The organism is Ignatzschineria cameli (assembly GCF_003121895.1).
In the GTDB taxonomy this organism is placed as follows: domain Bacteria; phylum Pseudomonadota; class Gammaproteobacteria; order Cardiobacteriales; family Wohlfahrtiimonadaceae; genus Ignatzschineria; species Ignatzschineria cameli.
On record NZ_QEWW01000001.1, the window covers coordinates 634,386 to 692,056 of the forward strand.

Sequence of the window (57,671 nt, forward strand, 5' to 3'; positions counted from 1 at the left end):
GCAGAGAGACTTACAAGATCAAATTGTGACGCATCAAATTGAAAATGGGGAGCAGCTTGTGTCGCATCGATATGGATCGGGATTTTATATCGCCGCGCAATCTGAGCAATCTCTTCAACCGGGAGCTTATCCCCTGTTTCATTATTAACCCAAATAAGAGAGATAATAGCAGTCTCATCAGTAATTGCCGCTTCAACCATCGATGTGGTGATTCTTCCTGCCTCATCAGGGGCGATAAATGTTGCCCGATATCCCTGCTTTATTAAGGCCTGAACAGTATTAATTGTCGCCTTATGCTCAATCGTTGTCGTAATAATCTCCCGCTTTTTCTGTGCGGCAAGTACCCCTTTTAAAGCGTGATTGATCGATTCCGTTGCACCACTTGTTATAATAATCTCATCACTTGTTAGATTAAAGTGGGCGGCAATAGTGGAAAGCGCCTGATCTACCGATTGTTTAGCTACTACACCTAATTCATGAGGGCTACCAATATTTGCCCAATCACAGGTCATCGCATTTACAATCGCTTCAATCACTATAGGGTCAACGGGTGTTGTCGCAGCATAGTCGAGGTAGATCACATCTGCAAATTGAGGCTTAGTCGGCAACTTAGAAGTTAAAGCCTCCTCATTAACAGAGCTCATTAAAAGATCCTGTCGCTGCTCATCATCCTTCTCCATAAATGGGTCAATCCCAAAACGTTCCAATATTGATTTCATAATTAAATTATCTCTACCCTAGAATGCTACGCTAGAAATGGAAAAGGCTCTCGAAGAGCCTTAAATAAAATAGATTGCCGAAGTTGTTCTACCTAAGTTGTTTTAAATATAGCGGTAAGATGACAACTCAAAATGACAAAATTCTCTTTTAAACTCTCTCTTACACATTCTCTTAAATAGCTATCGATTAAATCATTAGATCATCGAGAGTCATCGACTACTAACGATTATAATGCTTAATAAATTGTTTAAAACGGTCTGACTTAGGATTAGTAAAGAGTTCATGAGGAGCACCCTCTTCCTCTATCTTTCCTTCATGGAAAAAGATAACTCGATTAGAGACATTGCGGGCAAAATCCATCTCGTGAGTAACAACAATCATCGTCATACCCTCTTTTGCCAAATCTTGCATAACAGTTAATACCTCATGCACTAACTCTGGGTCGAGCGCAGATGTGGGCTCATCAAATAGAATCACACTCGGCTCCATCGCTAAGGCTCTAGCAATTGCAACACGTTGTTGCTGTCCTCCCGATAGAGATATAGGGTAATCATTGACGCGCTCACTCATCCCCACTTTTGCCAAGAGTGCCAAAGCGCGCTCTTTCGCCTCCTGCTTTGAGAGACCTAAAACATGCATGGGGGCTTCAATCATATTCTCTAAAACCGTCATATGGCCCCATAGGTTGAAATTTTGAAAGACCATTCCAAGCTCTGTACGCATCTTTTGTAGCGCCTTAGGATCTTTAGCAACTAACCCTTCCGGCCCCGGCACTAAAATTAACTTTTCACCATTAAGGGTGATCTCTCCTTGATTAGGATTTTCTAACAGATTAATACAGCGCAAAAAGGTACTCTTTCCGGAGCCTGAAGCCCCTAACATCGAAACAACATCTCCTTTATTTAAGGTCAAGGAGATACCTTTTAAGATCTCTCTATCCCCAAAAGATTTGTGGATATTTTCAACGACTAATGTAGGCTGAGTGCTCATAATGTGATGATTCCTAATATTCAGATAAGATAAGGCAAGCTCTTCATTATAACAACATTCACCAAGAAACGACTGCTCATTTCTTAGAAAGTTCCCATCGCAATAGGACAAAAGGGCTAAAACATAGTGTATAATAGCGAAATCAAAAAATAGTTGTAGAAAGAGGCGAACAACCACTCTTTTCAACTCTATTTACCGGCAATCTTGACACCCATCTCGATCATTCATATCGGATTTTCATGCAAGCAAATAGAGAACAGTTAAAAAAATGCTTCTCTTGAGAATAATTATTGAAAATAGCAAAACGTAATAATTCTTAAGAAAGTGGAATTTAACCGAAAAGTACTCCCTAAAACCTACAATTGATAGAGACCTTATTCAACAAGATATGACTCAACAACTTTAAGCATTACCCTATAAACATTACTCCATATTGCCAAATGCTATTTGAGATAGCAGAGAATAGAAAAATAGGGGGAGTTTTGAGTATAAGAGTGTATAGACGTATTGAAGCAGCTAAATATTTAAGCTTTTGAGCTTTTAAACTTTTAAGTTTTTTATACTTTTAAAACTTTTAAAATTTTTTAAACTTTATTAAATGACTATAAAATAAAGGATTTTTTGGAATGAAACCAACCTACGAAGCGGCCGTCATTGAAGCAGCAGCACAAGCGTTCTGGGAAAAGAATGCTTCTTTTAAAGTAGAAGATAAAACTGATAAACCCAATTACTACTGTCTTTCGATGTTCCCCTACCCTTCAGGTAGACTCCATATGGGACATGTCCGTAACTACACTATCGGCGATGTTATCACCCGTTATAAGAAGATGAGTGGCTATAACGTGATGCAACCGATCGGTTGGGATGCTTTTGGAATGCCGGCAGAAAATGCGGCGATCGATAACAAAGTCTCCCCTCACAGCTGGACACAGAAGAATATTGTCTATATGCGTCAACAGTTTAAAGAGCTCGGATTTGGCTTCGACTGGTCCCGTGAATTCTCTACTTGTGATCCTGAATATTATGGTTGGGAGCAGTGGTTTTTCCTCCAACTCTATAAAAAAGGGGTTATCTACCGCAAAAAGGGAATTGTTAACTGGGATCCTGTCGATCAAACTGTTTTAGCTAATGAACAGGTAATTGATGGTCGCGGATGGCGTTCTGATGCGCTTGTAGAGCGTCGTGAAATCCCGATGTACTACTTTAAGATCACCGATTATGCCGATGAGTTATTAGAAGATCTCGCTCTTTTAGAAGAGTGGCCAGAGCAAGTAAGAACAATGCAGGCTAATTGGATCGGGCGCTCAGAAGGAATGGAAGTAACCTTTCTACACGATGGGGGGCAATTCAATGTCTTTACCACTCGTCCGGATACCCTAATGGGAGTCACTTATGTTGCTGTGGCGCCAGAGCATCCTATTGCGACTAAAGCTGCAGAAAACAATCCTCAATTAGCAGAATTTATTAAAGAGTGCCAAAAAACAGGCACTAGCGAAGCTGATTTTGCAACACAAGAAGCAAAAGGAATGGCAACGGGACAATTTGCAACACATCCTCTTACAGGTGAAAAGGTAGAGATCTGGGTCGCAAACTATGTCTTAATGGCATATGGTGATGGCGCAGTTATGGCGGTTCCTGCACATGATGCTCGCGACTTTGCCTTTGCTAAAAAATATAACCTTCCTATTAAAGTTGTTATTAAGCCAGAAAATGGCAATATCAGCACTGATGTATGGCACGAGTCATTAGCAGAGCATGGAATATTAATCAACTCAGGTGAGTTCGATGGCCTCAATTTTGAGGAAGCATTTGCTAAAATTGGTGAAGCACTAGAAGCAAAAGGCTTAGGAAAACCTAAAACACAATATCGTTTACGTGACTGGGGAATCTCGCGCCAACGCTACTGGGGTTGTCCAATTCCTATTATTAACTGCCCAAGCTGTGGTGAAGTTCCTGTTCCTGAAAAAGATCTTCCAGTCGTATTACCGACCGACTGTATTCCGGATGGAAGTGGAAACCCACTTAATAAGCTCGATTCATTTAAGAATACCACTTGTCCAAAATGTGGCGGCGCTGCAGAGCGTGAAACCGATACAATGGATACCTTCGTGGAATCTTCATGGTATTATGCCCGCTTCGCATGCAGCAATTATGATCAAGGTATGATCGACCCAGAAGCAGCAACTGCTTGGTTACCAGTTGATCAATATATCGGTGGAGTTGAGCATGCAATTCTTCATCTTCTCTACTCACGCTTCTTCCATAAGTTGATGCGCAATGAAGGATTATTAGGCGATATTGAAAAGGTAGGTCCTGAGCCTTTCAAAGCACTTCTAACGCAAGGGATGGTTGTTTCTCCTTCATTCTTCCGTCACAGCGCAAAAGGCTATGAGTGGTTCAATATCAAAGACGTTGAGGTTCGAGAAACTAATGGTGAGAAGGAGTACTTCCTAAAAGCTGATGGGGAACCTGTCACCTACTACGGCATCCAGAAGATGGGTAAATCGAAGAATAATGGTGTTGATCCAGAGGCAATTGTTAAAGAGTATGGTGCCGATGTCTCTCGTCTCTTTATGATGTTTACTTCACCGCCTGAGCAGACGCTTGAGTGGTCAGCTTCCGGCTTAGAGGGCGCCGATCGTTTCTTACGCCGTATCTGGAACTTTGCTTATGAAAATCAAGCAATCTTAAAAGATTTGACTCTCAGCTGTGAAACTTTGACAGAAAAAAGTGCCAAAGATGCGCGTCGTGAGATTCATCAAGAGTTGAAGAAAGCACTCTATGACTATGAACGATTCCATTTCAATACAGTGATCTCCGCAAATATGATTATGCTCAATATCTTGAGTAAATTGGGAGATTCTCGAGATGAAGCGGCCGTTAAGCAGGAAGGCTTCTCTATTATGCTCCGACTCTTGAGCCCTATTGTGCCCCATATTACACATACGATCTGGAGTACACTCTTCGGTGATGATATTCTCAACCACCCTCTTCCTGAAGTGGTTACTGAAGCATTAGTCTCTGATGAAGTAAAATATATGGTTCAAGTCAATGGTCGCTTAAGAGGTGAGATTATTGTCCCCGCTTCTGCCTCAAAAGAGGAGATTGAAAAAGCGGCGCTCGCAAATGAGAATGCAGCTAAATTCATTGAAGGCGAGATTCGCCGAATTATCGTTGTTCCTAATCGTTTAGTTAACATTGTCGCTAACTAATCTTAAGATTCTTTAACGATATGTACGATATAGAAGAAAACCCAACAAGTAAAACTTGTTGGGTTTTTTAGTATTTACTTCACGCTATCTAATAAACTTTAATTTCAAGTGTCAGTTTAACTTTAGATTTAGCTTATTAGCTGTTATCTGCTTCTTTGATATATTCTTTTATGTCTTCTTTTATATATTAAAGAGCAGTTAAGATGGCATTGAAGGTTTCACTTGGACGCATCGCTTTAACTGCTTTTGCATCAACAGGACGATAGTAACCGCCAATATCTTGCGCTTGACCTTGCGCGCCAATCAACTCTTCATTAATCTTCGCCTCATTCTCTGCAAGTGATTGATAAACCTTAGTAAAGATCTCTTTCAACTCTGCATCTTGGTCTTGATGCGCTAATGCTTCCGCCCAATAGAGTGCAAGATAGAAATGTGAGCCACGGTTATCGATCTGCCCCAATTTTCTTGCTGGCGAACGATCTTCTTTGAGGAATTTACTATTTGCCTTATCAAGGGCATCTGCTAATACTAACGCTTTTGGATTATTTTGCGTACGACCTAGATGCTTAAGTGATTCTGCTAATGCTAAAAACTCACCTAAAGAATCCCAGCGGAGATACCCTTCTGTTAAGAATTGCTCAACATGCTTCGGCGCTGAACCACCCGCTCCTGTTTCAAAGAGACCGCCCCCTTTCATTAATGGAACAATTGAGAGCATCTTCGCCGATGTACCAAGCTCAAGAATAGGAAAGAGATCTGTTAAGTAATCGCGCAAGACATTACCTGTTACAGAGATCGTATCTTGACCTTTTCGAATACGTTTTAAAGTATGTTTTGCCGCTGCGATAGGATCCATAATTTGAATATCAAGACCGGTAGTATCATGATCTTTTAAATATTGCTCTACCTTTTTGATCATCTCACGATCATGGGCACGCTGTGGATCTAGCCAGAAAACCGCAGGCGTATCTGAAAGACGCGCACGCGTTACCGCTAATTTAACCCAATCTTGAATAGGAGCATCTTTTGCCTGACACATTCTAAAGATATCGCCCTTCTCAACTTTTTGGCTCATTAAGACCGCGCCATCTTTCGCCACGACTTCAATCACCCCATCAGCTTCTGCTTGGAAAGTCTTATCATGTGAACCATACTCTTCAGCCTTTTGCGCCATCAAACCAACGTTAGGTACTGTGCCCATCGTACGAGGATCTAAAGCACCATTTTCAATACAATCATCAATCGTTGCGGCAAATACACCGGAGTAACAACGGTCAGGGATAATCGCTACAGTATCTTCAGTTTTGTTATCACGATTCCACATCTTTCCACCCGCACGAATCATGGCCGGCATTGAAGCATCCACAATCACATCTGAAGGGACATGAAGATTGGTAATTCCTTTATCTGAATCTACCATCGCAAGACGTGGACCTTTCTCAATAGCTGCATCGATTGCAGCAATAATCTCTGCCTCTTTCTCATGACCTTTAATCTTGGCATAGATATCACCAAGACCATTACGAGTATCAACTCCTAACGCTTTAAAGAGCTCGCCATATTGTGCAAAAAGATCCGCAAAATAGACCTCAACAATCGCCCCAAACATGATAGGATCCGACACCTTCATCATTGTTGCTTTTAAGTGAGCAGAGAGAAGAACATCTTTCTCTTTAGCTTCTTTGATTGCATCTGCTACGAATGCTTTTAATTTCGCTAAATTCATAACAGAGGAGTCGATAATTTCTCCCTTTAAAAGCGGCGCATAATCTTTTAATAATTTTTCGCCCTCAACCTCTTTAAAGACAATCTTGTACTCTGTCGCTTCAGGAATGGTCACTGATTGCTCTGTACCATAGAAATCCCCTTCGCTCATCGTTGCAACCGCTGTTTTGGAATCTTTTTTCCACTCCCCCATTGAATGAGGATTATTACGCGCAAATTCTTTGATAGCTGCCGGCGCTCTACGATCTGAGTTTCCTTCACGTAGGACAGGGTTTACCGCAGACCCTAAAACACGCGCATAACGAGCTTTAATCTCCGTCTCTTTCTCATCTTTTGGCTCTTCCGGGAAATCAGGAATAGCAAATCCCGCTGCTTGCAACTCTGCAATTGCGCGCTTCAATTGTGGAATTGAAGCTGAAATATTAGGAAGCTTAATAATATTTGTTTTAGGATCTTGTGTTAGACGCCCTAATTCAGAGAGCGCATCTTCAACACGCTGCTCTTCTGCCAACAATTCAGGGAAAAGCGCTAAGATTCTCCCTGTCAATGAGATATCTTTAACTTCAATATCGATCTCTGCAGGTGAGGTAAAAGCCTCTACAATTGGAAGAAATGAGTAGGTAGCGAGCGCTGGCGCTTCATCTGTCTTTGTATAAAAAATCTTAGATTTTGCCATATTTACGTTTATCCTTATCAGTGTATAAATTTATATAATATATAATTAAAAATCGTTAGCTCAATCAATATCGCATTAAATAATCGTATTATCAAATATCAACCCTCACCCCTGCCTTATTACTATTTTTATTGAGGTATCACCCTATATTTAAAGGCAAAGATAGAGATAAAGAGAAATTTCTATTGAATTAGTAAACGATTAGCAAAGAACTTTAGCAGTATATAAGAGATGGCTGAAGATTAGCAAATGATCCCCCAAGATGGATAAAAAAGAGCCTTACTCTACAAGATCAGTCAACTCTCTAATTAATAAATCAATGCCTACTTATAAACACCTGATGACCATTAGGCGATCATTAAGTGATCATTAGATGAGCATCCAATAATATCGCGCACTGATGCAATCTGATGAATGTATCAGAATCGCTCTAAAAACTTACTTCAGCAATTGATGTAACTTCATCATCACAACTTCAATTGCCCCTTGGTTTTCCGCCATTGTTCTCTGTGCAGCCGCACCATATCGCTCTCGTAAAGAAAGATCATTGGCAAAATCAACCACAACTTCAGAAAGTTGTTCAGCATCTACCTGAATCAGAGCATTATTTTCTAAAAATTTAAATAAGGTCTCCCGATTCTCTTCCATATGAGGACCGACAATAATCGGCTTAGAGAAATAGGCAGGCTCTAAAATATTATGCCCGCCAATAGGCACAAAACTTCCACCGACGGTGACAATATCGGCAAAGAGATAGAAGAGTAACAACTCTCCCAAAGTATCGATTAACCAGATATCTGCTGCAGGATCGAGCGCCGCAAGCTCTCCTTCACTACGAATGGAGAGTTTAAAGTCATGTGCGTCAGCATACTCCATTAAGAGATAACGCACCTCTTGAAAGCGCTCTGGATGGCGTGGCACTAAAATTAATTTTAAGTGAGGAGCTCGGCGACGCGCCTTAATAAAGGCCTCAACAACAGCCTCCTCCTCCTCTTCATGAGTACTTGCCGCAATCCAATAGATTGACTGTGGATCACGAATCGCCATCAAGGGAGCTACTTTTTGGTAGATCGCCTCTGAAACCGTTAAGTCATACTTAATATTCCCCATTCGCTCCACGGAGTGAGCACCTAATACTTCAAAGCGTAGGGTATCTTCATCGGTTTGCGTTAATACATCTACAGATTTTAAGAGACGATGCATTGCAGGTGCAATTTTCTGATAACGGCGATAGGAGCGATCAGAGAGGCAAGCACTAATAATTAAGAGGGGAATATGGCGCTTTCCTGCCTGGTATATAAGATTAGGCCAAATCTCCGTCTCCATAATTAAGATAACCTTAGGTTTTACCGCTGTTAAAAAGCGGGAGATTGATGGGCCAAAATCGAGGGGGAGATAAGCGTGAAATAACTTACCGTCAGCGAGCTCTCGCTTAAATGTTCGCTGAATCTGATCACTGCCGGTTAAAGTTGTTGAAGTAAAGAGGATAGAGCAACGTTGTTCTTGTAGTAATCGTCTAATTAAAGGGGTAACTGCGCGTACTTCTCCAAGGGAGACAGCATGAATAATAAGATCCGCTGTGGGAAGTTTTTGAAAACCAAAACGATGGGAAAAAGAGCGTAATCCAAGCGGTGAGCGCCAATCTCTAAAGAGACGAATGATGACAATAATAGGTAAAAGAATCCACCACAACAACCTATAAAGCATTAATACAATCATATTATTGTTATTCCACGCGCATAATTATGTTCACATTGTTATATTCACAACAGATTGGCAACAGACTCCCCAGCCTCTTATCAACTAAGCTGTTTAATCACTCCTCTCTTACCACCATCCTAACGTTAAGTCACACTTTAACAAAATACTTTATACTTTATACTTTAAGATAAGACTTAAAACTTTATTAAAAGCCTTTAACAAAAGACTCTAATAAATGACTCCAATAAAATACTTTAGCGAATCATCAAAGATGAGAGATCAAAATGGCACTGATTGAGAAAAATTAATGGCTCATCTAATTAATGGCTCATCTCATTAAACTCTCAAATACCTTAAAGTTAAAGACTCAACTTACCAGCTTAGAGATTAGGCCAATTGATACTTATAATTGACATTTAAGATGCAAAATACAAAGTATCAATTAGCTTAAATATGCAAATTAACGAATTAGCGAATTAGCGAGTTAGCAAATAAGTGAACAATTATTCAAATTATTCAAACTACTCATCAACAACAGTCTCTGTAATAACAGCACCTGTTGGGGTGATGACATAACCAAATTCTGTCAGACGCTTATCATAAGGAAAGTTATACAGTAAAACAGCAAGACTCTTCTGTGATAATTCATCAAGCCCTAATGCTTGATAAGCTTTTGCTTGAATATAGAGAGCATCTGATACTGAAGTGGTTGCATCATAATTATCAAGAACATATTGCGCTCGATTCGCTGCACCAACATAGGCATGACGATCAAGATAGAATTTTGCTTTATGAATCTCTGCTTCTGCTAGAAGATTACGAAGATAGATCACCCGCTCTGCAGAGTCTTCTGCGTAATCGCCATTAGGGTAACGCTCAATCACAGTCATAAAGGATTGAAGTGATTCTTTCATCTGATTCTGATCGATTTTTGCTCTATCAGGGGGAAGAAGTTTATCGAGGATAGATCGCGCTCGGTCGAAGTTGATCAATCCTTGCATATAGTAGAGATAATCGATACTCTCATGATGTGGATAGAGCCTAATAAAGGTATCGATCTCCGTTAATGCTTTATCATGGTCACGATTATGGTAATGGGCATAGATCTTATTTAACTTTGCCTGCTCTGCTAAACTCGTGTTAGGAAATCTAGCCTCAATCGCCTCATAGTGTTGAACCGCAACCTCATAGCTAGCACCTTCTAAGTTTTTATCCCCCTCCTCTAATAGATCCTGACCCGTCATTGCGTAGTACTTATCATCTTTTTTAGCAGAGGTCGAACCACAAGCGGAGATAACGCCAGCAGTAATTAGTATCATAAAAATTTTTAGTGTTTTCGCTTTCATTTTATTACTATAGGTCCAACAAATTGAATTAATTCTTCGAGATTATACAGATAAATTATGAAACAGTCAGAAACTTTTACAATCACAATCCCCGAGCATTTAGTCGGAGAGCGCATTGATGCGATCCTTCCACTTCTACAGCCTAATCTATCTCGAAGCCAAGGACAACGTCTAATTAAGAATGGCCAAGTCCTTCTCAATGGCGAAGTACCTCGTCCGAGAGATAGCGTCGCTAGCCAAGACATTATTCAACTAACTATCGATAAAAATCAACCAGATAGTGAGGAAATTATTCCAGAAAAGATTGATCTTGATATTATTTTTGAAGATGACGATATCATTGTTCTCAATAAACCTGCCGGCATGGTGGTGCATCCCGGCGCTGGTAATCAGCTAGGGACACTTGCAAATGCTCTCCTCCACCACTGCCCTGAGCTCGCCAATCTTAGTCGCGCGGGAATTGTTCACCGCCTTGATAAAGAGACCTCCGGCATTTTAGTTATTGCAAAAAATGTTGAGGCAGAAGAGAACCTCATCGAGCAATTTAAGGCTAGAACCCCTACAAAAATCTACCATGCCCTTGTTATCGGTGAGATGATTTCCGGTCGTACAATCGATGCACCCATTGGTCGCAATCCACATCGCCGGAAACATATGTGGGTTACAGAGACTGATGAAGAGGGAAACAATGAGGGGAAAGAGGCGATTACCCACGTTCGTGTCAAAGAGCGCTTTAGAGCACATACCCTTTTAGAAGTGAATATCGAAACAGGCAGAACTCATCAGATCCGCGTTCATATGCAACATATCAACTACCCGATTGTCGGCGATAGTGATTATGGCGCACGCCTTCGTATTCCAAAGAGATTTGGACAACATGCTGAAAATGTCTTACGTGGCTTTAAGCGACAGGCGCTCCATGCTTACTCAATCACCTTTAATCATCCTCGCACCGGCGAGTCTATCTCTTTTGAGCAACCTTGGCCTAATGACTTAAAAACATTAGTAGATGCCATTCGAGAGGAGAGTATCGCTTATGAGCAGCAAGATCATTAAAGCTGATAATGGTGTCGTCGTAGTTGCTCCTAACTGGCCGCTTTCAGAGCGAATTAGAGCGTTTACAACCACACGACAAGGGGGTGTTTCTCAGGGAGCATTCTCAGGACTTAACCTCAGCTTAAGCTCCTCCGATCAAAAAGAAGATGTCTTAGAGAATAGAGCGCGCCTCAAAACCGCCTTCAACATTCCCGGCACCCACTTCGCCCTTACCCAGATCCACTCTAATCTCTGCGTCCCAATTTTACCGAAGTGGAATGGTGCCGGCGCAGATGCTGCCTATACAGAGAGCGCAAATCAACCAGCAATGATCTTAACAGCAGATTGTCTGCCTATCTTGATCACTAATCGTCAGGAGAGTATCGTTACTGCGATTCATGCCGGATGGCGCTCACTCCTAATGGATATTATTGAAAATAGCTTTCAGGCCCTCAATCAAAAGAGTGAGGATCTTTTTGTCTGGTTAGGGCCGGCAATTTCTCAAAAAGCCTTTGAGATTGGCCCTGAGGTTAAATCCGCATTTCAATATCGCAATACATTGCTGCATAATCTTGAGGAAAGAGAACGTCATCATCCGGCGCTCTTTCTCCCCTCTCCTAACAAAGGTAAATATTTAGCGGATATCTATCAGCTAGCAAAATTGCGCCTTAAAAACCTCGGTGTTCCTGAAGCGCAGATCTATGGCGGGGATCTCTGTACCTACTCTGACCCTATACTCTTCTACTCCTATCGACGAGATGGAATCTCATCGGGGCGCATGGCAAGTTACATCTGGCGCCATGAAACGTAGAAGCATAATGGGAGCAGAACGATAAGAAACTAACCTGAAGTTCTTAGAGAAATAGGCTAAAATAGAGCGTTAAATTTTATCGATCTCAATGATCGACATCTACAAACTTGCGAGATTTATAACCAGTTATGTCCACAGTACAATATAAGAAATTTTATATTCAAACACAGGGCTGCCAAATGAATGAGTATGACTCAGAAAAGATGGCAGACTCACTCAAAGCATTTTGTAATTTAGAGCAGACTGATAAGATTGAAGAGGCTGATCTCTTTATTCTCAACACCTGCTCTATCCGAGAAAAAGCACAAGAGAAGGTCTTCTCTGAGTTAGGTCGCTGGCGGAAACATAAAGAGGAAAATCCCCATATCGTGATTGCCGTTGGGGGCTGTGTTGCATCGCAAGAGGGAGAGGCGATAAAAAAACGCGCTCCCTTTGTAGATATTATTTTTGGCCCACAAACATTGCACCGCCTCCCTAAAATGCTTAATGATGTATGGCAAGGCAATGGGACACAGGTGGATGTCTCCTTCCCGGAGATTGAGAAATTTGATCATCTCCCCAAGCCACGCGCCGAAGGTGTTACCGCATTTGTCTCCATCATGGAAGGTTGTAACAAATATTGCTCTTTCTGTATCGTTCCTTACACTCGTGGGGAGGAGATTTCACGCCCCTTTATCGATGTATTAGGAGAGATCGCTTCACTTGCAGAGCAAGGCGTACGTGAAGTAACGTTACTTGGACAAAATGTTAACGATTACCAAGGGGAGATGCCTGATGGTAAAATTGGCGATCTAGCGCTCTTAATTGAGTATGTTGCTGAAATTGAAGGGATTGAGCGGATTCGTTACACCACCTCCCATCCCATCGCATTTAATGATCGACTTATCGAAGCCTATGCTCGTGTCCCTAAGCTCGTATCACATCTTCATCTTCCTGTTCAATCGGGCTCTGACCATATTTTGATGATGATGAAACGCAACCACACGGTATTAGAATATAAAGCAAAAATTAAAAAACTTCGTGCCATCCGCCCCGATATCTCTATCTCAACAGATATTATCGTTGGTTTCCCCGGAGAGAGCGAGGCTGACTTTGAAGCGACAATGAAGCTCGTTGAAGAGATCCATTACGACCACTCATTTAGCTTTATCTACTCCGCAAGACCGGGAACGCCGGCAGCAAATCTTCCTGACGATGTCTCCTTAGAGGAGAAGAAAGCACGTCTTGCACGCCTACAGGCAAAATTGACAGAGCAAGCAAATGCAATTTCACAATCGATGGTCGGTACAGTTCAACGCATCTTAGTAGATCGCCCATCTCGCAATAATCCCAAAGAGCTTGCCGGAAGAACCGAGAATAATCGGGTCGTCAACTTTGAAGCCCCTAGCACTCTGATTGGTCACTTTTGTGATGTAATGATTACAGAAGCGCAACCAAACTCTCTCCGTGGACGTCTTGTTGTCGCCGAATCTTAAACCAAAATATTAGAAAGAGAGATCAAAACCCATTGATCTCTCTTTCTCCATCAGAACAGACTAATCTCTCTACAAGAGAGGCACTAAAGAATACTTTAAAGAGATGTCGATAATCATCTATATAACTCATCAATATAACTCATCAATATGACTCATCGATCTGACTCATCAATATGATTATTTACCTGACTATCAACATATCAACATAACCATTAAAAATCGTTATTTGCATAATTAAGTAACTTCTCTGTTGAATACAGAAATTAAAACCACATAATCTCTTTTAGAGTGGAGACCTTTTTTAAGTTAGACTGAAGAAAAGGTCTGCGTCAGATAGCTCAAAACAGATTTAAGTTTTTTAACCATTAACAAGGACAGATCCCTTAACCGCGTTACTCTTTAACCTCTCATTTTAAATTGCAACAAACTCTATTAACGAACTCTACAGTTTATGTTTATAGAGAAGAGGTTGAAGGAAGAGTAAAAATTCTCTCAACTGAGATAGACCAAAAGTCTTCCACGAAAGAGTTACCTCTCAAGGATTGTTTAAAGGAATATTATGAATATCAATAAAATGACTTTTCACGCAGCACATGATGCGCTCGACCAACATCAAACAGATTGTCTCGTTATCGGTGCTTTTGAAGGGAAACTAACTGCGACTGCAGAAAAATTAGATGCACACCTCAATGGCGCATTAGCAAAATTACTCAAGAGTGGCGATATTAGTGGTAAAACGGGAGAAGTTCTCCCCCTTCTCGGTCTCAATGGACTTAAAGCGGAACGTCTCTTAGTTGTGGGTTTAGGAAAAGAAGAGAAGTACAATATCGATATGATGCGCAAAGCTGTTGCCGCTGCGACTCGCTGGATCAAAGCGACACCTGCTAAAGATGCAACATTTGCCCTACTTGAAAACTGCAAGCGCAAAGCAACCTCAATCCCAGCCCTTATTCAATCGATCGGTGATGTGCTCTATCAATTTGCCGCTGAGAAAAAAGAGAAAGTCAAAGCGCTCGACCTTAAAACAATTACAATCCTCGATAACAATGAAGAGGCGGGTATCGCTGAAGCGGTTGCCTATGGTCAAGCATTAGTCAATGGAATGTCTTTAACAAAAACGCTCGCAAATATGCCGGCGAATATGATGACACCTAAAGATCTTGGCGAAGCTGCCCTTAAACTTGCAGAGAAATACCCAAGCATTAAAGCTACCGTCCTTAACAAAGATGATATTAAAAAGTTACAGATGGGGGCTTTTCTTGCAGTTGCGCAAGGCTCAAAAGAGAAACCTCGCTTTATCGTCCTCGAATATGTTCATGAAGAGATGCAAAATGAAGCTCCAATCGCTTTAGTTGGAAAGGGTGTTACTTTTGACACCGGCGGTATCTCACTCAAGCCGGGTGCAGCAATGGATGAGATGAAATATGATATGGGTGGTGCAGCCTCTGTCTTGGGAACATTTAGAGCACTTGCTGAACTTAATTTAAAAGCGAATGTGATCGGATTAATTCCCGCTACAGAAAATATGCCTTCCGGCAAAGCAGTAAAACCTGGGGATGTTGTTACCTCGATGTCAGGTCAAACAATTGAGATCCTCAATACTGATGCTGAAGGTCGCCTCATCCTTTGTGATGCCCTAACCTATGCAACCCAATTTAAGCCGAAAGCAATTGTCGATATTGCCACTTTAACTGGGGCGATTATCGTCGCATTAGGCCATGAGGTCTCAGGACTCTTCAGTAACAACGATACACTTAGCAACAAGCTCAAAGAATCTGCAGATACAACTCGTGATTACGTTTGGGAGTTCCCGATCTGGGATCATATCTTCCAACCAATGCTTGACTCTAATTTTGCAGATATGGGAAATATTAGCAGCGGTGGTCGCGGCGCAGGCTCAATTACTGCAGCTTGTTTCCTTGAGCGCTTTGTTGAAGATTATCCATGGGCTCATCTCGATATCGCAGGTACCGCATGGACTTCAGGCAAAGAAAAAGGTGCAACAGCACGCCCTGTTCCACTACTTCTTGACTTCATCAAGAACTATAAAGATTAAATTGGGTAAAATACTCTAGAGGAATGGGATTGGGGAGTGAGAATTTTCCAATCCTAGTTCCAGTTTCCCAATCTGTAATCGATTGGTCATCTGATAAACAATCATCGAATAACTGCTCAATAGCACAATAGAATTACAGTTGAATTACAATTGAATTCGTAAATAGCAATTGATCAGTTATCATACTAGCGTTATCTAATCTGTAGTTAATCTGTAGTTAATCTATAATTAATCTGTAATTTGACTCTCAAAAGGAGATACATCATGGCAATTCGTGTTGGTATTAATGGTTTTGGTCGTATCGGTCGCTTTGTTTTCCGTGCAGCATGCGAGCGTAACGATATTGAAGTAGTTGGAATCAATGATCTTATCGATGTTGATTACATGGCTTATATGCTCAAATATGACTCTACTCATGGTCGCTTTAATGGAACTGTAGAGGTAGAAGATGGGCACTTAGTAGTTAACGGCAAAAAAATCCGTGTAACTTCAGAAAGAGATCCTGCGAACCTTAAATGGGATGAGATCAATGTTGATGTAGTTGTCGAAGGTACAGGTCTCTTCTTAACGGATGAGACAGCACGTAAACATATTACAGCTGGCGCTAAAAAAGTTGTTATGACAGGTCCTTCAAAAGATAAGACCCCCATGTTTGTTATCGGCGTTAATGAAGATAGCTATAAAGGCGAAGATATTGTTTCAAACGCATCATGTACAACAAACTGCTTAGCACCTATCGCTAAAGTTCTTAATGATACTTGGGGGATTGAATCAGGTCTTATGACCACAGTTCATGCGACAACAGCAACCCAAAAAACTGTCGATGGTCCATCTGCAAAAGATTGGAGAGGTGGTCGCGGTGCATCACAAAACATCATCCCTTCATCAACAGGTGCAGCAAAAGCTGTTGGCGTTGTTATCCCTGAGCTTAATGGTAAATTAACAGGGATGTCTTTCCGCGTTCCAACTCCTAACGTCTCTGTGGTCGATTTAACAGTTAACTTGAAAAAACCTGCAACTTATGAAGAGATCTGCGCAAAAATGAAAGAGATGGCAGAAGGTGAGTTAAAAGGTGTTTTAGGCTATACCGAAGATGCAGTTGTTTCAACTGACTTCTTAGGTGAAGTATGTACTTCAGTCTTTGATGCAAAAGCAGGTATCGCTTTAACAGATACTTTTGTCAAAGTTGTATCATGGTATGACAACGAAATCGGTTACTCTAACAAAGTTCTCGACTTAGTTGCACATATCTCTAAATAATCGTTTCTAAACGAATCTAAAAGAGGGCTTAAAAAGCAATTTACTGAGTGTTCCGCACAAGAAACTAGCTAATGCCCTTTAACAAAGAGAGATCTATCTTATTTGCCTACCAGCAAAGATGTTAGATCTCTTTTTTTATGCCAATTTTTAATTTTTACACCAACACCCCCAATTACTAACACTAATACTGACACTGATACCCTACTCTCTTGCGTGAGCCGAGCGCTATGAGGAGTTCTAAAATCCTTAAAACTAGAAAAATGATGATAATTAAAAGCATGATCATTGAAAGTGACTAATCTCTAGCTAATAGCTTCTCTTTTTTAAAAAAAGATTTATTATGGGAAAGTTTTGTACTCAGAAAGCAGATAGGGATCAATGCGCGATCCTCCCACTTCAACAAAGCAGACCTACAATTCATAGAACTTTATTTTATCAACCATCAATGGAGTCCACCGATGTCTCAACCCCAAGATGTCAACTACAGCCAAGGGATTGTCCCCCAAGAACAAAGAAAAAGCCTTATCTCCCTCTCCTTTATTATGCTCGGCCTTACCTTCTTTTCGGCAAGTATGCTTGCTGGAGGTCGTGTTGGTGCAGGTCTAAATCTCAATAACTTCTTTATTGCCATCTTAATTGGTAACTCTTTTTTAGCAATCTATACCGCTTTTTTGGGCTATATCGGTGTCAAAACGGGCTTAACAACCCACCTTTTAGCGCGCTATGCCTTTGGTCGCCGTGGGGCTTGGTTACCCTCGCTACTTCTTGCCGGCACACAAGTGGGCTGGTTTGGTGTTGGGGTCGCAATGTTTGTCATTCCTGTTAGTGAAGTTACCGGAATCAATCTCTACCTCCTTATTGCAATCGCCGGCATACTTATGACCGGAACAATGTATTTTGGAATTGGCGCGATTGCTGCCCTCTCTATTTTAGCGGTCCCTTCCATGAGTATTTTAGGGATCTATTCTGTCTGGGAAGCTGTTGATTCTGTCGGTGGTGTACGCGCACTTGCTGCAGTTGAGCCGACTGATCCCCTCACAATGGCGAGCGCCCTTAGTATCGTTATCGGCTCATTTATCAGTGCCGGCACATTGACCGCGGACTTTCTTCGCTTTGGGCGCAATGCAAAAACAGCTATTATCGCCGCTGTACTTGCCTTCTTTATCGGAAACTCATTAATGTTTATCTTCGGCGCTATCGGTACACTCGCCTTAGGGAAAGCCGATATCTTCGATGTTATGCTCATTCAAGGGTTGATTATTCCTGCCATTCTTATTTTAGGTTTAAATATCTGGACGACTAACAATAATGCACTCTACGCTTCAGGCCTTGGTTTTTCGAGCATTACAGGCATCTCAAGCCGAAAACTTTCGATGATTTTAGGTTTTATCGGGACGATTAGCTCACTCTGGCTCTATAATAACTTTGTCGACTGGCTTATTTTCTTATCATCTGCTATCCCTCCTGTGGGAGCGATCTTAATTGCGGATTTCTTTATGCAGAGAAAGCGTTATGAGCAGATTGCCGAGATGAATGCCATCTTTATGAATTGGAATGCGATTATTGCTGTCATTGCCGGTGTATTGGCAAGCTATCTCTTAGGGGGAATTGTTCCTCTAAACTCTGTTATCGCATCATTAATCACCTATCTTCTTCTTGAGAAGACATTAGGCACTAAAAACCATATCAAATAATCAAATAGGAGAATATAAGATGCAACTATTGATTGAAAATGCCCGCCTCCGCGATCATGCCGGTCTTTGGAAAGTGATGATCTCCGAGGGGAAATTTGCGAAGATCCTCCCACAAGATGAACCTTTTGAAATCTCTGAGTCGATCAAACGAATCGATGCTGAAGAGGGATTGCTAATTCCCCCCTTTATCGAGCCCCATATTCATCTCGACACCACACAAACAGCAGGTGAGCCGAAGTGGAATCTCTCAGGGACTCTCTTTGAAGGGATTGAGCGCTGGGCAGAACGAAAAGCACTTTTAAGCCATGAAGATGTCAAAAACCGTGCGCTTAAAACATTAAAATGGCAAGTTGCCAATGGTATTCAACATGTTAGAACCCATGTCGATATCTCTGACCCCTCACTCGTTGCCCTAGAAGCAATGCTTGAACTTAAAGAGGAGGTCAAACCATTTATCGACCTTCAAATCGTTGCTTTTCCTCAAGAAGGTATTCTCTCATTTCCACAAGGAGAGGCGCTTCTTGAAGAGTCGCTAAAGATGGGAGCCGATGTTGTCGGTGGTATTCCCCACTTTGAATTTACGCGGGAATATGGCGTGCAATCATTAGAGTATCTCTTCTCGCTTGCTAAAAAATATGATCGTCTTATCGATATTCATTGTGATGAAATTGATGATGAACAATCTCGTTTTGTAGAATCTGTCGCTGCATTTGCCTATCGTGATGAGATCGGAGAGCGGGTTACCGCAAGCCACACCACCGCGATGGGATCTTATAATGATGCCTATACTTCTCGCCTCTTTAGAGCATTCCGCCTCTCAAAGATCAACTTTGTAGCTAATCCTTTAGTAAACATTCATCTTCAAGGGCGTTTCGATAGCTACCCTAAACGCCGTGGAATGACACGCGTTAAAGAACTCTTAAAAGCAGGTTTAAATGTTGCCTTTGGTCACGATGATGTTTTTGATCCCTGGTACCCTTTAGGCACCGCTAATATGCTTCAAGTGCTCCATATGGGAATGCATGTCGGGCAGATGATGGGGTATCCTGAGCTCAATAATGGTTTAGATCTCATTACCAATAATAGCGCCAAAGTCCTTCACCTTGAGCAATACGGTATTAAAGAGGGATTTTCGGCTAACTGCTTGATTCTTCCAGCAGAGAATGGTTTTGATGCTTTAAGACGCCAAGTAGCGACTCGCTACTCCATCCGCCAAGGAAAGATTATCGCAACAACTACCGAGCCCTTAACCCATATCTATCTTCAAGAAGGAGATGAGCATGGAGAGAGAGTCGACTTTAAACGCTAAAGTCTAAATAGAGAAGAGAATAAATAACGAAAAAGTAACGCAATAGTTCTCTTCTGAAGTTGCATTGAGAAGTTACATTGAGAGGTTACATTGATCTTTATCGTTATTTCTATTTTTAATCTTCTGTAAATAATAATAAAGTTGGGTATAATGAAAATGGTTAATAGTTGAGAAGAGCGCACAGAATGCATCTTTTAGGAAGGTTACTTAAAGATTCATTAAGAGATCTAGCAAATCAACTAATAATTAATAGACTAATAAACCGATTAAATAGGCAGAATAAGCGATAAAAATAGTATTTAAGCGATTTAATATTAGATATCCATCTATTATCCATTGATCTTTAACCTTAACCCACGTTAGGAGTTTAATATGAGTAAACAATATAAAACGATTTTAGTCCCTGTTGATGGTTCTGATGCCTCTCTTAAAGCACTTGATCGTGCAATTGAGTTAGCAAAGTTCTACACAAGTAAATTAGTCATTGCCCACGTTATTGATGTTCGCTCATACTCACTAGCGATTGCTTATCGTGAACCACTTGAAGAGTATGCGGAAGATAATGCGAAAAAGATTCTTGCAGATGCAGAACAGAAAGCTAAAGATGCAGGTATCACTGATGTTGCAACATTGAAAAAAGAGGGCTCACCAAGATCTGTCATCGCTAAAAAGATTGCGCCTGAAGTCAATGCTGATCTAATTGTTATGGGTGCAACGGGTTATGGCATGGTTGAGAGAATGTTTGTAGGATCTGTCTCTGAGAGCACTGTCCGTCACTCAACTTGTGATATCATGATCGTTCGCTAATACGCTAATAACGATTTGCGAGATATATTTTCGAAGTATCTAATATCTATTTGTATTTAACAATTCTAAAGAGCTCTTGAGTTAAAGAGCTCTTTTATTTTTAGTACTTTCACTCACCTTAAGTTCAAAGAGCGAGATGCTTGAATGAAAGTAGGAGTAAGAAAGAGAGAACAATGAACAAAGAGGCGGTCAAAATGGCACAAATATTAGTTGATGCTGATGCTATTCCCAATGTTTTAAAAGAGATTCTTTGCAGAACTGCCGTGCGAGAGAAGATTAAGATAACCTTTATCGCCAATCAGCCAACCAAATTACCCCGCTCCCCCTTTCTATTAGCGATTCAGGTATTATCGGGATTTGATGTGGCCGATCAACGAATAGTCTCTATGACTGAAGCTGATGATCTAATCATCACCGCCGATATCCCTTTGGCAAAAGAGGTTCTCGATAAAGGGGGAATTGCCCTCAATCCACGAGGTGATTTTTATGACCTTGGGAGTATCAATGCCAAACTTGCGATGCGAGATTTTAATGAGCTTCTTCGAGGAAGCGGTATTCAGACAAAGGGACCTGAACCACTCAATCAGCGCGATCGTCAACACTTTAGTAATAGCCTCGATCGTTGGCTGCGTGATTATCATCGCCCTTAAAACTGAGCATAACTAAATCTAGCGGCAATTACGCTCCTGCTTTCGTTTCTCATTTTATAGAAAGCTTGATACACTAAGCGTTTCCCTAATTTGCCCTTCCTTGCTCTATCTCCTTATGGAGCCTTGTTAATAGAATCATCTGATAAGGATTTAATATGAAACTGATACGTAATATTCTTGGTAAAGCGATCCTCTTTTTTGATAATACCTTTGCACCAACGCCGGTAAAACGCTCTGCTGAAGCACAAGCGAAGATGGATCAGAAGACTGCTCATCTTGCACTCTACCAATTTCACATGTGTCCCTTCTGCGTCAAAGTCCGCCGGACCATTAAAAGACTCAATCTCAATATTGAATTGAGAGATGCAAAAGATAATGCTCAATTTGCTGAAGAGCTTCTCTCCCAAGGTGGCAAACGCCAAGTTCCCTGCCTTCGTATCGAAAATGAAGATGGCTCTGTCAACTGGATGTATGAGTCTGATGCCATCAATCAATATCTTGAAAAGATTGCACACGAAGCATAATCTTCACTCCCTTAAAAAGGTGCCTTCATGCCTTTAAAAAAGCGATCATCTATCACTAGAGATCGCTTTTTTAATACTAAATATCTCAATATCTCAATATCTCAATATTTAGGTATCTATTTAAGCATTCAAGTCTGTAATAATACTTATCTATCTTGACCTATCTTGTTTGCCTATCTTGCCTTGCCTACATCTTCTTCACATCACTAATAACAATTTTGGAATGAATTTTAATGATGCCAGAAATCTTATTCAATTTATGGGTGATAAAATAGGAGAAGGTTGAGAAGTTATTTGTTCTCACATGGAGTAGGTAATTTGATTCACCGGTGATGATATAAGCATTGATCACCTCTGGTAATGTGGCAATATGATCGCAAAAATGTTGATGTCCCGATTCATCAAGATGCATTAAACCGATCTCAACAAATGCTTCAATCTCTCGCCCTAACTTCTTCTCATCTAAAATAGCGCGATAACCTTTAATAATGCCACTATTCTCCAACTCTTTCACCCTACGGTGACAAGCGGAGGGTGACAACGATATCCTTTCTGCTAAATCTTGATTGGATAATCGACCATCTTCTTTCAACGCGCGTAAAATCTTCAAATCTATTTCATCTAGTTTCATTTAGAATCTCCTCTCTTTTTCCCTCATCTTACCGCATTTAATTCTAAAAAATAGTTTTATGGACTATTTATTTGCAATAAAATTCGTTAAATTTCGTGTTAGATTGTGGTTATCATGCTTTAAATAGAAAATAACAACGCATTAATTTGACGATATGGTAAAAAATATTAAGAAATAACTAAAATAGACTTAAATTTTCGTCAATTATTCGTAAGTAGATCTTAAAAAATCACACGATTTAGGTCAAGAAAAGCCGATAAAAGAGTTGCAAAATAGTGCGCTTTTTAAAGGCAATAAAATAGAGAGCAGTATTAGCTAGGCGATATAGACAATATAAACGATATAGATGACATAAATAGATAAATAGGTCATTAACAACTTCACTTAAGATTAGCACTTGAGCGAGATTGATAAAGATCCAAAAAATCGAATAAAAATAGAAATCTATAAAACCTAACAAATAACAAAATCACCAATGAATCATTGAGCATTAAAGGAGAAGATTTATGATCACACTTCAAGACTGTTTAAAACTTGATCAAAACGATCAATTAGCCCACTTTAAAGAGCAGTTCGCACTACCTAAAGAGGTGATCTACCTTGATGGCAACTCGCTTGGCGCACGTCCTAAAGCGGCAGAGGAACTTGCAAAACAGGTCATTATGCAAGAGTGGGGAAATGATCTTATCAATAGCTGGAATAGTAATGATTGGTGGAATTTGCCAACACGCCTAGGCGACAAAATTGGCCAACTTGTCGGAGCAAAAGCTGGGGAGACAGTGGTTACCGATACAACCTCCCTTAACCTCTTCAAAGTATTAGCGAGCGCGATCCATATTCAAGAAGAGCAAGATCCTCAACGTAAAGTGATCATTGCAGAGAGAGATTCCTTCCCAACGGATCTCTATATTATTGAAGGATTTACCCAATTTTTAGACCGTGGTTATCGTATTGAGCTGATCGACCACCCCGATGAGCTTGCAGATAGCATCAATGAAGAGACGGCCGCTATTGTTCTTTCTCACGTCAATTACCGTACCGGGTACTTCTTTGATATGGCAGAAACCAATAGAGTTGCGCATGAAAAAGGGGCATTAGTCATCTGGGATCTTTGTCACTCAATCGGTGCTGTTGCGATCGATCTTAATGGAAGTAACGCTGATTTTGCCGTTGGTTGTACCTATAAATATCTCAATGGTGGCCCAGGTTCTCCCGCAATGCTCTGGGTTCATCCACGCTATCAGACACGCTTTTGGCAACCACTCTCTGGTTGGTGGGGTCATGAACGTCCATTTGATATGGCTGTAAAATATGAAGCTGCATCGGGGATTCGCCGCTATCTTTGCGGAACACAACCTATTATCTCCATGTCTCTTATCGAGGCGGGAGTAGATATCTTCCTACAGACCGATATGGCAACTATTCGTCAAAAATCGTTGGCTCTAACAGACCTCTTTATTAAGTTAATCGAACAAGAGTGCCAACCCTATAATCTAAAACTAATTACCCCGAAAGATCATCACTATCGAGGTAGCCATGTTAGCTTTGAGCATAAAGAGGGTTATGCCGTTATTCAAGCCCTAATTGCACGAGGTGTTATTGGCGATTATCGTGAGCCTGAAGTGATGCGTTTTGGCGTGACACCACTCTATTTAAGCTACAGCGATATCTGGCATGCAGTTGCCCATATTAAAGCGGTCTTTGAAAATAGAGAGTGGGAAAACCCTCGCTATCAACAAAGAGGCGATGTGACCTAATTTCCATCTTCATTTAGTCACCTAGCAGATTAAAAATCAGGGAAATAGTAGCGTTGCAGAGGATAAGATTGCTGCATTATGTACCATAGATCTGTGCAATAGATCTGTGTAATAGATCTCATCTTTTCTTAAAAAATTCTACTATTTTCCCCTGATATATTGATAAAATATATACAATATTACAACTTAAAATCTACCTATTAGCCTAAAACAGATCCTCTTAACCAAAATTAAGCAACATCGCGATAATTAACTCGCTTTCACTCTGTTATCAACACTTCAGTAGTGATAATAGATAAGAGAATCGATCGTGAAAATCGCAGTTTAAGATTGACGTTTAACAATAATAAAAAATGGTAGAAGAAGTAGACCACTACAAACTAAATAGAGGTATTTAAGATCTTGACTAACAAGATCTTTGGAGGATTATCATGAGTAGCTTTGATAAAATTCAAGCTCGTGAAGCAGGACTTCACAAAAAATTAACTGGCAAACAGATGGCGATGATCGCTATTGGTGGTGCTATCGGTACTGGATTATTTCTAGGTAGTAAATTTGCCATCGCTTTTGCCGGCCCCGGGGTTATCGTAAGTTATGCCATTGGCGGGGTTATTGCCCTATTGCTGATGGGTTGCTTAGCGGAGATGACAGTACAACATCCCACTTCAGGCTCTTTTGGCGCCTACGCAGAACACTATATTCATCCTTTAGCTGGCTTTCTAATCCGTTATAGCTATTGGGCTTGTATTGTTCTAGCGGTAGGGACTGAGGTAACAGCCGTTGCCGATTATATGAAATTTTGGTTTCCCGACATCTCTGCATGGATCTGGATTGCCCTCTTCTCTGCTGCACTGATCTATGTGAATGCTTACAGCGTCAAGGCCTTCGGATCTGTAGAGTATTGGTTTTCAGCCATTAAAGTCTTTGCAATTATCGCCTTTATCATTATGGCAATTGGTGTAATCGTCAGTTTCAAAAATGGAGCTGAAGTGAAAGAGAATCTCATCGGTGATGATGGCTTCTTCCCTCATGGATTCTCCGGCGTTTGGATCGGCGTTATTATCTCTATCTTTAGTTATCTTAGTATTGAGATGATTGCAGTAGCCGCAGGTGAGGCAGAAGATCCTGAAAAAGCGGTACGTCACGCCTTTAAAGCAACACTCTTACGCCTCTTTATCTTCTATATCTTATCGCTCTCACTCATCATTATGTTGGTGCCATGGAAAACATTGATCACGCCAGAAGCGACAAGCCCTTTTGTGACGGTAATGCAATCCTTCAATGTTCCCTTTGCAGATAGCATCTTAAACTTCATCGTCATTATTGCGGCACTCTCTGCGATGAATAGTATGCTCTATATCTCAACACGAATGATGTTTAGCCTCTCTCGTGCGGGAGATGCGCCTAAAGTCTTTGGCACAATCAATAAAAATGGAGTACCGATGCATGCATTAGCACTCTCTGCAAGTGGGATTGCCGTTGCTGCTATTGTCTATACCTTCAATCCTGATACCGCATTCCCGATTATGATTGCACTCTCCATGTTTGGTGCCCTCTTCACCTGGGGGATGATCTTCTTCACCCACCTCTTCTTTAGAAGAGCGATGCGCAAAACAGGGGTTCAATTGAAATTTAAAATGCCAGGATATCCTATCGGAACCCTTCTAGGCTTTGGGTCAATCGTTGCAATCACGATCACCACCTGGTTTACCGATATCTTCCATTCAACATTAAAGTTCGGTATCCCCTTTTTGATATTGTTAGTGATCTTCTACTTTATTAAACAGATCCAGAACAAAAAGGTACAAAACCAAGAGGCAACCAAGCCGTAAAATCTCATACAAGCTCTCTTAAATATTACTTTTATTACTTATTATCACTTTTCACCAGTTAATCATTTAAGAGAGCGCCTCTTTAAAGTATGCTCTACAACAAAGATAGAGATCTAGAAGGAAGTAGAGTGGGATGTAAGAAGATCATCACACTCAACCTGATCAGCAATAAAATAGATAAAAATAGTAAAAACGATAAAAATACTCCGATAAAATGGTCACTACAGGGAATAAATATTATGAGAAATCAGTATGATAATAGCGTTACCGTGGCAGATGAAGAGCGGATCTTAGAAGATTTTAATCAACGAAGTCAAGAAACCTACCGATCGATACCGCACCTCTCTAACTGTAGCTACCTCAATGACCCTCTCCATAATCTTGATGAAAAAGAAGTGAAGAAAGATGAGCTTTTCCAAGATTCTCCCTTGCAAACGGCTGTAGATGAACGAACAACTTACGATCTTTTTCTCACCCCAAAACAAGCGCTAGGAACGATTGTCTTTATCCATGGCGGTTATTGGCAATGGTGCCATAAATCTGATTTTGCATTTATCGCTCCACCCATTTTACAAGCAGGCTATAACCTTCTGCTATTAGAGTATCCTTTAACTCCGACTGCTACACTCTCTGAAATTAATCGCGCTATTAAAATCGCTTTAGATTACTTTTTAACCCTTGAGAAGCGGCTCGATTTAACAAAGCCTACCATTTTAGCAGGGCATTCTGCTGGCGCTCATCTCGCCTCTCTCCAGGCGAATCATCCACTTGTTGATGAATTGTGGTTATTAAGTGGCATCTATCAACTTCAACCCATTGCGCAATCTCATCTTAACCAAGCATTACAGTTAACGCCCCATGAGATAGAAGCGCTCTCTCCCCAACTTCAGGCTGCTCCACTTCGCAAAAAGATAAAAGTGATTGTAGGTCAAGAAGAGCTCCCTGAACTCATCTACCAAAGCTTAAGCTACTATCAAAAACTATTTGCCGAAGGCGCTCAAGCTGAGCTGCTCATTCTACCGAGTAATCATTACACCATTTTAGAGACCTTTTTTAGCCAACTCCGTTAAGAAAATCCTCTTTAGCGCTTTTCACTCCTCATTCTTCATTCCTCATAATCAATCTATAGAGCAATATATAGAACATAACGGAGGCAAGATCATCAAAAAATAAGTAAATAAAAAAGGTAGCTAGAAAGCTACCTTATCACGATATTTTGTCACTCTGATTTAAAGTGATTTAGCAACAGCTAATGCCGCATCATAGTCTGGTTCTGTTGTCACCTCTTTAACATACTCAACATAACGGATCACATTGTCACGATCTAACACAACAATTCCGCGAGAAAGAAGCGCTAACCCTTCAATTTCAAATCCATACTCAACACCAAAATCATGTGTTTGATAATCTGATAGAAGATGGTTATTTTCAATACTGTTTTCCCCTGCAAAGCGTTTTTGAGCAAATGGGAGATCTACAGAGATCGTTAAAACAACAGTATCTTCTAATTTTGCTGCCTCAGCTTCAAATCTCTTTGTCTGAAGAGCACAAACGCCGGTGTCGATCGAAGGTACAACAGAGATAATCTTAATTTTTCCGGCAAAATCATCTAACGTTACAGGCTTTAGAGAAAAATCAACAACTGTAAAATTAGTACCCTTCTCCCCCACCACTGCTTCTGTACCGATAAGCGTAATAGGATTGCCACCCATTGTAATACCTGTTCTATTTGTCATAAATCTCTCCTTGCACAATTGCTAAATGGATACTTTCTGCATACTAGCACACCTATCACTATAAAGGGGACAATTTCCCTGGTTAAAATGCATGCAAAAATAGAGACAATCTGCCCTTACATTCTCCTATTCATAGTTGAGCTTCATATCGCCTAACTTTAACCAGCCCTTCTGATAGAACCAATAAGTTAATAAGAGTGAGATAAATGCCGGTAAGATGAAGTGACAAACTAAGACATAGATAGCCGTTGTAATAGAGAATCCCATCGATTCAAATGCCATAAACTGCCCAACAAACCCACTTGTTCCCATCCCCGCTCCAGCGGCATTATTGGTCATCTTAAAGAGCACAACACCAATGGGCGCCGCTATCATCCCGGCAACGGTCGGTGGGATCAAAATTAAAGGTTTTCGAATAATATTTGCAATCTGTAACATCGAGGTCCCGACGCCTTGCGCGATTAAACCGCCAAAACCATTATCACGATAGCTACTTGTGGCAAAACCAACCATCTGAGCGCTACAACCTATAACTGCAGCCCCAGCGGCAAAACCATCTAAACCTAGCATAAAGGAGAGTGCCGCACTAGAGATCGGCGCCGTTAATGCTAATCCCATCACTGTTGCCACTAAGATCGACATCACTAAAGGGCGTTGCTCTGTAGCCCAATTGATAAGATCCCCTAAACCACGCATTAGATCATGAATAGGGATACCAACCCATTTTGCGATCCAGAAACCGACGAAAAAAGCCATAAAGGGGACAACAATGATATCGAGCTTTGTACTTTTATAGATCAATTTTGTCAATTCAACGGTAATTAGGACAGAAACATAGGCTCCCGCAGGTCCTCCAATATTATTACCAAATGCGCCCACAAAGACCGCAGAGAAGAGAATTAATGGAGGTGCCTTTAAGCTTGCGGCGATTGCCACTCCAATTGCGCCTCCCACAATCTCCGGTTTCATAGCAAAACTTCCTAGCTCTACAAATGATTCCCACCCTAATTGTTGCCCTAATGTTTTGACAATAAGCCCCATCAAGAGTGATGAAAAGAGCCCTAACGCCATATAACTCAATGCATCGATAAAGTAGACTTTTGGGGATAGTGTGATCCCTTTGCCTGATAGATACCCCCGTACACTACGGCCCATTTTTTCTCTCCTCATTTTGTGATGAATATATTTTTGACATGCGTATTTTGACGCACTAATTACGAAGCGCCCTAAAGCTTCCGCCTCAAAAGCCCCGATCAACCCTCTATATTGAACCTATCGCCTAAAATTTCAACTCTCAATTTAACTTTCTCCTGCAATCTCAATCATCTCTTCGGGCAATACACAAGGCATAATTAAGCATTATGGGAGTTTTTAAGTGCTTGTTATAATCTCTCTATTAATATCGCTATTGAATGTCGCTATTAATGTCACTATTACGTATCTTGATTAGCGTTCCTATGAATGTTTCTATTAAAGTTCCCATTAATATTTTCTATTGATACCACCATTGATGTCACTATATAGTTGATCTTAATATTGATATCTATCGATAGATCTATTTCGCTTCACTCCTACCTACTGATAAAGAGAGGCCCGTATGAATCATCTTAATACCAATCATCTACTACCTGGACTACAAACTATTGCGGAAGAGATGATGAAAATTCGTCAACAGATCCATCAACATCCGGAGTTGGGTTTTGAGGAATTTGAGACCGCTAAGCTTGTTGCAGAATCTCTAAAAAGCTGGGGCTATCATGTCGAAACAGGAATTGGTAAAACGGGTGTCGTAGGACAACTTAAAAAAGGGGATGGACCGAAGATTGGCATCCGTGCAGATATGGATGCATTAAAAATTAAGGAAGAGAATCAACTTCCCTATAAGAGTCAAAGAGAAGGAATTATGCATGCCTGTGGCCATGATGGGCATACTGCAACTCTCCTTGCTGCTGCAAAATATATTGCGGAGAATCCCCACTTTAAGGGAACACTCAATCTCTTCTTTCAACCGGCAGAAGAGGAGCTAGGTGGCGCAAAAGCGATGATTGAGGCCGGCGCTTTGGAAAAGTTTCCCTGTGATGCAATCTTTGGATTTCATAATATGCCGGGATTTCCACTCGGTCACTTTGGATTTAAAGATGGTGCAGCATTAGCGTCATCAGATCGGGTTACGGTGAAGATCCAAGGAAAAGGGGGACATGCGGCTATGCCCCATTTTACAATTGACCCCATTGTTGTTGCCTCTTCAATTGTTCTTAATCTTCAATCGATTGTGGCACGTAATGTTTCACCTTTAGAGATGACCGTTATTTCAGTTGGATCTATTCATGGGGGAACAACTTTCAATGTTATTCCAGATAGTGTCACCCTTCAGCTCTCTGTTCGCAATCTTAATGCCGATGTTCAAGATCTAGTGGAGGAGCGCATTAAACAGCTCATTCAATCACAAGCAGCAAGCTATGGTGCAACGGCAGAGATCAATTATGTGCGGGCCTATCCTATCCTTCACAATAGCGTAAAAGAGACTCAATTTGCTAAAGAAGTTGCGATCGACTGCTATGGTGAAGCGAAGATTATTCCTAACTTTCCAGCAATGACCGGGAGTGAAGATTTTGCCTTTTTCTCTCAACAGCTTCCCTCAAGTTATCTCTTTGTAGGGAATGGAACCGATGGTGCGCATGGCTGTTCTGTTCATAATCCTCACTATGACTTCAATGATCAGTTAATCCCTATTGTTGCTAACTATTGGGTAAATCTTCTCTATCGCTTCTGTCCTATCAACTAATAGATTCTATGGGTTCACAGATTCATAGGCTCATAGGTTAAAAGATTTTACTTAAAGCTTATGACTTGGAAAAAAACAGGCTAGAAAGGTGGCGCTACCTTAAAGTGGAGTGCCTCTTTTGTTGAGGGATGAATAAATTTTAACTCAGAAGCGTGAAGCGCTAATCGCGCTCGCTGTTGCAATGCTACACCTTGAGCATAGAAGCGATCGCCTAAGATCACATGCCCTAAGGAGAGCAGATGGACGCGCAATTGATGAGATCGTCCCGTTAAAGGATTGAGCGAAACGCGAGTAAAATTCTCCTGTCGATTACGAAAGAGGATCTGGTAAGCCGTGATTGCCTCTTTTCCTCGCTCGAAACAGACCATCTGTCTAGGCCGACGCTCCCAGTCACAGATCAGCGGAAGATGAATGATCCCTCCCTCCTCCTCCATAATGCCAAAGACATCAGCGATATAGCGCTTGTAAGTCTCTCGTTCCCGAAATTGACGTTTCAACTCTCGCTCCGCAGCTTTCGTCAAAGCAATTACTAAAATACCGCTTGTTGACATATCTAGTCGATGGACCGTCTCGGCAGTGGGAAACTCCCACTGAACCCGCGTGATAATACTATCGTGAAGCTCAGCTCCTTTTCCAGGAACAGAGAGCAACTCTGCCGGTTTATCGACAACCATAATCTCCTCATCTTGGTAGAGAATATTTAACCAAGGCTCGATGGGGGGATTATAATAAAATTCCATGTTAGATCTCCTAGATCTAGATCTCTATCAAAATGATGCCAAAGCGAATCACCTTGCCATCAATGGCGAACTTAGTGATGATATCACTATTGAAAAGCCTGCTAAATAAGTTTAATGAGGCAGATATCCTCTCTAGATTCGAGATAATTAACGATAATAACTTTAACAAAGAAAGAATTTAACAAATTTGGAGAAAATAATGTACAAACTACTCTTTTTTGTTCCTGATACACATTTAGAAACAGTCAAAGAAGCAATCTTTGCCGCAAAAGGGGGTAAAATTGGCAACTATTCCCATTGTGCATGGCAGGTCTTAGGAGAAGGACAATTTAAACCACTTCCCGGCAGCAACCCCTACTCTGGAGAGATTGATCAATTAAAACGGGTTCCTGAATGGCGCGTGGAACTTGTTGTCGCTAAACCCTATATCCATGATGCAATTGCCGCTCTTAAATCAGCACATCCTTATGAAACGCCCGCCTATGATGTTATTGAACTTCTCCCTTTCTGATTTAACAAAATAAAAAATACAAAATAGAAGGTGCGTGAAAAATAGAATAGATGAGAAAAAGAGACAAGAGAAAAGAGAGATCTTCACATCTCCACTGACTAACTATAATAAGCTTTATCATCTTTATAAGCTTTATAAGCTAGTGAATGGATTATGAAGTATCTCTCTTCTAACAGCTGACTAGTATCGGCTAGTATCTGACTAATAACGTCATCAATCAGGATGGCTACCCATGATGATCGATGAATATTATCAATAAGTCTTTATTAGATACCCTCTTCTTTTGCCTTCTCTTCTAAAACATAGCTCAACCAGTGAGAAGAGATAATATCTGGCAATCTATTTTGACTTGTACGGGCTGTTAAGTTGTCTAAGTCTACAGCTTTTAATGGCTGATCTTGCTGCGAACAGGTAAAGACCGCTTTAGTTCGTTCTCCCGTTGCAGGATCAACTTGCCACTGTAGACACTGACCACATACCCCTTTCATCATACATTGCATCGGGCTACCGATAGTTCCGGTGACATGCAGATCCTCTTTAAAGAGATCTTTAAGTGATCCACCTTCAGAGAGCTCTTTTTGGAAACCTTTTAACATGCCGGTAGAACCCATCGCCATTAAGCGATCAACTTCACCCATATCAACAATTCCCTCTTCATTGAGCGATTTGATAAGCTTAATCACATCCCATTCAACAACAGAGTGATCTTGAGGACGACGTGCTTCAATAGGATCCCCTTTGCCTACCGCCCAGATAATTTGATCTGCACCCTCTTCTAGCTCATCCATATGATCCACATCATTTTTAGAACCCATTGCCGCAATATAGATCACCTTATTGCCGGCACTTCGAAGAGCAAAGCCGATATCGAGCATCACCGCTGCGCCCCAGCGCCCTGCCACTACTAAAATAGTTTTACCTGAGGGTAATTTAGTAGGAGCACCTGTAGGTCCGGCGAGAACAACTTGATCTCCCGGTTTTAATGATGGAATCAATCTTTGACCCGTTCCCCATTGGAAGACCAGTAGACGAATCGCATCTTCTGTAGAGCCTGTTCCTGAAACTGTTAAAAGCGGAATCTGCAGACGGGTTCCGGCAACAATTTCGCTTCCTGTTTCAAAAGTCTGCATCCGGAAAAATTGCCCTGGCTTAAAGTTTTTAGCCGCCATAGGTGCTTTTACCCAAACCTCACAAACAGTTGGGTTAGAGGCATCGATCGACTGAATCGTTGCCGTTAAGCCCTCTTTCATCTCTAAAGAGAGAATATTATTAGACTTACTATTTTCAGGTAGACGATCGAGTGCTTGCATAATAATGCGCGATGACTTTTTCGCACTTGCAATTGCTTTAACCACATTACCATTGAAAACAGGATGTGTATCACCAATATAGGAGACGCGCTTCTCGCCACGACGATAAGAGGTAAAAGGTGCAAAAGCCTCTTTATTATTTGTACCCCATTGATATGGAACGAGATTGCCATCAAGATCATATCCTTGGAAATGATGCTTCTCTTCGATCTCAATTGAACCGGGATATTCAGTACCATAAATAGTATTTGGAGAAGTTCCTGCCGCCACTAATACCGCTCTTGCCGGAACAACAACTTCCTCCTCACCCGATTTGGTAAAGCGGATTGCTTTCACATGTCCATGCTGATCAAGCTCAACGCCTAATGGATTGAGCTCTTCTCCAAAATGGATACCCTCTTCAAAAGCTTTGGTGACCTCTTCATGGTTGAGAGTATAAGCTGGAGATTCCTGCAATGTTCTCCGATAGGCAATCATTACACCACCCCACTTCTGCAATAGGGGGTTAAAATCTGGCGCTTCGCCGGCAGCTGCTGCACGTTCACGTTCAGCGCGCACTTCTCGACCATGAGTCAAAAACTCTGTTAAGGTCTCATCATCTTCTGGAGAGAGATTCTCACGGATCTTCTCTTCCCCTAAAATTTCTACTCGATGAAGCACCTTCTCTACCTGCTTAATATAGTAGGCTTGAACCTCTGTTGCTGTATCGATGGCAGTTAAACCACCTCCGATAACAACTGCCGGAAGACGTACTTGTAAGTTAGCAATTGAGCTATCTTTAGCGGCACCTGTTAGCTGCATCGCCATTAAGAAGTCAGAGGCTTGTTTCATCCCTTTTGCTAAGGAGTTATCAATCTTTAAAACTCTAGGAAGACCGGCACCAACTGCGAGCGATACATGGTCAAAGCCAAGATCGAAAGCATCTTCTAATGTTAATGTTCCCCCTAAACGGACACCGCCATAGATCTCTACATTGCGACGACGTGCCAAAGTCAGATAGATCAATTTTAGGAAGTTTTTATCCCAACGTACCGTAATTCCATACTCGGCTACGCCACCAAATCCTGCAAGGATACGATCACCTAAGCGCTCTTCAAGATCATCCCAATTTCTAACTGGTTGCGTTAAGATCTCAGCGGGAAGAGGCTCAATCTTCAATCCATCAATTCCCACTACATGACAGCCTTGTTGTGAAAGGTAGTGCGTCATGGTAAAGCCTGCGGGGCCCATTCCTGCCACCAATACTTTACGGCCATTCTCCTCCGCTGGAAGGTAATCTTCACGTTTAAGAGGATTCCAACGCGCCAATAAGTTATAGATCTCGACCCCATAAGGAAGATCTAATACTGTTGATAAGACGCCTGTCTCAATTTGTGGAATATTAACTGGCTCCGCGCGCTGATAGATACACGATTTCATACAATCATTACAGATACGATGTCCCGTTGCCGGCACCATAGGATTCTCTACCATAGTGATTGCAAGCGAACCGATCGAGAGCCCCTCTTTCTCTAATCGTTGCATCTCTGAGATCATCTCATCTAATGGGCAACCTGTTAATGTCTCATTGAAGGGATTTTTACGGAAACCTTGCTCAGGCTCCCCTTTTTTCACCGGGAAGCCGATACTACAAAAATCACCATCATGATCATGACAATATTTACAATAAGCAATCTCACTTGCGATCCCATAACGATCCATTCGCTGGTCTGTCAGATCAAAGCCATCTCGCTTACGAAGTGGTCGGCTTCCAACCCTCACAGGAATTCCCTGGAAAGAGCGCTCTTCTGTGGCAACTAGATGATCAAAGTCGAGACGGGCAGGAAATTTAAAAGTGATCCAATCTTGAACGCGTGCAGCACCTTCAGGATCTTTCTCTGCTAAAGCACCCCATTGATGAATCGCAACGATCTCATCAGCATCCTTTTCTAGATCAAGAGAGAGAGCATATTTTGCAATTTTGGCTTCTAATTCGGGATCTTGATCAGAAACGCCAATCTTTTTCAGAAGCTCTGCATGATGCTCAGCGAAAGTTCCCTCAATCTCTTGACGGTATCGTTTAGCACCTCGCTGTATAAATTGCTCTTTAAAGAGCATCAATCGCTCATAACGCTTTGCGCGATCAATTAATGCTTCACTCTCCTTCTCAATATGAAAGAGCTCTGCGATAAATCGGTTGAGATGAGCACCTAATTCAATTTGAAATTCAGACTCTTCAATTGCAGTAAATTCTGCTTCTCCACGACGCCACTGTAGTAGGGTCGATAGAGTCTCTTCAGGGAGAATTTGCTGATAAAGGGTATCAATCTCTACTAACCCTTCTCGCTTCTGTAGGTCTTGAAAGCTCAAGCCATATCGCTGCAATCGTTCATCTAATGCCATCTCTATTCCTCTAAAATCAACTGAATTCAACTGAAAATAATTTTGCTTATTATACCCATTTTTTAAATAAAACGAGGAAGTTAGATCAAAAGCGATCAAACTTCCTTCTACAATTTTGTGCAAGTGAGTGAAAAAAACACCTCAATACTTCAATCAGCGCTACTAAATCCCCGCCGATAGAGCGCGGCACGATATTTAAAGGGATCAGTATGACGTATTTTTCGGGCTGCAACCTTCTCCGCTTTTTCCCAATCGATCTCTCGGAAAGCTTCATTAATAAAGCGATTGGGAATTTGATGCTCTGCACTCAACTCATAGCGGACACGAATCGGCCCATACCCTAAATCAGCACGATTTTTTGCATAACTATAGGCAAAGCGCTCAAGGCTTAAATAACCTTGATCTTCAAGCCATGTAATTAAGAGATCGAGCAACCACTCAGGAACACTTCTTTGTCGAAGTTTTTGTCGCAACTCCACATCGCTATGCTCACGCCGCACGAGAAAATTCATCGCCCGCTCTCGCCAATAGCGCCACTCCTCCATCAGATCCTTTTCTGCTTCTATCTCTCTCTCAGGCGAACCTTGATGAAAATTTTGATAGTGCATCAATAGCGATTCATCATCAATAACAACTCTTTTTTTTGAGTGCTCTTCGCGCTTACTTTGGCTCTCAGCAATCATCTTCTCGATCATTTGTCGCTTATCGCTACTCATTCCTCCTCCTTAGGGCCGATCGAAAGAAGATCGAGTCGTCCTCTTCTACTTCGATATTGATCAAGCTCTTCAGAGATTGAACCAATAATACGGCTTGCAGCACTACGGCGCCTCTCTTCAGCCGCCTCTTTAGCTGCTTGCTCTTCTCGCCGTTTCTTCCGAAATGCCGCTTTCTCCTCTTTCGATTTCATCGGCACCGATTTGATCGCCATCAAGGCTTCTAACTCCTGCTGGTAGAGTTTATCGTAAGGATTTTCTGGCATCACAGCGATCCTAAACCCTGGGATTTTCCAGCGCTTTTTAGAGATCTTATTGAGATGATTCTCCAATGAGTTATGAATCTCTTTCTGATAAAAGGTAAATGCCATGCGATATTCCGGCCGTGTAGTTCCGATTACCCAATAACGTTTGCCGATGGTGGAGATAAAGAGCTTTCCCTTTAATCGAGGCGGCAAGAAAGCCTGAAACCACGGTTCAATATAGGTCAGTTGCAAAGATCTTTTTAGATAGATCGTCAAGACTTGATAAGGGTTAAGATCACTCCGTTTACGTGATAACTGCCCAATTTCAGCCTGAACATTACGTAATTTACTCTTAACAACCCGCTTCTCATCCAATTTTTTACGGGGGACAATGTGATCATCCCACGGATTTAGCTCATTTTTTTTCATAGTGATTATTATACGCAATAAGTATGATAAAAATCTATCATTACACCTCTATCAAAATTGATGGTAAGCTACTCCATATAGGGATTTGTTTAAGACATATCCCTCTTTTTATCTTCTTTTATGTAGTAGATTCGTAGTAAAATAAGCGCAAATAGACGCAAAGCTAATATAAAACTCACAATCGTCTTGAAGTTAAATTGGCAGTTTGTCTTACTAAAGCTTGTCTTACTAAATGATTTAAAATGATTTGCCGAGTGACTTACCAAATAATCTTATTAACTTATTAATAGGTCAACTACTTTGTAAAATAGCGTTAAAAAGAGGGTTTTCACTCAAACAATAGAGCCTCAAGTAGAGAGAAAAATTTCTAAATTATTATTCTAAAATGCGTTATGATAATGACGCTTTCAACCTTCCCAATTACCTAGCTAATATAGGAGCTCCCTGACATGCATATCGCTGCTCGATTTGGGCGTTACTTACCCCTTATTTTTGTTTTAGCCTTTACCGTGTATGGCCTCTTCTTTGCACAGCAGAGTACGACAATGTGGGTCTTAACCAGCATTACTGCTATTCTCTCAATTATTGGGATAGTTGACCTATCACAAAATACCTATGCTGTTCGTAAAAATTATCCAATCATTGGTAACTTGCGCTACATCTTAAAGCATTTCCGTTCTGAGATTCGTCAATATTTTATTGAGTCTGATAACGATGCAGTTCCATTTACCCATGCTGAGCGTAAGTTAGTCTATGCTCGTGCCAAAAATATTGCACAAGATTCGGTACAAGCATTTGGAACATTGCAAAATACTTATGAGCCAGGATTCCAATTTGTTACCCACTCGATGGCGACTGTTCCAGCTGCAGATCCTGCAACATTTCGTGTCACAATTGGTGGGGATGACTGTCAACACCCCTACTCCGCATCGATTCTTAATATCTCGGCGATGAGCTTTGGTGCATTGAGTGCCCGTGCTATTGAATCATTAAATGGGGGCGCCAAAATGGGGAACTTTGCTCATGATACCGGTGAAGGGGGAATTAGCCCCTACCATCGCAAACATGGGGGCGACCTTATCTGGGAGCTTGGTTCTGGTTACTTTGGCTGCCGTACAGAAGATGGCCATTTCGATCCGATAAAGTTTGAAAAACAGGCCGCAGATCCGCAGATCAAAATGATCGAAATTAAATTGAGTCAGGGTGCAAAACCTGGTCATGGTGGTGTTCTTCCAAAAGATAAAATCAGTGAAGAGATTGCGGCAACAAGAGGCGTTCCTAGAGATCGCGATTGTATCTCTCCCTCTAACCATAGCGCTTTCTCAACCCCGATTGAACTTCTTCAATTTATTCAACAACTTCGTGAGTTGAGTGGTGGAAAACCTGTTGGTTTTAAGCTCTGTGTTGGTCATCCATGGGAGTTTATGGCGATTGCAAAGGCGATGCTACTCACCAAAATCCTACCCGACTTCATTGTTGTTGATGGTAAAGAGGGGGGAACTGGTTCCGCGCCGATTGAGTTTGCTGACCATATAGGAACTCCTTTACAGGAAGGATTACTCTTTGTTCATAATGTCTTAGTAGGAACAGGATTACGTAAAAAGATACGAATCGGTGCAAGTGGTAAGATCATCACTGCATTTGATATCACTAGAACATTAGCGATTGGTGCCGATTGGGTTAACTCTGCTCGCGGCTTTATGTTTGCACTCGGCTGTATTCAATCTCGTAGTTGCCATACCAATAGCTGTCCAACAGGTATTGCTACGCAAGATCCTTTACGTCAAAAAGCTTTAGTGGTTGAAGATAAGATCGAACGTGTCTATAACTTCCATCACAATACGTTACATGCATTGTCAGAGATTCTCTCTTCTGCAGGGGTCTCCCATCCTTCGAAGCTGTTACCTCAGCATCTTGTCATGCGCTCATCAGAGAATGAGATTCGTCTTTTCTCTAACATGCATTACTATCTTGCTGAAGGAGCTCTCTTAGAAGAAGATATTGATAGTAACTACTACTCTAGTATCTGGAATATCGCTCAAGCAGAGTCTTTCCAGCCAAGAGTCATTATTCCTAAAGTTGCATAATATTTATAGGAATGTAGTTGTAAAAGTAGTTATAGCGGTCAGAGGTCGTTATAGAAGTATAAAAAACGCTTATAAAATCGATATCTATACAAGACGATATGGCATAGAGAGATCAGTAAAGCGTTAATCGATAGAAGACTCAGATAGAAGATTCAAAAGATAAAGTCGGGACTTGCTCCCGATTTTTTTATCCGCCTTTGTCTCGCCTTTACCTCATTATGACCAACTATTTTATAAGTAACAACTTTGCAAGCGAATGATCTTTTTATCAAATAACGTTCACTACAAAAGTACTACCTTACTAATAGAGTAATCTTACTACTTAAGCTACTCAATATGATTAGAGCGATTGCCGGCAATTAAATGCCGGCATACAATCATAAAATTATAACTTACCGGCCTGCGATAGATGACAGAATTTAGCAGGAGAATAGTCAAAAGACCCGACAACGCCATAAGCCGACTTTCTAAAAATCTCTTAGGTAGTTGACGTTAATACTTCCACCTTCACTCATGATGGCGGTGTTGACGTTAAAGTATTTCAAGAATCGATATCTTAAAATTGCAAAGGCACCCTCACTATCTTCGACACCTACCCCTAAGCCCACATAGAAGCTATTGGCAAAACGTTTTCCAATCCCTACACCAATAGATCCATCTGGTGTCTCCATAAAGCCAAAGTCGCTCAAACCTAACTGACTCGCAAGACCATTCTTCGAGCCGGAGATCGGTTCTCCCATCGCGATTTTACGAACCATATTGAGTAACATAAGATTCTCTGTTGGTGACTGCAGATTTGGACTACGACCTAAGAAGAGATAAGAGGCAATCTCGATATCAGTCAACATCGGTGATGAATAGAGCTCTATTCTTGGAGCTTCTGCACTCCCTAATACCTTAACCCCGACCTGTACCTCACGCCCTTCAATCTCATTAACAAAACTTCGTGAGGCTTGAATATCGAGTGTTGGATTGGTAATTGATGCCCCTGAGAACTGTATTTTCCCTTTATCGAGGGTTAGTAGCTGACCATAAATATCAAATTCCCCTTTGCCAATATTGATGACGCCAAGTCCCCGTATCGTCTGTCCATAAGCCTTCGTTACTTTAACGCCACCATTTAAGGTTGCAGTGAGCCCTTCCGCCCCCACTAAGATACGATCTCCCAAGATGAAGCTCACATCCATGTAGAGATTATTCATAAAGCTCTCACTGCGCTTATGCTCATTACCATCGCCGATAATAACGGTATCACTTGAGACTGTCACAACAGATCCACCTCCGCCGGAGTCTTTATGCTGATAGACCAACTCAGGTATTTTCACCGTTCCTGTCAAACGATATCTGCCGCCCCCCGGCTTACCTAAAGCATTAAAGCTCAATTGTGGACTAATAATTAACTTGATATCTTCACTATTCGCTAAGAGAAGATCATTTCCCTTCACATTAAGAGAAGCGGTTAAGTTGGAGATATTGTAGACTCCATCAAGCTGTAGAGCCCCTTTATCTGTCCCTACTCCACCCTTAATGAGGAAAACGGGTGTTCCCTTTTGCAGGTTGACATTAAGATTGATATTTTTCAAGCGACTATTGAGCGATGCGATATAGAGCCGACCATCTTTCACTGACAAATTCGCTCCGATCTCGGGATGCGCTAATGGTCCATTGACTTCTGAGGTCAAGAGAATCTCTCCCCCTAATCCTTGAAGTGCCGGCACTAAAGGTGATATCCAATTCAAACTTGGGACATCAGCTTTTACCTTTGCTGCCACCCTATTCTCTTTAAAGAGATCATCAACTTTTCCATCCCCGACGACTCGCAGATATTTACCCCAATCGACATTTAGCGTACTTGTTATCCCACTAGGTCGGGCTTGAATATCGAGGAGAGTTGTAGAGAGCGGAATCTCAACTTCGCGACCTTGAAGGCGATATCGAATATCCCCTTTTGAGAGGGAGACATTTGTAACCCCAATAAAATCTTCTTCATCCGAAAATTGTCCGGCAATAGTGACATTCGCCTTAGTATTGATCGAGATATTATCGGGAAGATAATCTTTAAGTAGCGATGAAGGAAGATTGTTGAGTGTCACAACAGCCGTATTGACCCCCTCTTTCGTTCTTTCACCCTCAGCACAAAGAACCACATACCCCTGCTGATAACAGACAGGACTCAATTTAACCTGCTGATCTTTAACACCTAGATGAAAATAGGCAGGTCGATTTAATTCAAAATCACCCACAAAAGGAGAAGAGATCTTCGACTCACCAAGATAGAGATCAAATGTCGGATCCGTTGTGACGTTTTGCAGTGCTGCCACACCATTAGAATGAATCATGCCGCCAATACTATCGAGCAGAAAATTAAACTGATGCGATTCGGCACGCCCTTGAACACGATACTCAACATTTTTTATTAAAACTTCTGTCGCTCCTTTAGGAGAGAAAGAGATCGGCATATTTTCCGCATAAAAAATCTCCTCCTCACTGCCAGTTGCTGTCACTTTATCAATATTTACTTCATTGTAGGCACTCTCTTCTGCCTGAGCGACAAGTTCCCGCTCTAAATCCTCAATCAAGATATCGAAAGTAAACTCTTCCGTTAATGTTCCATCAAGATCGATTCCGAGATGTTTTAGATAGAATTCATTAAATTTTACCTGATCTAACAGTAGTGCAACCTTTGCTTGATGATTCTCTTTATGAGATCCCATTAAGGTTAAAAGATTGAGGCGCAACCCTAAAATATCGAGCTTCTCCACCCGAACATCGGCATTGAGGAGCGGCTTCATCAAATCTCCCTGCAGACAGAGATCACCGATCATCGAGCCTCTGATATTTGGATGAAATTGCGAGAGATAAGGCGCATTCATCTTCATTGTCAAATCAAAATCATAAGGTTGATCGATCTGCCATACACTCTCTGCCATAATTTGATTAGCTAAATTCTTAATATGGAGATAGGTGGAGATCTTATTTTGCGCCAAAAGATTATTCTCTAGTTTCAAAAGAATAGGGTCATTTAACATATTTGACCAATCAACACGCCCATCGACATTAAATGAAAGATCATTTAATTCGCCATCAAGCTGGGAATTAAGCGCAACATTAAAATGCTCATCATTGACAATACCATCTTGAGCATAGAGCGCTAAGTTAAGATCAACCCCCTCTTTAGGGATATCGATATCCCCATTGAGCGCGACGATAAAAGGAAGATCAACACTATCTCCCACTAAAACATGGAGATCCCCAAGTGCATGCTTTAGGGTAACGCGATTCTCTACTAATGCTAAATCATCGATCTGAAATTGATTCAATCCAAGATAAAAATCACCTATTTGCAAGGTACTTCCAGCAAAATCGAGTGAATCTAAAGAGAGATTGATCGGAATATCAATCTCCTTGATTGAAAGAGGAGAGAAAGGCTCTGAAGATTCCTTCTCTGGCTCAGGTACTAATGGGGTGAAATTGAGATCTGCTCCTGTCACTTGGATCGATTTAAGATCCACCCTTTTATCTAACAGCGCAACATAGTCCCACGCTAAACTGAGAGATTCAATCTTAAGGGGCTGATAGTTAGGAAGCTTTAGAGTAAGATCATTAAGTTGAAACGATTGCCCTAAACGCCCTTTAGCATCACCAATTGAGATATAGTCACTTGCATAGCGATTCGCTGCTGCGGTTAAAGTTCGAAGGCCCGCCTGTGTATCAACTAAAAAGAAGAGAAGTAGAACAATCGCAGTAAAGAGCATCAAAATGCTACTTAAAAGCCAGGTAAAAAAACGACCGATGAGAGATCTCTTCTTTCCTCTTTTTCGAGCACCTCTACCTTTCTTTCCCTTCTCATCCCCAGCTGTTTCCCCCTCTTTCGAAGGGCTTTGGGGTAATTCTTGATGTGAGGCAGATTGATCTAACGCCTGCTCATCATTCTCTGCAAGTGGAATCTTCTTCTCGTGATTCTCTTCAATCTGTTTTGACATCTCTACCCTTTTAGCTATCTGATTTACTCATCTATAGTTAATATTGCATAGGTTGTATACAGCTATATATAGTTGCATATAGTTATATGCAATTGTATCTATTGCATTAATACTTCTATTACTTTTGTACTAATCATTTGTAATAATCGTTCTACTAATCTTTGGAGCTCATTTTTGGTACTCATATTGCACCAAGATTGCGTTAGATCTTATATCAAATTGTATATATTAACGGTCTTATTAGCGGTCTATTATACTGTTAATCACATCTAATAGCAGTGATTCATTATCTACGATTGCAAGTGACTGATACTCATTACTTTTAAGGAAATAGATACTTACTCACACTCTTAAATGGGATTATGAATATCGATAAACTCAACTTCAAGATCGTGATCGGTAGCTAACCACTCTCCTAACTGCGCCACACCTGATCGCTCTGTTGCATGATGCCCCGCGGCGAAGAAATGAATCCCTAGCTCCCGAGCAATATAGATCGTCCGCTCAGAGACCTCACCTGTAATAAATGCATCAAACCCCTGCATTGCAACCTCTTCGAGAGCATCCTGCGCCGCACCAGAACACCAAGCGACTCGCTGAATCAATTTAGGTCCTGAAGCTTCCACAAAAGGCTTTCTTCCCAAAGTCCGTTTAATCATCTTGGCAAAAGAGACCACATCTACAGGCTCAACAAGATCCCCTGTTAATACTAAAGGATTCTCCTCAGAAATAGGCGCAACACTCTCAATATTCCAAAGCTTTGCCAATTGCGCATTATTTCCCAACTCTGGATGAAGATCTAATGGGAGATGATAGGCATAAAGATTAATTCCACCTTCGATCAGCTTTTTGATTCGCTCATACTTCATGCCCCGAATGAGTGGTGATTCACTCTTCCAAAAATAACCATGATGAACGATTAAGGCATCTGCATTGCGCTCTAATGCATATTCGATGAGCTCTAAGCTTGCCGTAACGCCTGTAATAATTCGCTTAATCTCCGACCGCCCCTCCACCTGCAATCCATTGGGGACATAATCTTTAATTTCATTACTCTTTAATTTCTCATTGATGATTTTTTCTAGTTGTAAGTTATTCATAGTGATGACTAATCTAAATTCCTATTTCTCACGATTTGTAAAAAATTAATATAAATAATAAGGGATCCCTAAATAGTTAACTACTTATGCAGCAATTGAGCAGCGATCGATACGATTCTCTCCGCTGAAAAGGTTTTGAAATGTTTGTAGATCAACCAATACAACAGAGATGCAATAACAGATGTGCAATAGCATATGCCACAAAGAATTAGTATTAGCCTATTCTATGTCTTTTTTCCTACTTGAGCATCCCTTTTCTTAGGAAAATGGTGCTTCCTTGGCTATTCATTTGTTATCTGGTTTATCTCTTACTTATCACTCATTCCGACAGCCTTAATATTTTAAATCTTGCCTAAATACAATGATTCAGAAGAAATGTAAATCACCCATATAGATTATTGACATCAATAGCGATACAATATACTGATCTGTACCGTTTTAATGACTCTCTAGTGCAATGGTTCAGTGGCGCATATCACTCTATTTTTTCGGCATTGTTCTGACATTGTTCTATTATCAACAAATAAAAGATCTATAAAGAGAAAATAGAGATCAATAATTATTGAGTCATTATCTATTAATTATATCCAAAATATAACAACCTAAACTCCTGATAATTAACTCTCTTGATCATCAAGGGTCACTTTAGATGACTTTTAATGATCAAATTGATAGAGCAGAAATGACAATTTTTCTATGAGCAGTAGCGTATCAAGCGCTAAAATAGAGATTGTAGAGAGAAACTTCAAAGAAGATCAGATCAGGATAGTTGACCCAATTAATGAGCTCTTTCTACCTCATTAAACTATAAAAGTTTAAAGGAAATAACGATGGAATTATCAAGACGACAATTTTTTAAAGTGTCGGCAGGCACCGTGGGTGCTACAAGCCTCGCTGCATTAGGAATGATGCCGAGCATTTCAGAAGCAGCTGTTAGAGAATATAAGATCTTAAAAGCTAAAGAGACAAGAACCGTCTGTACTTACTGCTCTGTCGGTTGTGGAATGTTAGTCTACTCTATGGGCGGTAAACCGAAAAACTCCAAGGCTGAGATTATTCATATTGAGGGGGACCCTGATCATCCGGTAAGTCGTGGTTCACTCTGCCCTAAAGGTGCTGGCGTTATCGACTTTGTTCATAGCCCTAATCGCGTTAAGTATCCAGAGGTAAGACGTCCTGGCTCTGATAAGTGGGAGCCGATCTCTTGGGATCAAGCGATCGATGAAATTGCTCGCTGGATGAAAGATGATCGTGATGCCAATTTCCAGACTAAAAATAGTGATGGGGTTACTGTGAATCGCTGGACTTCTACCGGCTTTCTAGCAACTTCCGCAACCACGAATGAGAATGGATTTGTTACTGGGAAATTTATTCGTGCGCTTGGCATGATCGCAATCGACAACCAAGCTCGTGTCTGCCATGGCTCCACTGTTGCTAGTTTAGCAGCGACCTTTGGTCGAGGTGCAATGACTAACCATTGGGTCGATATTCGTAATGCGGATGTCATTTTAGTCATGGGCGGAAATGCAGCCGAGGCACATCCTGTTGGATTTAAGTGGGCGATTGAAGCGAAAAAACGGGGAGCAAAACTCTTAAGTGTCGACCCTCGCTTTAATAGAACATCTGCTGTTGCTGACTTCTATGCGCCGATTCGCTCTGGCTCTGATATTGTCTTCCTAGGTGGCTTAATCCGCTGGTTGATCGATAACAACAAGATCAATCTTGAATATGTTAAAGAATATACTAATGCGAAGTTTATCATGCACCCTGATTATGACTTCGAAGATGGTTACTTCTCTGGATGGAATGAAGAACTGCAGCGTTATGATCGTGAATCATGGACCTATGAGCTCGATGAAAATGGTTATGCTAAAGTTGATGAGACGCTTCAACATCCTCGCTGTGTCTTCAACATGATGCGTGCTCACTATGATCGTTATACACCTGAAATGGTGGAGCGAGTCACGGGAACGCCGATGAAAGACTTCCTCTATATCGCAGAAACGCTCGGTGAGTGTGCAGCTAATGATAAAGCTTCTACCATTCTTTACGCTTTAGGTTGGACGCAACATACTGTTGGAACACAGATGATCAGAACCATGGCAATGGTTCAACTTCTCTTAGGAAATATGGGTGTTCCTGGAGGTGGCGTGAACGCATTACGTGGTCACTCCAATATTCAAGGGTTAACAGACTTAGGTCTTCTCTCGACTCAGCTTCCAGCCTATCTCAACCTGCCAAGTGACTCTCAAAATAGTTACGAAAAATATATTCGTGAGACTACACCGAAAGCGCTTCGTCCTGGCCAGATGAACTATTGGCAACATACGCCAAAATTTTTCAATAGCATGATGAAGACTTTCTATGGTCCTCATGCCACAAAAGAGAATAATTTCGCTTTCGACTATCTCCCGAAATGGGACAAAATGTATGACATCATTAAAGCATTTGAGATGATGGATCAAGGGGAGATGAATGGTTATATCTGCCAAGGATTTAACCCATTAGCAGCAATTCCTGATACCAATAAGAATCGTCAAGCATTAGCAAAACTGAAATATCTTGTCGTTATCGATCCTCAAACAACAGAGACAGGCAGTTTCTGGGAGAATCATGGTGCTCATAACGATATCGACCCTAAAGAGGTAATGACAACAGTCTACCGCTTGCCGGCACACTGCTTCGTAGAAGGTTCAGGTTCGATTGTTAACTCAGCACGTTGGTTACAATGGCACTATCAAGCCGCTGACGGTCCTGGTGAATCGAAAGGGGATACAGAGATCCTTTCACGCCTACTCTTTAAACTTCGTGAACTCTATAAAAAAGAGGGAGGTGCATTCCCCGATCCTATCCATCATATCCAATGGGATTATGCTCAACCGCTCCACCCATCGGCAGAAGAGATCACAAAAGAGCAAAATGGTTATGCATTAGAAGATCTCTACGATAAAAATGGTAAATTAATTCGCAAAAAAGGGGAGCTTTTAGGTAGTTTCTCTGAGTTGCGTGATGATGGCTCCACAGCCGCAGGTTGCTGGATCTATACCGGTTCTTGGACCGAGGAAGGTAATCAGATGGCACGCCGAGACAATAGCGATCCATCAGGCTTAGGAATCACCTTAGGATGGGCTTGGGCATGGCCAGCAAATCGCCGGATACTCTATAACAGAGCATCTGCTGACCGCATGGGAAGACCTTGGGATCCTCATCGTCGTCTCTTTAAATGGAATGGTGAGCGCTGGATTGGTTGGGATGTTCCTGACTTTGATGCAACAGCAGCGCCGGGTAGTCCAATGGATCCGTTCATTATGAATCCTGAAGGCGTTGGACGCCTCTCCTCAAGCGATAAGTTAGTTGATGGGCCTTTCCCAACTCACTTCGAAGCGATGGAAACTCCACTCGGCTATAACCCACTCTACACACCCGTTAACAATCCTGCGGTAAGAATATTTAAGCGAGACCGCGATATGTTAGGTACTCACGATAAATTCCCTTATGTAGGAACGACTTATCGCTTAACAGAGCACTTTCAATTCTGGACCAAAAATGCGCTTCTTGCAGCAATTACCCAGCCTGAACAATTTGTAGAAATTGGTGAAGAGCTAGCAAAAGAGAAAGGAATTAAACTTGGCGATCGCGTCAAAGTCTCTTCAAATCGTGGTTATGTTGAAGCGGTTGCTGTTGTGACTAAACGCATTATGCCACTCAAAGTGGATGGTAAGACAGTTCATCAAGTTGGTATCCCTGTTCACTGGGGATTTGAAAGTGTTGCGAAGAAAGGCTTCTTAACCAACTTCTTACCTGTTGCGGTCGGTGATGCAAATACACAGACACCGGAATATAAGACATTCCTCGTGAATGTTGAGCCACTCAATGCATAAAAGGATATAGATAAAAATGATTTTAGAATCTCTAGATATTAAACGTCGTTCTGCGACTTCAACTAAATCCCCAGATGTACGTCAAGGCATTGAAGTAGCAAAACTGATTGATGTTTCGGCTTGTATCGGCTGTAAAGCATGTCAAGTTGCTTGTTCTGAATGGAATGATCTACGTGATGTTGTTGGAACTTGTGATGGTACTTATAACAATCCACCTGATTTAACCAATGAGTCTTGGACCGTTATGCGCTTTAATGAGACCACTGAAAATGGCAAGTTAGAGTGGCTTATTCGTAAAGATGGCTGTATGCATTGTGAAGATCCCGGTTGCTTAAAAGCATGTCCCTCACCTGGTGCTATCGTTCAATACAATAATGGTGTTGTCGATTTTAATCAGGAGAACTGTATTGGTTGTGGTTATTGTATTACCGGTTGCCCATTTAATATTCCTCGTCTGAGCAAAAAGGATAATAAAGCGTATAAGTGCTCTCTTTGCTCCGACCGTCTTGCTGTTGGTCAAGAGCCTGCTTGTGTTAAATCTTGCCCAACAGGTGCGATCCAATTTGGTTCTAAAGAGGATATGAAAGTATACGCCTCAGATCGAATTAAAGATCTCAATGCACGTGGTTATGAAAATGCCGGTCTCTACGACCCCGCTGGTGTCGGTGGAACCCATGTAATGTATGTTCTACAACATGCTGACAAACCTGAACTCTATAGCGATCTACCGAAAGATCCTAAGATTAGCCCCGTCACTAGCCTCTGGAAAGGGATCTTAAAACCCCTCTCTACATTTGGAATTGCGGCAGCGGTCTTCACCGGCTTTTTACACTATGTCACAGTAGGCCCTAGCCGTGCGGATGATCCCGACGAAGGGAAAGATATAATTGATCCTAAAAAATCAAAAGGTAAAGGAGAATAGATCATGGCAAAAGAGAGACTTATACAGCGATACTCCGCATCGGAGCGCATCAATCACTGGGTGGTAGCTTTCTGCTTTATTCTTCTTGCATTTTCAGGATTAGCATTCTTCTACCCTAGTTTTTTCTGGTTTAGCCAAATTTTTGGTACGCCACAAATGGCTCGTATCGTCCATCCATTTGTGGGCGTTATTATGTTTGTGGGTTTCTTTATCCAATTTTTCCGCTACTATAAACGAAACTTTATCAATCAAGAAGATGTCAAGTGGGCACTCTCTGTTAAAGAGGTGATTACAGGTGAACATCTCCCTAACGTTGGTAAATATAATGCCGGACAAAAGGTGATGTTTTGGATTATGACGCTCTCAATGATTGTCTTAATCGTAACCGGCATTATGATGTGGCAGCCCTATTTTGCGAATGCTTTTAGTATTCCTCTTCGCCGTGTTGCGATTCTACTTCATGCTTGGTTTGCCTTAATCCTCATTGCATCAATTATTGTGCATGTCTATGCGGCAATCTGGGTAAAAGGTACTATTCGTGCGATGACAGAAGGTGTTGTTACAGAGAAATGGGCTAAATCACATCACCCGCTTTGGTATAAAGAAGTGATGGCAGGTGTTGAGCAATCAGAGAGCAAAAATAGCCAAGATAATGAGCCTTTAAAGAAATAGTTCAGGTAAACTCAGCAAACAGCTGAAAAACTACAGAACAATTACTGAAAAGTTATTGAAAAGTTACTGAAAAATTGCTCAAAACTATATCAAGATATCATTATGAAAAGCAATGAGTAATGGTATCTAAAAGAGAGCTCCTAAGATCTTTGTAAAGCGAGATGTAATGCTAAGATTAAGGGAGCTCTCCTATTTCAATATAAAAAGAGAAGAAAAAGAGAAAAATTATGACAAATATCCCGGTTGGTGGCATTAAAGAGATTATCCAGATCCTCCCTCCTAAAGGGAGTCACTACCCCTATCGACAAAAAGCGCTTAAAGAGGCCATTAAAAACCATCCAGAGATGCCGGCACTTCCTTTTCTGCTCCATATTGTGACTGCCCAAGAGAGTGCTTTTCAACAGTTAGCACATGCTGATTCAGCGCCAAAAGAGAAGATTTCACAGGAAGCTACGCCCCCCTTTATCGCGATCACAAATAGCACGCTCTCACAATTTCAATTAGCACTTCAGATGATCTGCCAAAAACTTACAGCGCTCCTTGAATCTGAAATTAAAGCAGAAATCAATAAAGAAATTGATGAAAAAACTCATGGAAGGGCCGATGAAAAGGGTCATCCCTATCACAATATATTAATGATTATTGCATCACTTAATACGCGATCTCAAGATCAAGAAGCTATTAAGCAGATATTGCAACAGTTGCTAACCTTAACGCTCGATAAAATTCCGGCAGAAGAGCATATTTTCCTCTTAGCTGCCCTTCAGACAACACTGCACCATGCCGCGACACAGCTTGAGATTGATAAAAATTATCAATTGAAAGAGCGTGATCTCTGCCCCTGCTGTAAAATGCCGGCAATTAGTAGCGTCCTTGATAATAGTGAAGATGGTCTTCGCTATCTATATTGCTCTTTTTGTGAAACAAAATGGCATGTTGTAAGAGGACAATGCACAGAATGCCTTAGCAATAAATCGCTCTACCAACAGCGCATCGAAGGGGATAAAAGCCCTATTTATGCCGAGGTGTGCGATGAGTGCCACACTTATCTAAAAGTTACTGATCGTACAAAAACACTCCTTGCAGACCCCTTTATTGAAGATCTTTTAACGCTCCCCTTATCAATACGTTTAACAGAAGAGAACTATAAAACATTTGGAGTCAATCCTTATCTTCTCTAAGTGATCTTAACGACAGAAGCTATCAGTTATTTTCATTAAAAAAGAGGCTGCCATTGACTGGTCAGCCTCTTCTCTATTTCATGCTAAATATGTGCGATATGCCCTAAGCCATAAGTAACTGCCATGGTTAACATTCCCACAATTACATTTCGAATCACTGCTTTTAATCGCGGAGCGCCCCCTAATGCTGCACTGACAAATCCAGTCAATGCTAAGGCAAATGAAACAGCGACAAAAGTACCGACAATTTTAAATTCTTGTGGTAAAAATAGGATAAAGAGGAGCGGGATTATTGCACCGCAAGAGAAGGAGATAATTGAGGAGAATGCCGCATTCCAAGGATTGACATACTCCCCAAGTGTGATATTGAGCTTTGCCTGCACTCTTGCCGCTAAAGCATCTTCTTTCATCAACTCTGTTGCAACTTGTGAGGCGATATCAGAAGTGAGCCCCTTCTCCTCATAATAGTGCGTTAAAGCAGCTTTCTCTCCATCATAGTCATTCTCTAGCAACTTCTTCTCTTTCTCTACTTCTGCTTTTTCAACATCTTTTTGTGTACTGACAGATGAGTACTCTCCCCCCGCCATCGATAGTGCGCCTGCTAATAGACCTGCAAGCCCGGCAATAAGAATGGTCATCATATTGGTAGTTGCACTTGCAACCCCGATGACAAGTCCTGCTGTTGAGATAATGCCATCATTAGCGCCTAAAACTCCGGCTCTTAAGACATTTAATCTATTCTCAATATCTGTTGATCTCTTCTTCTCGCTCTTTGCCATAAAATAGTTCCTCTGCTCACGCTTTATCAATATTTTAAAGTTTCAAGACTTAAAATCTCAAAACCTTAAAACCTTAAAACTTCATTTTTAAAATTCCCTTACATAATCTCTTGCCATGCACCCTCTCAACTCCATTATCTTGATGTTGCGCCTCTATCTTTGCACTTTGAGATTTAGTTTTTTATATCATTTCATTAATCATACCTAATCATAATTTAATTATTAATTTAACCGGTTCTATTATATAGATTAATTATATTATATCGCCCTTCTATTTTTCCCTCATAATTAACAGTTAAAGTATGATCTAGGTTTTAAGATCATTAAATCTTCTAGCTTCTAGACATAAATGGTGATTTATAGAGAAGATGATTTGGAGAAAAGAGAGTCGTAGTCTAGAGATATCGCTCTAAGCTGTATAAAAAGTCATCTTAACCTCAAATGAGCTAACATCCTAAGCGGAGATCTATTACACTAAAACAGATGGCTGAGCTTGGAAAAGTCATACCCAACTTTATTGGTGAAATCGCCCGATTGGCTCAATCGATCTTAAAAAAGAGAGATTCAGACCGATCACAAATGATAAATAAATAGATAATATTTTGTAACGTTGTGGAGCGATCCACTGAGAGATAAAAACCTTAGGAGAAGAGATGAGCAGAGCAGAAATATCAATTGAAGGTCACCGTTATCCCATTCAGAACATCTTCTGTATTGGTCGAAATTACGCAAAACATATTGCTGAATTGAATAATGCAACCCCAACAGAACCCTTAGTCTTCCTTAAACCAACCTCGGCATTAGCGGTCGAAGGGGATTCAATTGCCCTTCCCGCTTTTTCAGAGGCAATTCATTATGAGGCTGAATTGGTAATCTACATTAAAGAGGATGCTAAAAATCTATCGGAAGCTTCGGCCCTCTCAGTCATTGGCGCTTATGGTGTTGGATTAGATTTAACTGCTCGTGATCTACAAGATCAGATTAAGGAGCGAGGAGAACCTTGGACAAAATGTAAAGGATTTCCCGGCGCGGCAATCGTCAGCCCCTTTATTGCTGCAGAGAAGATCAAAGATCCCACTGATATCACCTTTACCTTTCAACAAAATGGTGAGCTAAAACAGAATGGTCATTCTAAAATGATGATCTATCCTATTGCAGAAATTATCGCTTATCTCTCCACTGTCTATGGGCTTTCTAAGGGAGATATTATCTACACAGGAACACCAGAAGGTGTCGGTAAACTCGCGCCTGGCGATCAGTTAACATTAACGCTTGAAGATCAAATAACTGCTCAGTTTGAAATTATGAAGGCAAAATAATTACTAACTAGAGCGATCATTCCCCTCTACCTCAACTGTAGAGGGGACCATAGAAGAGTTATACTAACGAATATCTGCACCAAATAGATCGTGAATCAACACTTCATAAATGCTTAATAAATGCTTAACAAATATGTTCTATCACAATGCGTGTTAATAACAACAGTAATAACAATAGTCATAGCAGTAGTAAAGTGATGAATTGGTTCGATGGTAGAGTAACCACTAGAGCAGACTTTTAAGAGGTTGGCACTTTCATCTTCACTATGGATGGCTTTAGAAAAAGAATTAAAAGTAGGCTTGGAATAAAGAAAATTGCCGTACTAATAAAGAACCCTTCCCAACCAAGGCCTTCTGCTAAAAAGCCGGAGGCTCCTCCAAATACGCGCAAGCCAAAAGAGGCTAAAGCACTCAACAGTGCATACTGTGTTGCAGAGGCATTACGATCACATAATAGCCCCAAAAACATAATAAAGAGCGCGCTAGAGAATCCTGAGATAAAGTTCTCCCCGCTAATGGCAACCATCAACATCCAGAGATTTGGCTTAGCAATAATAAGAAGGTAACCCAAATTTGTCAGACCGATTAAGACCGCCGAGATAATTAAACTACGATAGAGCCCTAATTGATGGATAATCGTTGCCGCCAAAAACGCTCCCAGTAAAGTTGCAATAAGTCCATAGATCTTTGTGACAGCACCAATCTCGGCACCACTGTAGCCCATCTCATGATAGAACGGCGTCACCATAATCCCTGAGACAGCATCGGGCAACTTATAACAGACAACCAACAGCAGAAAGAATAACGCTTTATCACGTTTAAAAAATTGAATAAAACCTTCCATAAAGCGCTTTAAAGGCGCGGCTAATGGGGCCTCACCCTCTTCAATAACCACCTCTCGCTTGGGCTCTTCTATCAATAGCGTTAAAAGAACAATTAAGATAAAGAGCAGGCCTACCCCTTGGAATATTAATGACCAACTATAAAAGTCCGAGAGCGCTAAAACACCTGCTCCCATCAATAACATCGCAATGCGATACATAAAAAGATAGCTACTCGCACCATATGCTTGTGTCTCTTCATCTAAGAAGTCGATACGGTACGCATCGACAACAATATCAAGACTTGCTGATGCCGTTGCGAGTAAAAAGATTAAAATTCCCAAAAGATAGGGGTTTTTCGCTGGGTCGATAAAGGCTAAGGCGAAAAAGATGCCGGCAATAATGATAAGAAAGAGAAGTATCCAACCTTTACGATGCCCTAACTGCCCGAAAAGAGGCATAGAAAAGAGATCAAGAAGCGGTGCCCATAAAAATTTGAGAAGATAAGGAAGTCCTAAAAGTGAGGCAAGACCGATCGCACTCTTTTGGACTCCAAGAGTAGAGAGCCAATAGGAGAATGTCGATAAGGTCATTAAGATAGGAAGGCCGGATGCAAAACCTAAAAGCGCTACGGAGAGATTTTTTCGAGAAAAATAGTAACTCATGGTTGTTAAAAAACGAACTCTCTTCACTTCACTCTCCCCTGACTTAAATTTAGCCGATTTCGATCGGATCACAGCTCAAATCATACTTCGAATCAAATCGAATCAAATCGACCTTCCTTGCACTCTTTTCTTTCTTTCCCTTCTTGTTCCTTGCTCTTATACCTATTATAACTACTATGCCTCATATTCCGCCTACAACTTATTTTTAGAGTTGTAAGAAGAGACTTGCAATACCTAAATAGATAAAGACTCCCGCAATATCACAAATAGAGGTAATTAAAGGGGTACTTGCTGTTGCCGGGTCCAATTTAAATAATCTAAAGACGAAAGGAATAATCGCACCTAATAGACCACCAAACATTACAACAATCACCATCGATAGAGCGATAATAATTGCCGTTTCAGTGCCGGCACCATAATCACTACCGCGATAATAACCGATTACCGCAATTGCAGCTGCCATCGTAATCCCTAATGCAAAGGAGACCAACGCCTCTTTAGCAAAGACCTTTCCCCAATCCCGCATTGTGACATCACCGACAGCCATCGCTCGAATAACAAGGGTTGTTGATTGTGATCCTGTATTTCCACCGCTTGCAATTAAGAGCGGGAGAAAGAAGACAACATAGATATGTTGATTGAGAAGCTCTTCATAACTTGCAATTCCTGCTCCTGAAAGAAGATTGACAAAGACAAGAATAACTAACCAGCCGATCCGCTTTTTATAGAGCCAGCCCATTGATGATTCGAGTAAACCTTTTACCTCTTCATCTTCATCAACTGAAATTGATGCCATCTTATGGATATCTTCCGTTGCTTCCTGTTGCAATACATCCATCATCTCATCGACATGAAGAACACCGATCATTCGGCCATTAGTATCGATAACGGGAAGTGTTACAAGATCTGAGTCTTGGAATATTTTAGCCGCCTTCTCTTGATCAAGATCGTAAGAGAGTTTCAACGTTGTTGGAGCCATAATATCTTTTAAAATAGCATTCTCATCAGCACCTAAAAGCTCCCTTAATGAGAGAACACCTACAAGAACTCCTAACGGATCGATCACATAGCTATAGTGGATATTAGCCTTACCATGTACATTTTTCCTCAAATACTTAAAGGTCTCACTCACTGTGTAGGTTTCAGGAACGCATATAAAATCGAAATCCATTAATGATCCGACTGTCTCTTCTGCAAATTCGTGCGCTTTTTTTGCATTTTGATGAACCATAAAGCATCCTCCCGTGACTAGATGTGACCGATGATGATCTCTAAAGAGATAGAGTGAAGTAGATCGCTTCTTTGAAGGTGCGTTTCAAAAAGAGGAGCTTGCCAACAATGCCGCTAAATCGAAAATGAGAATTATCGATTATTCTTAAAGATTTCTTAAAGATCTCAGTGATGAACTAACTCTACTTACAGTTCTCTTCAGCTTGAGGAATCACTCTAAAATCTAAATATAAAATCTAAACTTTAAAGCCTCAACCTTCATAAATTGAAGAGAATCGGGATTAAAAGCGCCTCCTTCGTAAAAACTTTAGCTCTGTAGAGCTCAAAAAAGCGGCATCAACCCCTTAATTTCACTATATTAGAGATAACCTTAATTCGATTACTCCTGCTGACCCATTGGTGTCTCTCGACATTTCTGGGCAATAGCTTCCGACTCTACAGTAACCTCACCTAACGAGGAATCATTATCTAACTAAATTTAACTACGTAATATTACTCAATATTCAAATGTTCGATGCTTGATTTCTCAAGACAACTAACTCAATAACTCATTCATAAGTAACAATGAAAAAAGTAGACCTATTACTACCTCAAAAGCCTACGCTATTTGTTCACTATATTACTACAGCAACCTTAGGTCTTTTGAGATATTAACAAGTCTACCTTTAAGGTATTTTGAGGCGAAATTATACCTTAAAATTGAATTTAGAGCAATGAAATGCAAAAAAAGCGTTGACCCCAAAATTAACTATAAGACTCCCCCAAAGCTACTTCAAAGATACCTCAAAGAGAGATTACTCTTAGAGTAGATGAGAATCGATAAAATAAATCATTAATCCTCTTCAAGCAGATCCAAAGAGCGAATCTATCAAACAGCAGTTAGGAAAAAGAGATACAATATCCCCCTGCTTTGAGCTATTATTTTAAGCGTCTTTCTAAAGGAATAATCGCAGTCATGAAAATTTTGATTCTTGGTGCTGGGCAAGTAGGTTCTACGGTCGCTCATGTTTTATCAAAAGAAGCGCAAAATGATATCACCATTATCGATAATCAATATGCCCCATTAGCAGCCCTAAAGGAACGCTATGATATTCGAACAATCCGCGGTAATGCAGCCTCGCCGATCTTATTAAAAGAGGCCGGTGCCGAAAACATGGATGTCATTATCGCTGTTACCTCTAGTGATGAGGTTAATATCGTTGCCTGTCAAATTGCCCATACTGTCTTTGGAATAAAATTAAAAGTTGCACGCGTTCGCTCGAGGGATTACGTTCGCCACGGTGACCTCTTTGGTAATAAACTCGATTCTACCTTCCATATCGATGTTGTAATTAGCCCTGAAATTCTCATCACCAACTATATAAAAAATATCATTGAGCTGCCCGGAGCGCTTGATGTTCTCCGATTTTCAAAAGGAGAGGCATTGATTGTCTCGATCGGTGTTGAAAAGAACTCTCAACTCTATGGCCGGCGCTTTGCCAAAATTAAACGTCGAACACGCCACCTCAATATCAATTATGTGGCGATCTACCGAGAAGGGAGTGAGTTTATCCCCAATGATGAGACAATTTTAGAAGAGGATGATGAGATCTATTTTCTCTGCGCACGATCCGATGCCCGCGAGGTCATTGAGCTTTTTCAATCGAAACAGCGTATTGCTAAAAAGGTGACGATCGCCGGCGGTGGGAATATCGGCGCGGTTCTTGCAGAAGCATTAGAATCTTATACGCATGTAAAATTGATCGAAGAGAATGCAGAACGGGCCAATGCACTCGCCTCTAAATTGAGTCGAAGCCTTATTCTTCATGGCGATTGTACAGATGAGACCCTTCTCTTTGAGGAGAACATTGACAAGACCGATCTCTTCTGCGCCCTGACTAATGATGACCAAACAAATATCATGGCGGCAATGCTCGCTAAACGTCTCGGCGCTAAGTTTTCAATGGCATTGATCAATCGCTCCTCCTAT

40 protein-coding genes and 1 riboswitch (2 of these 41 cut by a window edge) are annotated in these 57,671 nt (G+C 41.1%); of the genes, 23 read left to right on the plus strand and 17 right to left on the minus strand.

The genetic code is table 11. The annotated features are described in order from the left end of the window. Together DC077_RS02500 and DC077_RS02505 are read right to left on the minus strand one after the other, a co-directional pair. Positions 1–719: the 5' end (the start) of a cysteine desulfurase family protein gene (locus DC077_RS02500; protein WP_109201166.1), read on the minus strand. Its footprint begins 985 nt before the window's first position; the window shows 719 of its 1,704 coding nt (coding positions 1–719); it begins with the start codon at positions 717–719; its stop codon lies beyond the left edge, outside the window. A gap of 220 nt (positions 720–939) precedes the next feature. After that, the gene (locus DC077_RS02505; RefSeq protein ID WP_109201167.1) at positions 940–1,710 is read right to left on the minus strand and encodes an ABC transporter ATP-binding protein; all 771 of its coding nucleotides are present in this window, start codon (positions 1,708–1,710) and stop codon (positions 940–942) included. Between the two features lie 626 nt (positions 1,711–2,336). On the opposite strand from DC077_RS02505, the gene leuS reads away from it, so the two are divergent. Continuing rightward, complete coding sequence (leuS, locus tag DC077_RS02510; protein ID WP_109201168.1) at positions 2,337–4,922, plus strand: leucine--tRNA ligase; 2,586 nt, start codon at positions 2,337–2,339, stop codon at positions 4,920–4,922. A 187-nt stretch (positions 4,923–5,109) separates the two neighbouring features. Here the strand turns inward: leuS and DC077_RS02515 are convergent, their stop codons facing one another. The 3 genes from DC077_RS02515 to DC077_RS02525 all read right to left on the minus strand — a co-directional run bounded on the left by DC077_RS02515 (position 5,110) and on the right by DC077_RS02525 (position 10,343). Beyond that, positions 5,110–7,323: an NADP-dependent isocitrate dehydrogenase gene (locus DC077_RS02515; protein ID WP_109201169.1), complete on the minus strand. Its 2,214-nt coding sequence runs from the start codon at positions 7,321–7,323 to the stop codon at positions 5,110–5,112. 438 nt (positions 7,324–7,761) lie between these two features. After that, positions 7,762–9,042 carry a 3-deoxy-D-manno-octulosonic acid transferase gene (locus DC077_RS02520; RefSeq protein ID WP_109201170.1) on the minus strand — a complete coding sequence of 427 codons (1,281 nt, stop codon included), beginning with the start codon at positions 9,040–9,042 and terminating at the stop codon, positions 7,762–7,764. Between the two features lie 503 nt (positions 9,043–9,545). Then, a complete protein-coding gene (locus tag DC077_RS02525; protein WP_239990337.1) occupies positions 9,546–10,343 on the minus strand; it encodes an outer membrane protein assembly factor BamD in 798 nt (265 codons plus the stop codon). Positions 10,344–10,427: 84 nt separating this feature from the next. On the opposite strand from DC077_RS02525, the gene DC077_RS02530 reads away from it, so the two are divergent. The 10 genes from DC077_RS02530 (at position 10,428) to DC077_RS02575 (ending at position 21,991) form a co-directional block, all read left to right on the plus strand. Next, positions 10,428–11,426: an RluA family pseudouridine synthase gene (locus tag DC077_RS02530; RefSeq protein WP_109201172.1), complete on the plus strand. Its 999-nt coding sequence runs from the start codon at positions 10,428–10,430 to the stop codon at positions 11,424–11,426. Then, the gene (pgeF, locus tag DC077_RS02535) at positions 11,407–12,216 is read left to right on the plus strand and encodes a peptidoglycan editing factor PgeF (RefSeq protein ID WP_157953470.1); all 810 of its coding nucleotides are present in this window, start codon (positions 11,407–11,409) and stop codon (positions 12,214–12,216) included. Before DC077_RS02530 ends, pgeF begins: the two co-directional genes overlap by 20 nt. A gap of 128 nt (positions 12,217–12,344) precedes the next feature. Then, complete coding sequence (gene miaB, locus DC077_RS02540; protein WP_109201174.1) at positions 12,345–13,691, plus strand: tRNA (N6-isopentenyl adenosine(37)-C2)-methylthiotransferase MiaB; 1,347 nt, start codon at positions 12,345–12,347, stop codon at positions 13,689–13,691. A gap of 559 nt (positions 13,692–14,250) precedes the next feature. After that, positions 14,251–15,747: a leucyl aminopeptidase gene (locus DC077_RS02545; protein ID WP_239990338.1), complete on the plus strand. Its 1,497-nt coding sequence runs from the start codon at positions 14,251–14,253 to the stop codon at positions 15,745–15,747. A 264-nt stretch (positions 15,748–16,011) separates the two neighbouring features. Next, positions 16,012–17,007, plus strand: coding sequence for a type I glyceraldehyde-3-phosphate dehydrogenase (gene gap, locus DC077_RS02550; RefSeq protein WP_109201175.1), 996 nt, complete (start codon positions 16,012–16,014; stop codon positions 17,005–17,007). 458 nt (positions 17,008–17,465) lie between these two features. After that, the gene (codB, locus tag DC077_RS02555; protein WP_109201176.1) at positions 17,466–18,701 is read left to right on the plus strand and encodes a cytosine permease; all 1,236 of its coding nucleotides are present in this window, start codon (positions 17,466–17,468) and stop codon (positions 18,699–18,701) included. Next, positions 18,691–20,010, plus strand: coding sequence for a cytosine deaminase (locus tag DC077_RS02560; protein WP_420810000.1), 1,320 nt, complete (start codon positions 18,691–18,693; stop codon positions 20,008–20,010). The genes codB and DC077_RS02560 overlap by 11 nt, the downstream gene beginning before the upstream one ends. A 372-nt stretch (positions 20,011–20,382) precedes the next feature. Further along, positions 20,383–20,817, plus strand: coding sequence for a universal stress protein (locus tag DC077_RS02565; RefSeq protein ID WP_109201178.1), 435 nt, complete (start codon positions 20,383–20,385; stop codon positions 20,815–20,817). 194 nt (positions 20,818–21,011) lie between these two features. Continuing rightward, positions 21,012–21,467, plus strand: a complete 456-nt coding sequence (locus DC077_RS02570; RefSeq protein WP_109201271.1) for a YaiI/YqxD family protein — start codon at positions 21,012–21,014, stop codon at positions 21,465–21,467. 155 nt (positions 21,468–21,622) lie between these two features. Beyond that, positions 21,623–21,991, plus strand: a complete 369-nt coding sequence (locus tag DC077_RS02575; protein ID WP_109201179.1) for a glutaredoxin family protein — start codon at positions 21,623–21,625, stop codon at positions 21,989–21,991. A 187-nt stretch (positions 21,992–22,178) separates the two neighbouring features. On the opposite strand, the gene DC077_RS02580 is transcribed toward DC077_RS02575, so the two are convergent. Then, positions 22,179–22,622 carry an Lrp/AsnC family transcriptional regulator gene (locus DC077_RS02580; protein ID WP_109201180.1) on the minus strand — a complete coding sequence of 148 codons (444 nt, stop codon included), beginning with the start codon at positions 22,620–22,622 and terminating at the stop codon, positions 22,179–22,181. A 506-nt stretch (positions 22,623–23,128) separates the two neighbouring features. Here DC077_RS02580 and kynU point away from each other — a divergent pair. The 3 genes from kynU to DC077_RS02595 all read left to right on the plus strand — a co-directional run bounded on the left by kynU (position 23,129) and on the right by DC077_RS02595 (position 27,281). Continuing rightward, positions 23,129–24,379, plus strand: a complete 1,251-nt coding sequence (gene kynU, locus DC077_RS02585) for a kynureninase (RefSeq protein ID WP_109201181.1) — start codon at positions 23,129–23,131, stop codon at positions 24,377–24,379. A 431-nt stretch (positions 24,380–24,810) separates the two neighbouring features. Continuing rightward, the gene (locus tag DC077_RS02590; protein ID WP_109217817.1) at positions 24,811–26,211 is read left to right on the plus strand and encodes an amino acid permease; all 1,401 of its coding nucleotides are present in this window, start codon (positions 24,811–24,813) and stop codon (positions 26,209–26,211) included. A 239-nt stretch (positions 26,212–26,450) separates the two neighbouring features. Next, complete coding sequence (locus DC077_RS02595) at positions 26,451–27,281, plus strand: alpha/beta hydrolase (protein ID WP_109201182.1); 831 nt, start codon at positions 26,451–26,453, stop codon at positions 27,279–27,281. 159 nt (positions 27,282–27,440) lie between these two features. Here the strand turns inward: DC077_RS02595 and tpx are convergent, their stop codons facing one another. Then, on the minus strand, positions 27,441–27,947 hold the full coding sequence (tpx, locus tag DC077_RS02600; RefSeq protein WP_109201183.1) for a thiol peroxidase: 507 nt from the start codon (positions 27,945–27,947) through the stop codon (positions 27,441–27,443). A gap of 126 nt (positions 27,948–28,073) precedes the next feature. Beyond that, a complete protein-coding gene (locus DC077_RS02605) occupies positions 28,074–29,102 on the minus strand; it encodes a PTS sugar transporter subunit IIC (RefSeq protein ID WP_109201184.1) in 1,029 nt (342 codons plus the stop codon). A gap of 442 nt (positions 29,103–29,544) precedes the next feature. On the opposite strand from DC077_RS02605, the gene DC077_RS02610 reads away from it, so the two are divergent. Next, complete coding sequence (locus tag DC077_RS02610) at positions 29,545–30,732, plus strand: M20 aminoacylase family protein (RefSeq protein ID WP_109201185.1); 1,188 nt, start codon at positions 29,545–29,547, stop codon at positions 30,730–30,732. An 80-nt stretch (positions 30,733–30,812) separates the two neighbouring features. On the opposite strand, the gene rluA is transcribed toward DC077_RS02610, so the two are convergent. Next, positions 30,813–31,472, minus strand: a complete 660-nt coding sequence (gene rluA, locus DC077_RS02615; RefSeq protein ID WP_109201186.1) for a bifunctional tRNA pseudouridine(32) synthase/23S rRNA pseudouridine(746) synthase RluA — start codon at positions 31,470–31,472, stop codon at positions 30,813–30,815. Positions 31,473–31,671: 199 nt separating this feature from the next. Between rluA and DC077_RS02620 the strand changes: the two genes are divergently transcribed. Continuing rightward, complete coding sequence (locus DC077_RS02620; protein WP_109201187.1) at positions 31,672–31,983, plus strand: YqfO family protein; 312 nt, start codon at positions 31,672–31,674, stop codon at positions 31,981–31,983. 266 nt (positions 31,984–32,249) lie between these two features. Here DC077_RS02620 and DC077_RS02625 read toward each other — a convergent pair whose 3' ends face one another. The 3 genes from DC077_RS02625 to DC077_RS02635 form a co-directional block, all read right to left on the minus strand. Further along, positions 32,250–35,675, minus strand: a complete 3,426-nt coding sequence (locus DC077_RS02625) for an FAD-dependent oxidoreductase (RefSeq protein WP_109201188.1) — start codon at positions 35,673–35,675, stop codon at positions 32,250–32,252. A 149-nt stretch (positions 35,676–35,824) separates the two neighbouring features. After that, positions 35,825–36,391, minus strand: a complete 567-nt coding sequence (locus tag DC077_RS02630) for a regulatory protein RecX (RefSeq protein ID WP_109201189.1) — start codon at positions 36,389–36,391, stop codon at positions 35,825–35,827. Continuing rightward, positions 36,388–37,062: a hypothetical protein gene (locus DC077_RS02635; protein WP_109201190.1), complete on the minus strand. Its 675-nt coding sequence runs from the start codon at positions 37,060–37,062 to the stop codon at positions 36,388–36,390. The genes DC077_RS02630 and DC077_RS02635 overlap by 4 nt, the downstream gene beginning before the upstream one ends. A 449-nt stretch (positions 37,063–37,511) precedes the next feature. Between DC077_RS02635 and DC077_RS02640 the strand changes: the two genes are divergently transcribed. After that, the gene (locus tag DC077_RS02640; protein ID WP_239990204.1) at positions 37,512–39,149 is read left to right on the plus strand and encodes an FMN-binding glutamate synthase family protein; all 1,638 of its coding nucleotides are present in this window, start codon (positions 37,512–37,514) and stop codon (positions 39,147–39,149) included. 467 nt (positions 39,150–39,616) lie between these two features. Here DC077_RS02640 and DC077_RS02645 read toward each other — a convergent pair whose 3' ends face one another. Continuing rightward, the gene (locus DC077_RS02645) at positions 39,617–43,132 is read right to left on the minus strand and encodes a translocation/assembly module TamB domain-containing protein (RefSeq protein WP_109201191.1); all 3,516 of its coding nucleotides are present in this window, start codon (positions 43,130–43,132) and stop codon (positions 39,617–39,619) included. Between the two features lie 350 nt (positions 43,133–43,482). Next, positions 43,483–44,232, minus strand: a complete 750-nt coding sequence (locus DC077_RS02650) for a Nif3-like dinuclear metal center hexameric protein (protein WP_109201192.1) — start codon at positions 44,230–44,232, stop codon at positions 43,483–43,485. A gap of 830 nt (positions 44,233–45,062) precedes the next feature. Between DC077_RS02650 and fdnG the strand changes: the two genes are divergently transcribed. From fdnG to DC077_RS02670, 4 genes are all read left to right on the plus strand, one after another. Next, positions 45,063–48,113, plus strand: a complete 3,051-nt coding sequence (fdnG, locus tag DC077_RS02655) for a formate dehydrogenase-N subunit alpha (RefSeq protein WP_109201193.1) — start codon at positions 45,063–45,065, stop codon at positions 48,111–48,113. 16 nt (positions 48,114–48,129) lie between these two features. Next, a complete protein-coding gene (gene fdxH / locus DC077_RS02660) occupies positions 48,130–49,035 on the plus strand; it encodes a formate dehydrogenase subunit beta (protein WP_109217818.1) in 906 nt (301 codons plus the stop codon). 3 nt (positions 49,036–49,038) lie between these two features. Continuing rightward, entirely contained in the window at positions 49,039–49,707 is a 669-nt protein-coding gene (locus DC077_RS02665) for a formate dehydrogenase subunit gamma (RefSeq protein WP_109201195.1), read from the plus strand. Between the two features lie 227 nt (positions 49,708–49,934). After that, positions 49,935–50,888: a formate dehydrogenase accessory protein FdhE gene (locus DC077_RS02670; RefSeq protein WP_109201196.1), complete on the plus strand. Its 954-nt coding sequence runs from the start codon at positions 49,935–49,937 to the stop codon at positions 50,886–50,888. Between the two features lie 83 nt (positions 50,889–50,971). Here DC077_RS02670 and DC077_RS02675 read toward each other — a convergent pair whose 3' ends face one another. After that, positions 50,972–51,667, minus strand: coding sequence for a VIT1/CCC1 transporter family protein (locus tag DC077_RS02675; protein WP_109201197.1), 696 nt, complete (start codon positions 51,665–51,667; stop codon positions 50,972–50,974). A gap of 653 nt (positions 51,668–52,320) precedes the next feature. Here DC077_RS02675 and DC077_RS02680 point away from each other — a divergent pair. Further along, positions 52,321–52,986 carry a fumarylacetoacetate hydrolase family protein gene (locus DC077_RS02680; protein WP_109201198.1) on the plus strand — a complete coding sequence of 222 codons (666 nt, stop codon included), beginning with the start codon at positions 52,321–52,323 and terminating at the stop codon, positions 52,984–52,986. A 238-nt stretch (positions 52,987–53,224) separates the two neighbouring features. Here DC077_RS02680 and DC077_RS02685 read toward each other — a convergent pair whose 3' ends face one another. Together DC077_RS02685 and mgtE are read right to left on the minus strand one after the other, a co-directional pair. Continuing rightward, complete coding sequence (locus DC077_RS02685; RefSeq protein WP_239990339.1) at positions 53,225–54,499, minus strand: AmpG family muropeptide MFS transporter; 1,275 nt, start codon at positions 54,497–54,499, stop codon at positions 53,225–53,227. A gap of 178 nt (positions 54,500–54,677) precedes the next feature. Next, positions 54,678–55,703 carry a magnesium transporter gene (gene mgtE, locus DC077_RS02690; protein ID WP_109201199.1) on the minus strand — a complete coding sequence of 342 codons (1,026 nt, stop codon included), beginning with the start codon at positions 55,701–55,703 and terminating at the stop codon, positions 54,678–54,680. A 283-nt stretch (positions 55,704–55,986) separates the two neighbouring features. Beyond that, a riboswitch (M-box (ykoK) riboswitch) is annotated at positions 55,987–56,167 on the minus strand. A 490-nt stretch (positions 56,168–56,657) separates the two neighbouring features. Here mgtE and trkA point away from each other — a divergent pair. Then, positions 56,658–57,671: the 5' portion of a Trk system potassium transporter TrkA gene (trkA, locus tag DC077_RS02695; protein WP_109201200.1), read on the plus strand. 366 nt of this gene lie beyond the right edge of the window; only the first 1,014 of its 1,380 coding nucleotides appear in the window; it begins with the start codon at positions 56,658–56,660; the stop codon falls past the right edge of the window.

What these genes read in the sequence shown, in the direction of transcription:
- DC077_RS02505 (WP_109201167.1), bottom strand. Translation starts at nt 1,710, where the DNA reads ATGAGCACTCAGCCTACATTAGTCGTTGAAAATATCCACAAATCTTTT.
- leuS (WP_109201168.1), top strand. Translation starts at nt 2,337, where the DNA reads ATGAAACCAACCTACGAAGCGGCCGTCATTGAAGCAGCAGCACAAGCG.
- DC077_RS02515 (WP_109201169.1), bottom strand. Translation starts at nt 7,323, where the DNA reads ATGGCAAAATCTAAGATTTTTTATACAAAGACAGATGAAGCGCCAGCG.
- DC077_RS02520 (WP_109201170.1), bottom strand. Translation starts at nt 9,042, where the DNA reads ATGATTGTATTAATGCTTTATAGGTTGTTGTGGTGGATTCTTTTACCT.
- DC077_RS02525 (WP_239990337.1), bottom strand. Translation starts at nt 10,343, where the DNA reads ATGATACTAATTACTGCTGGCGTTATCTCCGCTTGTGGTTCGACCTCT.
- DC077_RS02530 (WP_109201172.1), top strand. Translation starts at nt 10,428, where the DNA reads ATGAAACAGTCAGAAACTTTTACAATCACAATCCCCGAGCATTTAGTC.
- pgeF (WP_157953470.1), top strand. Translation starts at nt 11,407, where the DNA reads ATGAGCAGCAAGATCATTAAAGCTGATAATGGTGTCGTCGTAGTTGCT.
- miaB (WP_109201174.1), top strand. Translation starts at nt 12,345, where the DNA reads ATGTCCACAGTACAATATAAGAAATTTTATATTCAAACACAGGGCTGC.
- DC077_RS02545 (WP_239990338.1), top strand. Translation starts at nt 14,251, where the DNA reads ATGAATATCAATAAAATGACTTTTCACGCAGCACATGATGCGCTCGAC.
- gap (WP_109201175.1), top strand. Translation starts at nt 16,012, where the DNA reads ATGGCAATTCGTGTTGGTATTAATGGTTTTGGTCGTATCGGTCGCTTT.
- codB (WP_109201176.1), top strand. Translation starts at nt 17,466, where the DNA reads ATGTCTCAACCCCAAGATGTCAACTACAGCCAAGGGATTGTCCCCCAA.
- DC077_RS02565 (WP_109201178.1), top strand. Translation starts at nt 20,383, where the DNA reads ATGAGTAAACAATATAAAACGATTTTAGTCCCTGTTGATGGTTCTGAT.
- DC077_RS02570 (WP_109201271.1), top strand. Translation starts at nt 21,012, where the DNA reads ATGGCACAAATATTAGTTGATGCTGATGCTATTCCCAATGTTTTAAAA.
- DC077_RS02575 (WP_109201179.1), top strand. Translation starts at nt 21,623, where the DNA reads ATGAAACTGATACGTAATATTCTTGGTAAAGCGATCCTCTTTTTTGAT.
- DC077_RS02580 (WP_109201180.1), bottom strand. Translation starts at nt 22,622, where the DNA reads ATGAAACTAGATGAAATAGATTTGAAGATTTTACGCGCGTTGAAAGAA.
- kynU (WP_109201181.1), top strand. Translation starts at nt 23,129, where the DNA reads ATGATCACACTTCAAGACTGTTTAAAACTTGATCAAAACGATCAATTA.
- DC077_RS02590 (WP_109217817.1), top strand. Translation starts at nt 24,811, where the DNA reads ATGAGTAGCTTTGATAAAATTCAAGCTCGTGAAGCAGGACTTCACAAA.
- DC077_RS02595 (WP_109201182.1), top strand. Translation starts at nt 26,451, where the DNA reads ATGAGAAATCAGTATGATAATAGCGTTACCGTGGCAGATGAAGAGCGG.
- tpx (WP_109201183.1), bottom strand. Translation starts at nt 27,947, where the DNA reads ATGACAAATAGAACAGGTATTACAATGGGTGGCAATCCTATTACGCTT.
- DC077_RS02605 (WP_109201184.1), bottom strand. Translation starts at nt 29,102, where the DNA reads ATGGGCCGTAGTGTACGGGGGTATCTATCAGGCAAAGGGATCACACTA.
- DC077_RS02610 (WP_109201185.1), top strand. Translation starts at nt 29,545, where the DNA reads ATGAATCATCTTAATACCAATCATCTACTACCTGGACTACAAACTATT.
- rluA (WP_109201186.1), bottom strand. Translation starts at nt 31,472, where the DNA reads ATGGAATTTTATTATAATCCCCCCATCGAGCCTTGGTTAAATATTCTC.
- DC077_RS02620 (WP_109201187.1), top strand. Translation starts at nt 31,672, where the DNA reads ATGTACAAACTACTCTTTTTTGTTCCTGATACACATTTAGAAACAGTC.
- DC077_RS02625 (WP_109201188.1), bottom strand. Translation starts at nt 35,675, where the DNA reads ATGGCATTAGATGAACGATTGCAGCGATATGGCTTGAGCTTTCAAGAC.
- DC077_RS02630 (WP_109201189.1), bottom strand. Translation starts at nt 36,391, where the DNA reads ATGAGTAGCGATAAGCGACAAATGATCGAGAAGATGATTGCTGAGAGC.
- DC077_RS02635 (WP_109201190.1), bottom strand. Translation starts at nt 37,062, where the DNA reads ATGAAAAAAAATGAGCTAAATCCGTGGGATGATCACATTGTCCCCCGT.
- DC077_RS02640 (WP_239990204.1), top strand. Translation starts at nt 37,512, where the DNA reads ATGCATATCGCTGCTCGATTTGGGCGTTACTTACCCCTTATTTTTGTT.
- DC077_RS02645 (WP_109201191.1), bottom strand. Translation starts at nt 43,132, where the DNA reads ATGTCAAAACAGATTGAAGAGAATCACGAGAAGAAGATTCCACTTGCA.
- DC077_RS02650 (WP_109201192.1), bottom strand. Translation starts at nt 44,232, where the DNA reads ATGAATAACTTACAACTAGAAAAAATCATCAATGAGAAATTAAAGAGT.
- fdnG (WP_109201193.1), top strand. Translation starts at nt 45,063, where the DNA reads ATGGAATTATCAAGACGACAATTTTTTAAAGTGTCGGCAGGCACCGTG.
- fdxH (WP_109217818.1), top strand. Translation starts at nt 48,130, where the DNA reads ATGATTTTAGAATCTCTAGATATTAAACGTCGTTCTGCGACTTCAACT.
- DC077_RS02665 (WP_109201195.1), top strand. Translation starts at nt 49,039, where the DNA reads ATGGCAAAAGAGAGACTTATACAGCGATACTCCGCATCGGAGCGCATC.
- DC077_RS02670 (WP_109201196.1), top strand. Translation starts at nt 49,935, where the DNA reads ATGACAAATATCCCGGTTGGTGGCATTAAAGAGATTATCCAGATCCTC.
- DC077_RS02675 (WP_109201197.1), bottom strand. Translation starts at nt 51,667, where the DNA reads ATGGCAAAGAGCGAGAAGAAGAGATCAACAGATATTGAGAATAGATTA.
- DC077_RS02680 (WP_109201198.1), top strand. Translation starts at nt 52,321, where the DNA reads ATGAGCAGAGCAGAAATATCAATTGAAGGTCACCGTTATCCCATTCAG.
- mgtE (WP_109201199.1), bottom strand. Translation starts at nt 55,703, where the DNA reads ATGGTTCATCAAAATGCAAAAAAAGCGCACGAATTTGCAGAAGAGACA.